Below are 54,839 nucleotides of genomic sequence, written 5' to 3' on the forward strand. Positions count from 1 at the left end.
CGGGAAAGAGCGTCGGGGACAGGCCAAGGTACTGTACTGCCAGTTGGCGCCCAGGTGTCACCGGTCAAGACTCCCGAGCAGCACGAAACGTGCAGGGATGGGGCCAGTTATAGCCGTCCTCCCGGGGCCAGAAATACTTGACACAACCACGTTAGCTGGTGCACGGCGATGCTAGCGGCCAGGCACAGCAGGAGGGCTATGGCCAGCCGGCGGTGTCTGCCAGCCCAGCCGCGGAAGCGCCGCCGTGCCGGGTACTTGCGGCCGGCTCCGGGACGGAAGGGGCCGCGCCGGAGCCCTAGAGGTGCCGATTCTGAATGCGGCGTCGATTCGGAGAAAAGTGCGCGGCGGCTGCGGTGGGCCATGCCGCCACGCTACGTTGAGCCCGTCGGCAGGCATCAGCCCCGGGCGTCGCTATGTGGACAACCGCGGGCGTGCAGCCCGTCTGGTCCTAGCTGGCGGCGGCGGAAGCCGGGGCGGAACTCGCGGTGGCTGCCGGAGCGGGGGCGACGGCGCTGCCCTTGGAGTCCCGTGAGTCGGTCCGGTAGAAGCCGGAGCCCTTGAATACGACGCCGACGCTGTTGAACTTCTTCCGCAACGTACCCTGGCATTCCGGGCAGGTCGTCAGGGAGCTGTCCGTGAAGGACTGCACGGTCTCGAAGGCGTGGCTGCAGTCCTTGCAGGCATATGCATACGTGGGCACTGGGATTCCTCCTCTTGGACAAACGAGCAGGTCCCGGGCTGTCGAAGCGGCATCTCCGTCACCGGAACCGGTGAGCGAGGAAACCGCATTAGCAGTCGCAGGGCCTGAGTGCCAATTCTATCACCCGCCGGCTGCCGCTAGGAAAGCGCGGACAGCGGGACCAGCCCGCCGGGCGTCAAGGCGGCAGCCACCTTCCGGTCGAAGGACTCCGCCGGGATGCTGCCGGCGGCGAGCACCTCCGCGTCGTAGACGACCGCCGCCGTCGGCGGTGGCCCATCGGTGCCCTGGGAAGCCTCGGCGGGAAGGGCGGCCAGCGCCGCCAGAAACTTGTCGTAATAGCCGCCGCCTTGGCCGATCCTGTTGCCCGAGCGGTCCAGGGCCGTGGCGGGCAGGAAGATTCCGGCAGCCCCTCGAACCGCGGAGGTGCCGAGCCGTTCACCGGTTGGTTCCTGGATCGGCGCATAGCGGCTGCGGACAAACTCCGAGGCAGGGGTCCAGTACACCCAGCTCAGCGCCAGTTCGGGCTCGCAGACCGGCAGCAGCACCCTGTGTCCCGCATTATGGAGGGCGGCCAAGAGTGGAAGGGTGGGCGGTTCGGAGCCGACTCCCAGGTAGGCGGCGAAGGTGCTCGAACCGCCGTTCGCCAGAGCGGAGGCCCAGGCCAGTCCATGGCGGCCGATGGCCGCTCCGGCGGCGTCCCGTTCTGCCGGCGACATTGACGCCCGACGCAGCCGGTGGAGGGCGCGGATCTCTTCCTTGGTGCTCATGCTGTGGCGTCCTTTCGCGCGGGCGGCACCCGGTTCAGGGGCCGCGGCTGCCGTGCCGACGGAGACAATTACCTGATGTTTTGCCCCCTCGGTTAGATTAGTCGAGTGATTACACCCAACGCCTCGGTCCGCAAGGCCGTCATTCCCGCTGCAGGCCTCGGCACCCGCTTCCTTCCCGCCACCAAGGCGATGCCCAAGGAGATGCTGCCCGTCGTCGACAAGCCGGCCATCCAGTACGTGGTTGAGGAAGCCGTGAACGTGGGCCTCAACGACGTCCTGATGATCACCGGACGCAACAAGCGCGCCCTTGAGGACCACTTCGACCGCGTGCCCACGCTGGAGGCGACGCTGGAGGCCAAGGGCGACACCGACAAGCTGGAGTCCATCCAGGCCGCGAGCAACCTGGGCGACATCCACTACGTCCGGCAGGGCGACCCGATGGGCCTGGGCCACGCAGTGCTGCGCGCCAAGCAGCACGTTGGCTACGAACCTTTTGCCGTGTTGCTTGGTGACGACCTCATCGATGCCCGCGACGAACTGCTCAGCACCATGATCGAGGTCCAGGCGAAGACCGGCGGCTCGGTCGTGGCCCTGATCGAGGTAGACCCGTCGCAGATCAGCGCCTACGGTTGCGCCGACGTCGAGGCCGTTGAGGGCGAGGAGTACGTCCGGATCAAGCAGCTGGTCGAGAAGCCCGACGTCGACGAGGCCCCGTCGAACCTGGCCATCATCGGCCGCTACGTCCTGCACCCGGCGGTGTTCGAAGTCCTTGAGCGGACCGAGCCCGGCCGCGGCGGCGAGATTCAGCTCACCGACGCCCTGCAGGAACTCTCCGCCGGCGAAGGCGAAGGCTACGGCGTGTACGGCGTCGTCTTCCGCGGCCGCCGCTACGACACGGGTGACAAGCTCAGCTACCTGAAGGCCTGCGTCCAGCTCGCCTGCGACAGCGACGACCTCGGCCCCGGCCTGCGGGCCTGGCTGCCCGGCTTCGCTTCCAGCCTGACGGAATAGTCCCGTGGGGGGCAGCTTCAACTGGCCGGTGACCCTGGAGTGCGGCGACCTCGTGCTGCGTCCGATCCGGTACCGGGACCGCAAGGAGTGGAGCGAGCTTAGGTCCCGCAACGAAGCGTGGCTGGCCCCCTGGGAAGCTTCCAATCCCGTACCCGGGGGCGGGCTGCCCGATTACCGGCAGATGGTCCGGTCGCTGAAGACCCAGGCGGCGCAAGCCACCGCCCTGCCTTTCGTCATCACGGCCTGGACCCCCGGGTTCAAGGAACCGGTAATCGTTGGACAGTTGACTGTCTCCTCCATCGTCTGGGGCTCGGCCATGATGGCCACCCTCGGTTACTGGGTGGACCAGGACAGGGCTGGCCAAGGCATAGCCCCAACCGCCGTCGCGATGGCGACCGACTACTGCTTCCGCACGCTGGGGCTGCACCGGATGGAGATCAACATCCGTCCGGAGAACCGCCCAAGCCTGCGGGTGGTGGAAAAACTCGGGTTTCGCGACGAGGGATACCGGCCGCGTTACCTGCACATCAACGGCGCATGGGCGGACCACCGCACCTTCGCGCTGACTTCGGAGGAAGTCCCGGGAGGCCTGCTGGCCCGGTGGCTGGAAACGCGTCCCGCACAGGCTCCCGAAACCCCCGCCTGACCAGCCGTTTCGTCATATATCCAGTGATTTGGCAGTTGCCTCGCGACACACCGGTGCCAATGCCGCCCGCCCCGCCGTCTTGCTCATACGGTTTTGACTGTGGACTTCCCTCTTAGCAGCTCAGTGATCCTTGTCATTGCTGTCGCGCTCTGGATCGTATGGGTGGCTCCCTACATGCTGCGGAACGGCCGCCCCCAGCTGCAGCCTGCAGTGGAACTCCGGATGAACACCGTGGATGTAGAAAACGCAGACCCCCAAGCCGGAAACGTCATGAAGATGGCGGCCCCGGAGGAGACACCGATGACGAGTACGCAGCGCCCCGAGCCAGCCCCGGGTTTCCTTGAACCCGGCGATCGGGAGCCGGCGGCTCCGGCTTTCCGTATCCGCTACGGCCGCCTGGTACTTGCCGTGGCGGGGCTGATCTCGCTCCTCACCGGCATCGTCTCGGCGGCGTTGCGCCTTTTTGGCATCGGCTCGGGCTGGCTGCCCGCCGCCACACTGTTTGCCGCCGTTGCCGCGGTCTTTTTGCTGCGCAGGCTCGCGGTGCGGGACCGGCGGCGCAAGGTTAACGCCGCGTTCCGCTCGGCCATGGGCGCCCCGGCCCGGTCCGCTTCCGAGGAGGCGGCCCCGGTGCGTTCCGAGGTTGTCCGTGAAGCTGCTGGCCCCGCGAAGGAGAGTCCGCTCTTTGACGCCGAGGCCGGCGCCGCCGAGCCCCAGGATGCCCCCAAGCCTTTGACTGCCGACGAACTGCGGCAGGCGGCACTGGCGGAGGCCGCCGCCTCCGGCGACACGTCCGTCCGCCGGGTGGGCGATCCGTCCTCGGCTGAAGGTTCCAGCTGGGAGCCGGTGGAGGTCCCCAAGCCGACCTACGTGGAGGCGCCCAAGGCGGAACGCCCCGCCCCGCAGCCGCTGGACCTTCCGGAAGCACCGAAAGCCGTTGGCAAGCCCTCGCTGAAGCAGGCCACCGTCCGGCAGCCGGATGCCGTTGCTGCCGAGTCGAAGACGATGGGCAAGGGGCAAAGCGCCCTGAGCAACCTCGACGACGTCCTGCAGCGCCGCCGCGCCTGACCCAAACGCTCCGCCCCGGGCAGCCGACCCATCGGCCGCCCGGGGCTTTTTTGTTGCCCCCGGCAGTTATCCTGACGAGCATGACGAGAATCTGCGTAGCAGGGGGAACCGGGCAGGTAGGCCGGGAAGTGGTGCGTCAAGCTGTAGCGGAGGGACACCGCGTGACGGTACTCAGCCGCCGCCCGCCCGTGCCAGGAGAGGCCGGCAGGCACGACGGCGCGGAGTACTTCCGCGGGGACGTCAGCACGGGGGAGGGGCTGGCCTCGGCGCTGGCGGGAGCCGACGTCGTCATCGATTGCCTCGAGGGGCAGTCCGGCCGGGCGCTGAAAAACTTCGCCGCCGGCGGGGCGCGGCTGCTGGCCGCCGCCCAGGACGCCGGCGTCACGAAGGCGGTCATGCTCTCGATCGTCAATTGCGACCGGAGCAGCTTCGGCTACTACCAGTCCAAAGCGGCCAAGGAACAGATCTACGAGCATTCCGGTCTGGAAACCCGGGCGCTTCGGGCCACGCAGTTCCATTCCTTGCTTGCCCGACTCTTTGCCGCCGGCGCGAAGGTTCGGTTGATTCCGGTGGTCAAGGGTGCCCGGTTCCAGCCGATTGCGCCCGTAGAAGTGGCCACCGCCCTGCTGGAGGCCGCCCTGGCGGCCCCCTCCGGCGTCCGGCATCGCGTCCGGACTATCGGCGGCCCCGAGATCGTCGGGATGCGAGGGTTGGCTGAATGCTGGCAGCAGGCGACGGGGGCGCGCGGGCGCCTGCTGGAGTTCCCGTTGCCCGGCGGCATGGGCCGATACCTGCGTGCCGGACTCAACCTTGTGCCGGAGGAGCGACACGGCACGCTGACATTCGAGGGCTGGCTGGCAATGCAGGCCGATAGTTTGTAGCCTAGGAACGTTGAGAACGCCGTTCCTCCGGGAGCGGCGTTGTTGCGGGGCTATAGCTCAGTTGGTAGAGCGCTTCGTTCGCATCGAAGAGGTCAGGAGTTCGAATCTCCTTAGCTCCACAATTTGCAGGGGTTTTTGAGCGCCTGTGTGCGTGGAATAAGGCGGCAGGTACGAGTCAGGGATTGCCGTCACTGCCCACGGGATACCCCAGGCGCGCCAGGTAGTCCAGAACCTCGTACGGCCGCTGGGTCAGGAAGCACCACGGCATGTTCTCCTGGGCAAGGATGCGCACCCGCGTCCACGGAGCCAGGGCATCCGGTGGAGTGACGTACACCTCCCGAACGGCCGAACGTTCGACTCTCCATGGGCCAAAGAATCTCTCGAGCCAGCGAAACCTCATGCTGAACTCAATAGAGGAGCCGGTTGCCGTCATTAGGATCCACGGCCCGGACACCCTTTGCAGCTTGCCGGGCCACTCTAGTCCGCCGTGAAATTGACCAGTCATTTGAACACCCTAAATGGATTGAAGGAAAGCCGGGGCTGGGGCGCGCTCCCCGCAGGCTCAGGGGCGGAACGTCCGCTCCTCGATGATCTTGTCGATCTCCTCTTCGGGAGGACATGGCTGGTCATCGACCGGGCATTGGCCGTGCGCCAGCGGGCCATCCAAGCCGCCGACGGCCTCGATACACATCGTGCAGAGGTTGGACGCGTCCACCATGATGACCGGATCCGGATCCTGGAAGCCGCAGAAAGACCTCCGCCAGTCCAGGTCCCGGCAACAGACAATGTGGGCGAACATTCCGGGGTCGTCGCCGCGCTTGAACTTGACCTCCCACGCCGGGGTGCGGACGAGCTCGAGTGTGCCGGCATCGTCAACGGCCGTATCGGTCCGGGTTTCCTTCATGGTGCCTGCTCTCACACTGCTGCCAGGAACATTGCTAACCGGATCATATGCGGACGGCCGTTGCCGGTCGATGGTCTCGGAGAGGCCGGCCTCGCCAAGACCGCCCGCCGTCGAAATCCTTCCGTTCAACGCGGCCGCCGGGGAGGAGGCGCAGCGCAGGGCCAGGCGCCGCGGTGCTCACTGCCTGCGCCACGTGGCTACAAGGGCCGACCGTAGGGGTAATCCACCCATGGTCCGGCCCCTTCTTTCGGGCAGGCTCTGTCGGCGCCCTTGACCGTGCTCCAGTAATCAGCCGGGTACCGGGCTCCCTGAAGGACGGCGTCCAAATGGACTCCGTACTCCTCGCGCCCATCGGCGAATCTGACGTCATAGCGGATGCTGCGGTACCGGGTCTTCAGCCAGCGGCGCTGCTTCCATGATGCGGTGGCCCGGACTGCGACTGGCAAGGGAGTCTCCATGGCTTCATTTTGGCAGAGAGGAATCGCTGTCTCCGGCCTCAGGAGCCGAGGTGCAGATCCTCGGCGATCTGATCGGTGCTCCACTCCGGGCCCGGCGCGGAGCCGTCCGGGTCCTGGAGGAATTTGCCCAGTTCGGCTTCCGCAGTGGCGATGTCGGTGACGTACTGGGCGGGGATGGTGCCGGTGAGTCCGCCCACAGGGACGGCGACCGTTTCGGTGCCTGTCTCACCGGGCCGTTCCAGGATCGCCCAGGTTCCGACCTTGTCGGCGTCGGGTGTCCGATGGCAGACGACGCCGTCCGCGCTGCCTGAGGCGTCGAAGCGTGCCGCGCCGTGTTCGACGATGAGCCGCCAGTTCTTCTTCCCGTCCAGAGAGTGCAGGGCAGCCAGGGCCGCCTTCCGCACTTGGGGGACGGCGGCATAGCCCTTGCCGTCCACGGTCCACGGGTAGGTCGCTTTCTCTCTGGTGGCCAGCGCGCGCCAGGCGACCCCGAGGTTCGCTCCGGCGCCGAAGCCGAAGAACCAGCCAATGAAGTATTTGCCCAACATGAAGGTGATGACCATGAACGCCAGAAGAACCAGGTGCACCATCCAGACCCGGGGCACGCCGAAGCGCAGGAACACTGCGCCGGCGATGAGCCCGGCCGCAAGCAGCCCAAGCTCCAGCGCGGGCTGTTGGGCAGGCCGGAACACTATCAACGCCAAGGTGGCGGCGAACACGACGCCTCCGACGATCGAATAATTCCTCGTGTCGTTCCTGGAACGCTTCGGCACTGTCTCTCCTTGTCATGGCGGCATGGGGTGACCTCTGCCGTTTACCCTTCACGCTAGCCGTGCGGGCCGCCAAGGGTGGGACGAAACCCGCCGAGGAGGGCCAACCAGATCGGGTCTCCTGCCTTGCTGGGACGGCGCGGCGTTCATAAGCTGACGGGGGTCTGGAACCCGGAGGCGCGAAGTCCAAAAAGAGTTGGAAGCCGATGGATGCTGACGGCCTACAATCCACGAGCAGGGTCTTCTTGTGCACGGACTAGATGGCATGCACTGTGGGAGGGGCCGACTCGCGCCCCGGGTACTTGGTTCGTCCCCACGCTCCCGGGGGAAACTGGTCAGTAGAGCACCGCTGAACGCGCTAGGAAAGAGGAACGCCATGACGCTCAAGGATCGCCTGAAACAAGACGTGGTCACCCACATGAAGGCCGGCAATAAGACGGCGCTGACTACCGTCCGGAATGTCCTGGGCGAGATCAGCACCCGGGAGAAGTCCGGTAAGACCCCGGTTGAGCTCGACGACGCCCAGGTGACCTCGCTCCTGCAAAAGGAGGCCGCCAAGCGGCGCGATACCGCCCGCATCTTCACCGAAGCAGGCGAAACCGACCGCGCCGCCGCCGAGCTCGCCGAAGCGGAGATCATCGAGGCCTACCTGCCCAAGGCCCTCTCCCGCGAAGAGGTCGAAGCGATCGTGGACAACGCCATCGCCGCCCTGAAGGCCGACGGCCAGGAACTCACCACGCGCTCCATCGGCGCGGTGATGAAGCCGGTCACCGCCGAGGTTGCCGGCCGCTTCGACGGCAAAAGCGTCAGTGAGATTGTCCGTAGCCGCCTGGCATGACACCCAGCGGAGCCTGCCTTCCTCGGCGGCTGCCCATGGTTTTCCCAAGGAAATCCGCAGGAATCCCCGTCCCGTCCCGCGGCGCGGTTTCTGTTCGGTAACGTTGCGCCCGGCTGGATGTGCGTAAGCGCCGGCCCCCTCAACGTACGCACTTTGGAAGGACCATCCCTTGGCAGGAATCTTCACCTGGCTCAGCGCCCTCGGTACCGCTGGCAAGGCCACTGTTGTTGCCGCCGTCGTCGTCACTGGCGGCGCCGGAGCCGCCATGGCTGCCACGGTCACGGAGCTGGGCTCGGAACCCACCGCCACCGTCTCGCCGGAGCTCACGGCCACTGAGACCCCGACGGCGGATCCCACGGTCGAGCCGACCGCCGAGCCCACCGAGACCGAGACGGCTCCGGCCCCGGAGCCCACCGAGACCGAGACTGCGCCCGCCCCGCAACCCTCCGAGACCGAGACTGCGCCCGCACCGGAGCCCTCCGAGACCGAGACCGCTCCGGCCCAGGAGCCCACCGACGGTGATGACGCCGACGAGGCCGGGGAAGACCGGACCAAGGAACACGAGAAGTCCTCGGAACATGGCAACAGCGCCTGGGCGCACCAGAACGCCGCAGCGCACCGAGCGGCCGGGCTCGCCACAGCCGCCCAGCACCACAACGAGCACGCCGCCACCCCGGCCGTTCCCTCCTACGGCGCCGGAGCGGCGACCGCGGCCGTTCATGCGCCCGCGCCCGCCGTTGCGCCGAAGGCCGTTCCCGCCCAGCACGGCGAGTCCGGGCATGGCAAGGCCGAGCACGGCAAGTCCCGCAAGTAGCCGCTAGCCCGAAGTAGCCCGAAGACCCCGTACCGCTTAGCGGTGCGGGGTCTTCGTTGTTCCCAGATGCGGCACCGCAGCCCGCGCCGGGCGCTCCCGTGTCCGGCGGCCACGCCGGTCCGGGATAGTCTGAAACCTCACCCCGCGCACCCCGTCCGCCGGAAGCTCCTGACCGGACGGCGGCTGGCCGGGCCCCGCCGTCCCCGACGGCGCCGGGGGATCCCGGAGCCAACCCCTTGAGAGGACCGCAGCAATGAGCCTGATCCGGCTGCACGACGTCAGCGTCCGCTTCGACAACACCCAGATTCTCCGCGAGGCGTTCTTCCGGCTGGAACCGGGCGACCGGGTGGGCCTGATCGGCAAGAACGGCTCCGGCAAGACCACCATCCTGAAGCTGATCCTGGACCAGGTAGCACCGGACACCGGCACGGTCAGTGTGGAGCTCGGAACGAAGGTGGGGTATTTCTCCCAGTTCTCCGAGCTCAACGGAGAATCGACCATCACCGAGGTCCTCGACGGGCTGTTCGGCGAGATCAAGGCCGTGGAAGCAGAGCTGGCCGGTATTGACGCTGCGATCGCCGCGGAACCCCCGGCCGGGGAGCTGGACCGGCTGATCGGGCGGCAGGCCGCTCTCTTTGAAGACATGGACCGGCTGGACGGCTGGGACTATCCGCGCCGTATCGATACGGTGTTGACCACCCTGGGCTTCGACGACGCACACCGGCACTGCGCGATCGACGCCCTGTCCGGCGGCTGGCGCAACCGGGCCGCGCTGGCAAAGATCCTGCTTGAGGGGCCTGACGTCCTGCTCCTCGACGAGCCCACCAACTTCCTGGACGTCGCCGGCGTCGAATGGCTGGAGAGTTGGTTCCGCGATTTCAAGGGCGCCGCCGTGATCGTCTCGCACGACCGGACGTTCCTGGACGCCGTCGTGACCCGGATCATCGAGGTGGAGAACTTCCACCTGCACGAATACCCGGGAAACTTCGGGGAATATATCGTCCAGAAACAATTCCGGCTCAAGAGCCTCGAGCAGCAGTTCGTGCACGAGTCCGAGCTCCTCGCCTTTGAGGCCGAAGGGATCGCCGACCGCCGCGAAGCCGCCAAGGCTGCCAGCCGCGGACTGGGCAACCAGCTGGCCAAGATCAAGAAATCCCGCACGCCCCGGCCGGTGGACCAAATTGTCACCGAGATCTACGGCGGCCTGCACGTGAAGGACGTGTTGTGCCGGGTGGAGGGGCTGGGCAAGACCTACGGCGAAAAGCTGCTCTTCGCGGACCTCAGCTTTGAAATCCGCAAGGGCAACCGGATTGCCGTCCTCGGCGCGAACGGCAGCGGGAAGTCCACCCTGCTCAAGGTCCTGACCGGCGAGGAAGCTGCCGACGCCGGCCAGGTGGCCTGGGCCAAAGGCCCAGGCTTCGTGTCGTACAACCGCATGCTGGAGGACCTCGACGACGGCGACACCGTCTCGCATGCCGTCAACGCGCTGCCGGACAGCCTGGCTTTCAGCGCCACGAAGAAGTCCGTCAACCGCTTCCTGGCGATGTTCCAGTTCTCCGAGGCGGACCTCAAGCAGAAGATCGGCAACCTCTCCGGCGGCCAGAAGGCGCGCGTGGCCATGGCGCAGTGCCTGCTCTCCGGCGCCTCGGTGCTGCTGCTCGACGAACCCACCAACCACCTGGACCTCTCCAGCACCCAGGTGATGGAACGCGCGCTGCTGCACTTCCCCGGCGCCGTCGTGGTGGTCAGCCACGACCGGTTCTTCACGGACAAGATCGCTACCCGCCAGCTCATCTTCGGCGCCGCCGGCGCCGGTCCCGGCGAAGTCGGTCAGCGCGCCGCCTGAACCGGTGCAACGTGCCCGTTAGGGCCTGCCGGCCTGCGCGGCGGGATAATGGGTCCATGGCCGATCAGCGACGGGAACAGGACCGCGACCCGTGGGAGGAATTCGACCGGCTGGGGCCGGCCGGGGAGGACCGTGTGGGCGGCTACCCGGGCGGTGAGCCCCTGGGATTCGGCTTCCGCACCGGCGTGCGCAGCGCACGGGTGGCGGTCGGCTTCGCCGTCTGCGCCCTTGTCCTCGGCAGCGTGCTGGTGCTGCTCGGAACGATCTACTTCATCGGCCATGGACAATGGCTGTGGCTGGGGCTGATGGCAGTGATCGAGAGCTGCTTCGTCCTTGCCTTCACCCGCCTGGTGGCCCAGGCCCGCCGCCGCCGCCCGACCCGCTAGCCCGCGCGGCGGCCCGGAGCGCAGCCCGCCCCGCAACCCTGGGCCGGCGCGGGCCGTACGGTTAGAGCCAGCCCTTGCGTTTGAAAATGCCGTACATGATCGCCGCGGTGCCCGCCATCATGCAGATCGCCATCGGGTAGCCGAAGGCCCAACGCAGCTCCGGCATCCGTTCGAAGTTCATGCCGTACACGCCGGCCACAAAGGACGGCGCGAAGAAGATGGCGGCCCAGGATGAGATCTTCTTGACCTGCTCGTTTTGTTCCGCACTGGCCTCGTTCTGGCGGTTCGCCGTCAGTGTGCCGTCCAGGGTGAGCGCATTCTGCAGCAGGTCGCGGAAGGAATCGGCGCGGGAGATCAGCCGCTCCACGTGGTCCTCGACGTCGCGGAGGCTGTGCTGGAGCTCGGTGTCCACCCGGTACTTCTCGAAGCCCCGCCGGAGCTGCTGCATCATAGCCGGCAGCGGGTGGATGGCCCGCTGGAAATGGATGACCTCCCGGGCCAGCTCGTAGATGCGCCGGGAAACCAGCGGGTCGCCGCTGAAGAGCTGGTCCTCGATCTCGTCGATGTCGTTCTCCAGCCCGGCCACCACCGGGCCGTAATCATCTACCACCTGGTCCATCAGGGCGTAGAGCACCGCTTCAGGGCCGTGGCAGAGCAGGTCCGGGCGCCGCTCCAGCCGGCGCCGGACCTGGCCGACGACGGCCGTCTCGGCGTGCCGGACCGTCACCACGAAGTTCCGCCCGGTGAAGACGTGCAGCTCGCCGAACTCCACCGTCTCCGTGTCGTCCAGGTACCTCGCCGGCCGCAGCACCGTGAAGAGGTTGTCGTCGTAGCGTTCCAACTTGGGGCGCTGGTGAGCGGAGATCGCGTCTTCCACGGCCAGGCCGTGCAGGCCGAATTCCGCCGCGACGGCGGCCATTTCTTCTTCCGTGGGCCGGTACAGGCCGATCCAGGCCATCCCGCCATGCTCGGTCAGGGTCTCGAAAGTCTGTTCCAGGTTGCGCGGCTCGGCGCGGCGGACGCCGTCGACGTAAACGGCGTTGTCAATGATAGTCACCGGGACATTATCCAGTCTGTAGCTGAGGATCCGCGGCACCGGCCCGGCGTGCGGCAGAGCGGCCGGGGGTAAGAGCGCTGCCTTGGGCCAGCCGGCTGATGAGCGGCTCGGTGCGGTATTGGATGTGGGTGTGCAGGGCGAGCACGGTTTCCGTCCGGATGACGCCCTTGATCCGGAGGATGGACCGCAGCGCGGCCTGGAGGTTATGCGTGTCGGTCGCCACCACCCGGCACCAGACATCTCCGCGGCCGGAAATCTCGTGGACCTCAAGGACCTGGGGGATCAGGCGCAAAGCACCCACCACTCCGTCCAGTTCGCGGTGGTTCACCTCGATCGTGACGAAGGCGACGACGTCGTACCCCACCGCCTCCAGGTCGATTTCCCTGCCGCCGTCATGCAGCAGACCGGAGCGGAGCATCCGGCGGACCCGGGACTGCGCGGTGTTCCGGGCTATCCCGAGGGTGTCGCTGAGTTCGCCGATCTGGATCCGCGGATCCTTGATCAGTTCGAGCAGAATCTTGAGGTCGGTGGGGTCCAGACTGTTCAAATCATCACTCCGGTTCATCCTTGCGGCTAGTGATTGACGGTTTTGCTCAATTTTGGCACAGAACTTGGCTGGAAAGGTCACCCGTGTCGCATTCTGGTGGTATCAATCTTCACCGGGCGGGCGCCTCCCCACAGGGAACGCGTGCCGTCCGCATCAATGCAGCAGGGGCACCGCCATGACCGTCTTCAGCGAACTTCGCATGCGCCCGGCCACGGCAGAACGCTGGGGCTGGGACGCTTCCGTCACCGCCCGGCTGGTGATGGCCGGCGTCGTGATCTTCACGCTGCTGGTGGGCGCCAATCTGGCGACCCCGCTCTACCCGCTGCTCCAGGCCAAACTCGGCATCACGGCCCTGGACGTCACGGTGGCCTTCTCCGCGTACGTCCTGGCGCTCGTGGCCACGCTCATCCTGGCCGGGCACTGGTCGGACCACATCGGCAGGCGCGCCGCACTGCTGCTGGCCGTGCTGGTAGGCCTCGCCGGAGGCTTCGTCTTCGCTACTGCGGACAGCCTGCTGGCGCTCTCCGCAGGACGTGCGCTGCAGGGGGCCGCGGTGGCGCTCGCCACCGGCGCAAGTTCCGCCGCGCTGCGCGAGCTGCTGCCCAGCCGGCCCGAGTGGGCCTCGCGGTTTACGCTCCTTGCCTCCGCCGGCGGCGTGGCGGCCGGGCCGGCCATCGGCGGCGTGCTGTCCGTGCTCCCCGGCCCGACGTCCACGCCGTACTACCTGCACTCAATAATCCTGATCGCCCTCCTGGTGCCGCTCTACCTGCTCAAGGCCCGGCCCGCCATCACCTCGGTCGCGGGTCCGCAGCCGCTGAAGGTCCTCGCGCCGCGGCGCCCCTCCGTGTCGAGCGAGGCGCGGGGCGCGTTCTGGTTGGCTTCGGCCGTGGGGTTCCTCAGCTTCGCCGTCTTTGGCTTCTGCCTCTCGCTGGCTCCGGGCTATTTCGCCCAGATTGTGCACGCCGACTCCCGTCCGCTGATCGGACTGCTCGCCGGGCTGACGCTGGCGGCCTCGGCGCTGAGCCAGCTGCTGGCCGCGCGGGGCCGTTTCGTGGTGCCCGTGGGACTGTCGCTGCTTGCCGTTTCCGTGCTGCTGATCGCGGCAGCCGCGGCGTGGAGCAGCCCGGGGCTGCTGATTGCCGCCAGCATCACCGCCGGACTGGGCCAGGGCGTCTCTTTTCGGACCGTCTTCAACGACGTTGCGGGCAAGGTGGAGGCGTCGCGCCACGCCCAGATCATCAGCACCGTCTACGTCATCACCTACCTCGGCAGCGCCTTCCCGGTGATCGGCCTGGGGCTCGCCGCCGGCGCGTTCGGCCTGCAGGCAGCCGTGGCGGGCTTCGTCACGCTGTGCGCCGTCTTTGCCCTTGCACTGGCGGCCGTCACGCTGCGGGCAGCCCTCCGGCAGCGGGCCTGAGGGCAGCAGGCTAGTCCGGCACCGGGCTAGTCGGGCAGCGGCCCGTGGTTTCCCTGGATGTGATCGAACACCAGGGTGGTCTCGGTGTGGCCCACCACGGGATCGGTCGCGAGGTTGTCCAGCACCCAGTCGCGCAGGTCCTCCGTGGTGGCGACGGCAATATGCAGCAGGTAATCCACCGAACCCGAGGTGTGGAAGGTGGAGAGCACCGCGGGAAGCTTGGGAACCCGGGAGGTGAACCGGTCGATTTGTTCGCGGTCGTGGGCGCGCAGCCGGACGGCGATCAGTGCCTGCACCGAGCGGCCCACCGCGGCAAGGCTGAGCTTGGCCTCAAAGCCCTGGATGATCCCGCGCTCGGACAGGGCGCGGGTGCGCATCAGGGCCGTCGACGGGGCGATTCCCACCAGTTCGGCCAGCTGCTTGTTGGAGATCCGCGCGTCCGCGACCAGGGCGGCGAGCAGTCGCTCGTCAATGGCGTCCAGGGGTTCGCCGGCGCCGGCGCCCGGCCGAACATTCTTCGTGGTGCTGCTCACGGATCCTCCTTGAAGTGTTGTGAGTTCATCATAAACGCCTCAATCTGACAGTTCCATTCACCGCCTCTGTGAAACTCCGAATTATTGCCAGATACTTGCCGCATTCAATGGTGAATATTCAAAAGGAGTACGGGTGCTTTCTCAAGACTCGCTGGCGGTCCACGCCGGCCGCAACGGCCTCACGGAACTGGGCGTCCACGCCGTCCCGATCGATCTCTCCACCACGGCGCCGCTGCCCTCGGTCCACGACGGAGGCCTCGCCTACGAACAGATGGCCACCGGCGGCGCGCACCTGGATGGGCAGAGCACGGTCTACCAGCGGCTCTGGAACCCGACGGTTGCCCGCTTCGAGGACGGCGTCGCCCTCCTCGAAGGCACCGAAGAGGCCGTGGCCTTCGCCACCGGCATGGCTGCCCTGAGCGCGGTGCTGCTCGCCGTCGTCGCCACCGGGAAGAAACACGTGGTGGCCGTCCGGCCGCTCTACGGAGGCAGCGACCACCTGCTCGCCACCGGGGTGCTCGGAACCGAGGTCACGTTCACCACGCCCGACGGCATCCGGGCGGCACTGCGCCCCGACACCGGACTCGTCATCCTGGAGACGCCGGCGAACCCGAGCCTGGACCTCGTGGACATTGCCGCCGCGGCGGCAGCGGCGGATGGCGTGCCGCTCCTCGTCGACAACACCTTCGCCACTCCGGTGCTCCAGCAGCCCTACCGGCTGGGCGCCGCCATGGTGCTGCACAGCGCCACGAAGTTCTTCGGCGGCCACGGCGACGCCATGGGCGGCGTCGTGGCAGCCGCCCCGGAATGGGCAGTCCGGCTCCGGCAGATCCGCGCCATCACCGGCGGGATCCTCACGCCGTGGCCGGCCTACCTGCTGCACCGTGGCCTGGCGACGCTGCCGGTCCGGGTGCGCGCCCAGCAGGCCGGTGCCGAGAAGGTTGCGGCGGCCCTCACGGAACACGAACTAATCCGGCGGGTTTACTACCCGGGCATGCCGGAATGCGACCCGCGCGGCCTGGTGGGCACCCAGATGGCGGGCCCGGGTTCGCTGCTGGCGTTCGAGTTGGCCAGCGCCGAGCACGCCGAGCGTGTTCCAGCAGCAGTCAGCATGATTACGCACGCCGTCTCCCTCGGCGGCATCGACACCCTCATCCAGCACCCCGCCGGGTTGACCCACCGCCCGGTGGCCGCCGAGGCCAAACCGCATGCCAGCCTGCTCCGGGTCTCCGTGGGGCTGGAGGACCCGGCGGATATCGTCGCGGACCTGGTGCAGGCCCTCGAGGCGACCCGCTAGCGCGCCGCGGTCCGCCCCGCTGCGGCCGCTCCCGAGGGGTGCGCGACGGCGGTGATTACCGCCGTCGTGCACGCCAGGCTCATCACGGCGAGGGCCAGGGCAGTCCAGCCCAGGGTCTGGAACAGCAAGCCGCCCGCCCATCCGATGACGCTGGAACCCAGGTAGTAGGCGAGGTTGTAGAGCGAGGCCGCCTGCGCGCGTCCGCTGCTGGCAATCACCCCGGTCCAGCCGGAGCCAATGCTGTGGGCCGCGAAGAAGCCGCCGGTAAACAGCAGCAGCCCGGCCAGGATCAGGGCCAGGAACTGGGTCAGCGTCAGTGCCAGCCCGGCGACCATGAGGACCGTGCCCGCCACCAGCACGTTTCGCCGGCCGAAGCGCAGGGTCAGCCCGGCGGCCCAGCGCGCGGAGACGGTGCCGGAGAGATAGGCCAAAAAGATCAGGCTGATCAGCGTCGCAGGCAGGCTGAAGGGCTCGCCGGACAGCCGGAAACCAAGGTAGTTGTAAACGGCCACGAAGCCGCCCATCAGCAGGAACGCCTGGACGTAGATGGCCAGCAGCCGCGGGTTCCGTCCGTGGCCGGCCAGGGTTGCGAGGGCGCCGCGGAAGCCGCTGGCGGCCGCGGCAGTGAAATTCCGCGCCGGCGGCACGAGCATCAGGAACACGGCGGCGGCTGCCGTCGCCATTACGGACACGGCCAGTGCCGCGGCCCGCCAGCCCCACAGATCGCCGACCGGGCCGGCCACGAGCCTGCCCGCCAGGCCTCCCAAGGTGGTGCCGGCGACGTAGGTGCCCGCGGCCAGGGCGGCGTGGGCCTTGTTGACTTCCTCATTCAGGTAGGCGATGGCGATGGCCGGGATACCGCCCAGTGCCATGCCCTCCAGCGTCCGCAGGGCCAGGAGGACCGGGAAACTGGGGGCCATCGGAGCCAGCAGCCCCAGGACGGTGGCCGCGGAGATGCCCCAGGCCATGGCCCTCACCCGGCCGATCCGGTCAGCCAAAAAGGACCAGGGAAGCACGGTCGCAGCCAGGCCGACGGTGGCCAGCGAGATCGTCAGGGCGGCTTCGGCAGCTGTCACCTGCAAATCGGCGGCGATGATCGGCAGCACGGCCTGGGTGGAATAGAGCTGGGCGAAGGTCGCGACGCCGGCGAATGCCAGGCCGGCGAGGATCCTCCGGTAGGCCGCGGACCCTTTGCTGTGGCCCGTCCACACGGGAACCTCGACGTCCGCCGCCCGGCCGTTCCGGCGACCGCCGTCGGCCGCCGTACCGGGCTCGGCCGCGGGAGTTGGGAGGGGGAGTCGGGCCATGTCCCCAGAATAGGCTCCGGAAAGACATGCTTCCAATGCATGTTTCTCATAGAATCAATCGCAAATATGGATCGTTTTGGGAGGGGTGCGAGTATGGACGTGGAGCACAAGCAGCTCGTCCAACTGCTGCCGCTGCTGCCCCTGCTGGCCGAGCTCGGGCGCACCCAGCACATCACCGCCACGGCGGAGGTGCTGGGACTGCCCCAGTCGACCGTGAGCCGGGCGATCGCGCGGGCCAGCGGCATCATCGGCACGGAACTGCTGATCCGCGACGGCCGGGGCGTGCGGCTGACCCCGGCGGCGAAGGCGCTCCTGCCGCACGTTGAGGCCGCGCTGGGCGAGTTCCAAACCGGGCTGGACCTGGTCCGGCACGAGTCGGAGGTGGTGCGCGGCCGGATCGCGGTGTCCTTCCAGCACACCTTCGGCGAGGCGATGCTGCCGCTGCTGATCAGTGCTTTCCGCAGCCGGCATCCCCAGCCGGCCTTCGATCTCAGCCAGGGTGCACGGGACGGCTGCCTGGCCGAACTGGCCGCCGGGGACGCCGATCTGGCGCTCACCGCCCCGATCGCGGCGCCGAGCCGGCTGATCTCCTCGGCTGCCCTGTACCGGGAACCCCTGCGGCTGGTGGTCCACCACCGGCACCCGCTCGCCGGGCGTCGTCGTGCCGGCCTCGCGGAGATCCGGCAGGATCCGTTCGTGGCGATGGGCCCCGGCTACGGCATGCGCTCGCTGACGGACGCCCTGTTCCGGGAAGCCGGTTTCCGGCCGCGCATTGCCTTCGAAAGCCAGGACTCCCACACCGCCAGGGGGCTCGTCTCGGCTGGCCTGGGCGTGAGCATCCTGCCGCCCGGCGGACTGGCCCCCGGACGCCACAGCCCCGGGCAGCCCGGGGACCTGGGCTGGGTGGAACTGGCGCTGGATTCCGGCCTTGCCTTCCGTGAAATCGGCCTGGCCTGGCGGGAACGGCGCGGGGGAGCGGACGCCGAGCCGGACCCGGTGCGGCTGTTCCGCGAGCTGGTGCTGAGCGAGGGTCCGGCGCTCCTGGCCGGCTTTGTCCGCGGCCGCTCCGGCAGTTGATCCAGCCGCGGCGCCCGGTCAGTCCGTCGCTGCCTTCGCTCCTCTCGCGGGTTCCGTCCGGGCTCGACGTGTCCACACGGCGAGTGGGGAGCGAAGCCGCGAGCGGGCCGCCCGGCCCGGGCCCTCAGTCCAGCAGATCCGCCAGGACTTCCGCCACGGATCCGGCACGCGCCTGCTGCCAGCCGGTCCCGGCCCAGAGGTTCAGCCGCTCGGCGTCCCCGGCAGCGGCAGCGGCGGCACGCAGCGGAGCGGTGAGGTGGTGCACCGCCGGGTAGGCCTGCGGGGCGTCGGGGTGATCCAGGACGAACTCATTGACCAGCGCCCTGGCCTCGCGCCCGGTGAATGCCCTGGTCAGCGCTGTCCGGGTGAAATGCGGGCTGGCGAGGGCGTCCTTGTGCAGTTGCCGGGCGCCGCTCTCCTCGGTCCGCAGCAGCGCCGTGCCCAGCTGTGCCGCCTCCGCGCCCGCCGCGAGCACCCGCTGCACCCCGGCGGCGTCCATGATGCCGCCCGCGGCGACCAGCGGAAGCGCGACGGCGGAGCGGACCGCCGCGACCAGCTCCGCCGTCGTGGCCGCCGTCGTGGCCGGCGCGGACGTTCCCGACTCGCCCGCCGTCTGGCCGCCCGCTGCGTGGCTTCCCGACGCCGGGATGAACGCGGCGCTGTGGCCCCCGGCGCACCCGTGTTGCACCACCAAGGCATCGACGCCCTGTTCGGCAGCTTGGTGGGACTCGGCCGCGCTGGTGACAGTGGACAGCACCGCCGTTCCGGCCCGCTGCAGGGCACGGACCACGTCGGCGCCGGGGAGTCCGAAGGTGAAACTGACCAGTTCCACGGGGTCCGTCAGCAGGGCCTCGATCTTGGCCTGCCACTGGTCGTCGTCATCGAGCCGCGGGGACGGGAGCTCCACGCCGTAGCGCGCGGCGTCTGCACGCAGTTGTTGCCGGTACTCCTCGATTTCGGCCAGGGCGGACGCGGAGGGGGCCAGCTGGGCCGGATCCGGGACGAACACATTCATGCCGAACCGTGCGCCGGACTCCCGGGTGGCGTGGATGTCCGCCTGCATGGCGGCGACGCCCTTGTAGCCCGCGGCCAGGAAGCCCAGGCCGCCGGCCTGGTGCACGGCCGTGACGAAGGCCGGAGTGGACGTCCCGCCGGCCATCGGCGCGGCGATGATCCGGGTACCGAAGATTGCGTGGGACATTGCTCACTCCTGTCGGTGATTCAGTAGGCTGTTCCGGTGACTCATTCTGACATTCCGGCCCCGCCGGCCGCCGTTTCCGCCCCCGAGCACGCCACTTCATCCGGCGCCGTGATCGGACTCGACATCGGCGGCACCAAGACCCGCGGTGTCCGGTTTGAGGCCGGCACCCCCGTGGCCGACGAATCGGTGGGCAGCGCTAACGTCCAGAATGTCACGCCCGAGGAAGCCGCCAGGAACCTGGCCGAACTCTTCGCCCGGATCGGCGGCGGGGACATTGCCCAGGTGTACGCCGGAGCCGGCGGCATCGACACCGACGACGACGCCGCGGCGCTCGCCGCGCTGATCGCCCCGCACGTCCCCGGCGCCAAAATCACCGTGGTGCACGACTCCCGGCTCCTGCTGGCCGCCGGCGGCGCCAGCACCGGCGTCGCCGTGATCGCCGGGACAGGCTCCGCCGCGTGGGGCAAGAACAGCCGGGGCGGGGAAGCCCGGGCCGGAGGCTGGGGCTACCTCCTCGGTGACGAGGGCAGTGGCTACTGGCTGGGCCGCGAAGCCGTCCGCCACAGCCTGCGACGGATGAACCAGGGCCTGGAAGCGGATGAACTGACCCGGGCCCTGCTGGACTCCTGCGGGCTCGACCACCCGAACAAACTCATCGCCCTTTTCCACTCACCCGAAACCGGACGCCGCTACTGGGCCCAGCGCGCCCGGCTCGTCGTTGACGCGGCCGACGCCGGCCACGCGCCGAGCCTGCAACTCATCGACCAGGCCGGCCGCGATCTGGCCGCCATGGCAGAGCAGACCTTGCGGCAGCTCGGCATCGAGGGGCCGGTCATCCTGGGCAGCGGTCTCGGCATGAACGTGCCTCGGCTGCAGGAAGCGTTCCGCGCGGCGCTGGCCGCGGCCGGGATCACCGATGTCCGGGTGCTGCAGCAGGAACCTGTTTTCGGGGTGCTCCAGCTCGTGGCCGAGCAGGGCTAGCGGGTCGCCGGAGGGGTTTGCCCGGCCGGCCGGACCCTGCGCGGCCGGAGCTCACGCAGCGGGAACTGCGCGCCGTCACTGCCGGCGCCGCGGGCGCAACGGCACCCCCGGCAGCGGAGGCGCCGGGATCCGGCCGGCTTCGGGACCCGCATCGGGACCGTGTCCGCGCACCAGCCCGAACCTGGCCCGTGACGCGTCGTCGTCGGACAGCCCGGCCTGCGCTTCCCAGTCCAGCCGGGACTGGGCCACCTCGTCATGGCTGCGGCCCACGAAGTTCCACCACATGAGCAGTTCTTCCTCGAACGGCTCACCGCCCAGCAGCACGAATCGGGTGCCCGGCGACGCGTCAAGGTCCAGGCTGCTGCGCCCGGAGCCAAGGTAGCCCAACGGGCCGGGCAGAACTTCCTGGCCGTCCAGCGCTAAGCCGCCCTCGAGGACCAGCACGGCATGCTCGAACTCCGGCCGGAGCGGCAGGCTGATCGGCCCGGTGCAGCTGATGTCGGCGCCAACGATCGGCGAGTACATGGTGGCCGGCGAGGTGGCGCCCGCGAGGGTTCCCACCATGACAGTTGCGGTGAAACCGTCCCCGCGGACCACGGGCAGCTCGCGGTGCTGCTCGAACGCCGGCGCCCGGTGCCGTTCGGAGTCCGGCAGCGCGACCCACAACTGCAGCCCGCGCTGCACGGGCAGTTCGGGTGAAGTACCGTCCGAATCCCCGTCTGGAACACCGCCTCCGGCCGGTGCCGGCGGCAGCACCGCGAATTCGGAGTGCGAAACGCCACGGCCCGCGGTCATGATGTTCAGCTCGCCCGGGCGGACGATAACGTCGCTGCCCACGCTGTCCCGGTGCCGGATGTTTCCCGCCAGCGGCCAGGTGACGGTCTGCAACCCCGTGTGCGGATGCGGCAACACGGACATCGCAACCCGGTCCGGGCCGAAGCTGTCCAGGAAGCACCAGGCACCCACCGTCGGCAGTCCCCGTTGCGGGAGGGTCCGCGAGACGTTCATGGCGCGGACTCCGCCCAGCGGAACCTCCCTCGCCGGCCATAGTTGCAGGCACGGACCGCCCGCGGCTCCCTCCCCGGCGCTGGCGGCAGGGCAGACTTCTTCGGGCGGAAGGACTTCGAGGTTGGTCACCCTCAAACTCTAGGGCGGAAACGGCAGAACCGGCAGGGCCGGCGCTACGCCGCTACGCTGGATCAATGACCCTGCCATTCGACACCCGCCCGGCCGCGTATGGACTGATCGTCCGCGATGACTGCCTCCTGCTCGCATACTGGAAGCAGGGTGGCCGGGAGGGCTGGACCTTGCCGGGCGGCGGCCTGGATCTCGCCGAACACCCCGTGGACGGGTGCCGCCGGGAGATTTATGAGGAGACGGGCTACCACGCGGAGATCGGCGCCATGCTGGGGATCGACGTCGGACATTGGCCCGCGGAGAGCCGGCTCGACGGTGGCCACCGCGACTTCCAGTCCCTGCGGCTGGTCTACGAAGCACGCATCACCGGCGGGGAGCTGCGCCATGAGGTGGGCGGCAGCACCACGCATGCGGCCTGGATTCCGCTGACCGAGGTGGCGTCCCTGAACCGTGTCTCACTCGTGGACGCCGCACTCCGGCTGTACCGCGAGCGGCCACTGGACGGCAAACTCGCCTGAAAAATCCCTAGCCAGCTGCGCCGGGTGCGGTTACGCTAGGGAAACCGCGGCCGGAAAGGCTGACGGATGAGCCGGCTGACCGGGGAGGTGGAAGCAATGAATGCAACGGAACTGCGCGCGCAGCGCACACCCAACCACGTCATTACTCCTGCCCCGGCCGCCCGCATCTCCTAGCCTTTAGCTGAACCGGTCCTTCTCGACCGCAGCGGGCAACACTCCTCCGGGGCCCATCAAAGGGTTTCCATTGAAAATTCAGTTCACTCAACACTCCGGTCTTTTGGGGCCGGCCCGTTTCGGCTTCACCGAGGCCGTCGCGGAGCTTTATTCCACCAATCCCGTACCCGGCGGCACCAGCGCCGGACGCGTGGTCCGTGTGGACCGCAACCTCGTCCTGGTCGCGGACCACGCCGGCCAGTCCCAGCTGCCCTACCCGCGGTCGGGCCTCGTCCCGGCAACCGGCGACTGGGTCTGGCTTGGCAGCAACGCCGTCGGCGAACCCGCCATCGTGGGCGTGCTGCCGCGCCGCTCGGAGCTGAGCCGCAAGCGCGCCTTCGAGGCATCCTCCGAGGCGCAAGTGCTCGGCGCCAACATGGACATCGTCGGGGTGGTCGTGCCGGTGGACCGTCCGCTGACCCACAACAGGCTCGAACGGACGCTCGTCGCGGCCTGGGATTCGGGTGCCACCCCGTTGGTGGTCATCACCAAGGCGGACCTCGACGACGTGGCGGACGACGTCGTCGGGCAGGTCATGCTGCAGGCCGCCGGCGTCGACGTGGTCACCACCTCTGCCGAACAGGGCGACGGACTTGATGAGTTGTTGGCCCACCTGCCGCCCGGCGGGACCATCGTGCTGCTGGGCCCCTCGGGCGCGGGAAAGTCCACCCTGATCAACGCCCTCGTCGGATTCGAGGCGCAGGAAACCGGTGCGGTCCGGGCCGGTGACGGCAAGGGCCGGCACACCACAACCTCCCGGGAACTCGTCCCGTTGCCCGGCGGTTCGGTCCTGATGGACACGCCCGGGGTGCGCGGCTTCGGCCTGTTCGACGCCGAGGACGGCCTGGACGAGGTCTTTGGGGACCTCGAGGAGCTCTTTTCCCAGTGCCGGTTCGCCGACTGCGCGCACGGCAGGGAACCCGGCTGCGCCGTGCAGGCGGCGCTCGCAGAGGGTGCCCTGGATGAGCGCCGCTGGGCGAGCTACCTCAAGATGCAGCGTGAGGTGGCGGCTTTGGCACGGCGCCATGATGCCGCGGCCCGGCGCGCATATCAGCGTGAGTGGCACCAGAAAGTGGTGGTGGCCAGCCGGAGCCAGCGGGCCGCCGAACGGTTCAGCCACGAGCAGCCCCGCAAGGGAAAAGGCACCGGCCAAGGGAACGGAAAGGGTAAGGGCCGGGCGACGTGACTCAGTGCCGTTCCCGGTGCCGGACACGGCGTCGGGACCGGGGGCCGGGACCGGCACTGCACCCGCGCCCATCCGAATCCCGGACGGCGCCGAATGGCATGGGTAGCCCCGGCGCCGCTGGCGATCTCGGGCCCGTTTCTTTGATCCGGTGCCCCGACATCGTCCGCGGTGGCAGCTACGCTGGGTCATACCCGCTTTACAGCCAAAAATCAGCATGCATATGATCAGTTGGCTGGACCGTCCCATGTTGCCGCCAACAGTTAGGTAAGCCCGGAATGGCAGAGGCCATGATCGAGTTCCAGAGCGTCACCAAGCAGTACCAGGGCGGCCAGGCCGCCGTCGACGATCTGAGCATGTCCATCGACAAGGGCGCCATCACGGTCTTCGTCGGGCCGTCCGGCTGCGGCAAGACCACTTCGCTGCGGATGATCAACCGCATGGTGGAGCCGACGTCGGGAACCATCACCGTCGACGGGCGGGACGTCACCACCGTGCCGGCGGCCCAGCTGCGCCGCTCCATGGGCTACGTCATGCAGTCCTCCGGGCTGATGCCGCACCGCTCCGTCCTGGATAACATCGCCACCGTTCCGCGGCTCAACGGGGTCTCCAAGGCCGCATCCCGCAAGCGCGCGCAAGAGCTGCTCGACGTCGTCGGCCTCGCCTCCGGTCTCGGCCGGCGCTACCCGTCCCAGCTTTCCGGCGGCCAGCAGCAACGCGTGGGCGTGGCCCGCGCCCTCGCCGCAGACCCGCCCGTGCTGCTCATGGACGAACCCTTCAGCGCCGTGGATCCCGTGGTGCGCGACGAACTGCAGAAGGAACTGCTCCGCCTGCAGCGCGACCTGGCCAAAACCATCGTGTTCGTCACCCACGACATTGACGAAGCCACGGTCCTGGGGGACAAGGTGGCCGTCTTCGCCGGCGGCGGCAAGCTGGCGCAGTACGCGACGCCGGAGGAGATCCTGCGGGCACCGGCCAACGACTTCGTCGCGTCCTTCGTGGGCCGCGACCGGGGCTTCCGCCACCTCGCGTTCAGTCCCTCCGACGGCGTCACGATCCACCCGGTGGACACCGTCCGTGCCGGCGAACTCGACGCCGGGGGCCCCGGCTCGGGCGAGTGGCAGCTCGTGGTCGACGCCGACGGCCGGCCGCTTGGCTGGAGCGCGCCGGGCGCCGGTGCCGCAACGGTGCCGGGCGGCTCGCTGTTCCATAAGGGCGAGACCCTCCGCCGTGCCCTCGACGCCGCATTGTCATCGCCGTCCGGCCTCGGCGTCGCTGTCGACTCGGACGGCCGGGTGGCCGGTGTGATCGAGGCAGCAGAAGTGCTCGCCGTGATCGACGCGGACCGGCGACTTCGGCAAGGCGTGCGCTGATGCAGTGGTTCCTGGCCAACAGCGGGCAGGTCTTCAGCCTCGCCGGCCAGCACCTCGTCCTGGCAATCCTGCCGATGATCCTTGGCCTGCTGATCTCGATTCCGCTGGCACAGCTGGCCAGGCAGAACCGCACCTTGCGCACCGTGGTGCTGACCGCCTCCTCGCTGCTCTACACCATCCCGTCGCTGGCGCTCTTCATCATCCTGCCGACCGTGCTGGGAACCAGGATCCTGGACCCCGCCAACGTCGTGGTCGCCCTGACCATCTACGCCGTGGCGCTGTTGGTCCGGGCGGCGCTGGATGCCTTCGACTCGGTGGACGAGGACCTGCAGCAGGCCGCCGTCGCCATGGGGTTCAAGCCACTGGCCCGTTTCCTCCAGATCGACCTGCCGCTGTCCCTGCCGGTGCTCTTCGCCGGCCTGCGGGTGGTGTCGGTCAGCAACATCTCACTGGTCAGCGTGGCCGCACTGCTGGGCATCGGCAACCTGGGAATGCTCTTTACCTCAGGCCTCCAGCGCGACTTCGTCACCGAGGTGGTGGTGGGCATCGTCGCCATCCTGGTGCTGGCGCTGCTGATGGACGCCGTCCTGGTCCTGTTCGAACGGCTCCTGACGCCCTGGACCCGAGCCAGCGCCGGTAAGACCGGAAAATCCGGGGAGCCTGCCGCGGCCCGGCGCCTCTCCGATTCCGCGGCGGGAGCGTCGGCATGAGCAACGTCTTCACGGACACCTTCGCCTGGCTCGCCGACCCCGCGAACTGGTCCGGCAGCACCGGCATTCCCGTGCGCCTCGCCGAACACCTGCAATACACCGGCCTGGTCATGCTGATCGCGACCGCCATCGCGGTGCCGGTCGGGCTCTACGTCGGGCACACCGGCCGCGGCCGGGTGGCGGTGGTGGCCCTCGCCGGGGCCCTCCGCGCCCTGCCCACCCTGGGCCTGCTGACGCTCTTCGTGCTGCTCGCCGGGATCGGGCTGATGCCGCCGGTCTGGGCGCTGGTGATCCTGACCGTGCCGCCTCTGCTGGCCGGAACCTATGCGGGAATCTCCAGCGTGGACCGGAACGTCGTGGACGCCGCCCGGGCCATGGGCATGACCGAACTCCAGGTGCTCTTCCGCGCCGAGTTCCCCAATGCCCTCCCGGTGATGTTCGGCGGCTTCCGCACCGGCGTCCTCCAGGTGATCGCCACCGTCTCGGTGGTCGCGTACATCAACCTGGGCGGCCTCGGCCGTTACCTGTTCGACGGCCTGGTGCTCTCCGACTTCCCCCAGATGTTGGGCGGTTCGCTGCTCATCGCGGCCCTCGCCATCGCCGTGGACCTTGTCCTCGTCCTATTCCAGCGGCTCTTCCTCTCACGCGGGGCCGCCAGCAAGCCAAACCGAAGCCAGCAGGCCGCGGTTGATCTCACAGACCCCGCACCGGCGGAGACTGTTGTCCAAGGAGGTACGTCATGAAAGAAAACCGCCAACGAGCCCTCGGCAGGCGCGCATTCGGCGGCCTCGCCGCCGGCGTCGGCCTGGCCCTGGCCCTGTCCGCCTGCGGGGGCTCGTCCAACCCGCTGTCCTCGGCACCCGCTAGCGGCGGTTCCTCCGGGGGAGCCGGCGGCGCCCTCGTGATCGGTTCGGCCGACTTCACCGAAAGCCAGATCATTGCCGAGCTCTACGCCGGGGCACTGAACGCCGCCGGCGTCACCGCCAGCACCAAGCCGAACATTGGTTCCCGCGAGGTCTACTTCAAGGCCGTCCAGGACGGCTCGGTCGACGTCGTTCCCGACTACAGCGGCAACCTGCTGCTGCACGTGAACAAGGACGCCACCGAAATCTCCGCCGACGACATCGCCAAGGCACTGCCGGGCAAGCTTCCCGACGGCCTGGCCGTGCTGGACGCGTCCAAGGCCGAGGACAAGGACGCCATGGTGGTCACCAAAGCCACCGCGGAGAAGTACAAGCTGAAGTCCATCGAGGACCTGGCCAAGGTCTGTGGCGAGATCGTGGTGGGCGCCCCCGCCACCTTCGCCGAACGCGCCTACGGGCTGCCGGGCCTGAAGAAGAACTACGGCTGCGAGCCCAAGAAGCTGGAACCGTTCAGCGACGGAGGCGGCCCTGTGACGGTCAAGGCACTGCTCTCGGACCAGGTCCAGGTGGCCGACATCTACACCACCACCCCGGCCATTGCCGACAACGACCTGGTGGTGCTGGAGGACCCGAAGAACAACTTCATCGCCCAGCAGGTCCTGCCGCTGTACAACAAGGCCAAGATGACCGACAAGGCCAAAGAAGCCATCAACGCCGTCTCCAAGCTGCTCACCACGGAGGACCTGATCAACCTCAACCGCGCGGTTGGCGGCTCCGAGAAGCAGAACCCCAAGGACGCCGCGGCAGCGTGGCTCAAGGACAAGGGCCTGGTCAAGTAGACCGGAACTTGTGAGTGTTCGACGGCGGCCGCCGGATCCGGAACCCCCGGGCCCGGCGGCCGCCGCCGTTGTTGCGGCGCCCCGTGTGACGCGGACTTTCGCTGTGAGACACGTCTCAGGGGAAGTACATCCGCCATATGGCATATTTGATGAATGGCAGAATTCAAGCAGTCCACCAAGCTTCATAATGTCCTCTACGACATCCGTGGACCGATTCTTCAGGCCGCCCAGCAGATGGAGGCAGAGGGCCACCGGATCCTCAAACTGAACATCGGAAACCCGGCCCCCTTCGGGTTTGAAGCGCCGGACGCGATCCTGGTGGACATGATCCGCCACCTGCCGCACGCTCAGGGCTACAGCGACTCCCGCGGTATCTTCTCCGCCCGCACCGCCGTCTCGCAGTACTACCAGACCCGCGGGATCCAGAACATCCACGTCGATGACATCTACCTCGGCAACGGCGTCAGCGAGCTCATCACGATGTCGCTGATGGCGCTGCTGGACGACGGCGACGAGGTCCTCATTCCCACCCCGGACTATCCGCTCTGGACCGCGTCCGTGGCCCTGGCCGGCGGGAAGCCGGTGCACTACCTCTGCGACGAGGACTCCGGCTGGCAGCCCGACCTGGACGACCTGGAATCGAAGATCACGCCGCGCACCAAGGGCATCGTGGTCATCAACCCCAACAACCCCACCGGCGCCGTGTACCCGGAGGAAACGCTCAAGAAGATCGTGGCCCTGGCCGAGAAGCACGGGCTGGTGCTGTTCGCGGACGAGATCTACGAAAAAATCCTCTACGAGGACGCCGTCCACGTGAACATGGCCAGCCTCACCGGCGACGACGTGCTCTGCCTGACCTTCAGCGGGCTGTCCAAGGCCTACCGGGTCTGCGGCTACCGGGCCGGCTGGATGGCCATCTCGGGCCCGAAGAAAGATGCCGGGGACTACCTTGAAGGCATCAACCTGCTTGCAAACATGCGGCTGTGCGCCAACGTGCCGGCGCAGCACGCCATCCAAACGGCGCTGGGCGGCTACCAGAGCATCAACGACCTGATCCTTCCCGGCGGTCGCCTGCTGGAGCAGCGGAACAAGGCCTACGACATGCTGAACGCCATTCCGGGTGTCAGCACCCAGCAGGCCCGCGGGGCGATGTATCTGTTCCCGCGGCTCGACCCCGAGGTCTACCACATCCGCGACGACGAGAAATTCGTCCTGGACCTGCTGCGCCAGCAGAAGATCCTCGTTTCCCACGGCCGCGCCTTCAACTGGGTCCGGCCGGACCACTTCCGGATGGTGACCCTCCCGAACGTCAAGGACCTCGAAGAAGCGATCAACCGCATGGCGGACTTCCTGAGCCGGTACCAGGGCAACTAGGATTCGGGTCAGCAGCGCCGCTGGTCGAACGTCCGGCCGGCGGGCTGCCCGAACCGGAATGAGGCTTTGATGGCAGATGTCGTGGACTTCGACAAGCACCCCTCCGAAACCCTGAAGGCAGGCAAGAAGTTCAGCCTCCGTGACCTCGACCCGGGCTCCACGCCGGGATACGCCGGGGACAAGGCTGCCGGGGAGACGCTGCTCAGCGAGCTCGACGGCAAGCTCACGCAGCTGCAGGAACAGCTCTTCGCGGAGTCCAGGACCGGCGGCAAGAAGCGCGTCCTGCTGGTCCTGCAGGCCATGGACACCGCGGGCAAGGGCGGCATCGTCAACCACGTCATGGGCCAGATGAATCCGCAGGGCGTGCAGCTGAAGTCCTTCAAGGCGCCCACCCCGGAAGAACAGTCCTACGACTTCCTTTGGCGGATCGAAAAGGAAGTCCCCGCGGCGGGCATGGTGGGCGTATTCGACCGCTCCCACTACGAGGACGTCCTGATCCACCGCGTGCACCGCTGGGCCGACGCCGAGGAACTGGAGCGCCGCTACCGGGCCATCAACGAGTTCGAGGCCCGGCAGGCGGCCGCCGGAACGAAGATCGTCAAGGTCATGCTGCACATCAGCCGCGATGAACAGCAGGAACGCTTGCTCGCCCGGCTCGATGACCCATCGAAAATGTGGAAATACAGCGGCAACGACCTAAAGGAACGGGCCTTCTGGGACGACTACATGGACGCTTACCAGGCGGCGTTTGAGCAGACCAGCTCCGAACTCGCGCCCTGGCACGTCGTCCCGGCCAACAAGAAGTGGTACGCCCGGATCGCCGTGCAGCAGCTGCTGCTCGACGCACTCGAAGGACTCGCGCTTGAGTGGCCCGTCCCGGAGCTCGACGTCGACATGGAACGCGAGCTGGTGCGGCGCTCCTAGCCGGACAGCCCGGGGTCAGTTTTCCTGGCCGGCCTGGTCCCGGGCGGCGGCGAGACGCTTGCGGGCGCCCTCGAGCCACTGTTCGCAGCGCTTGGCGAGGGCCTCCCCGCGCTCCCAGAGCGCGAGCGATTCCTCGAGGCTGGCGCCTCCTGCCTCCAGCCGGCCCACCACGCCGACGAGTTGTTCGCGGGCCTCCTCGTAGCTGAGGGCGTCGATGTCGGTGTTCGGTGTCGGGGTTGCTGCGTTTTCTGCTGCCATGCTGGTGCTCCTTGCGTGGATGCGGTGCCACCCGAAGCCGGGGCTTGTTCGGGCGCTTTGCGGGGTCTGGGAAATCTTGGGGTGTTTGGGTTGCCTGGTGGGCCGGTCAGTCCTCGGCAGGCACCTGGCCGCCGGTGGACTGCGCCGTGAACTTACCGCCCGCCACCCGCACGGCCAGCGCGGTGCCTGGCGGTGCCTGGTCCGGGTGCCGCACCACTTCATGGCGCGTCCCGGGAGCGGTACTGCCGACGTCAAGCTGGACGACGGCGTAACCGCGGTCGAGCGTTTTCTGCGGTGAGAGTGCACGCACCTGGGCCTTGAGATGGACCAGCTGATCGGCCGCCCGTACCACTGCGGTATTGATCGCCGCGTGTGAGCGGCTTTTGAGCCGCTCGACGTCGTCGTGCCGGGCGGTGACCATGCCCTCGGGGGCTGCCAGCACCGGGCGGGAGCGGAGCGCGGCCAGCCGGTCCTTTTCCCGCTCCACCAAGCGGGTGACACCGCGGCGCAGCTGCTCCCGGGCCTGCCGGACCCGTGCCAGTTCCTCCACGACGTCGGGCACGATCCGTTTCGCCGCATCGGTGGGCGTCGAGGCGCGCAGGTCAGCAACGTCGTCGAGGATGGGGCGGTCGGCTTCGTGGCCGATCGCACTGACGACCGGCGTGGCCGCGTCGGCGACGGCCCGGATGAGCTCCTCGCTGCTGAAGGGGAGCAGGTCCTCGAGGGCGCCGCCGCCGCGGGCGATGACGATCACGTCAACCACCGGGTGGGCATCGAGCTCCTTGAGCGCGCCGATGACCTGGGCCACGGCAGTGTTGCCCTGCACGGCCACCTCGCGGATCTCAAATTCGACGGCGGGCCAGCGCAGCGCCGCGTTGCGGAGGACATCCTTTTTCGCATCCGAGTCGCGCCCGGTGATCAGGCCGATCCGGTGGGGGAGCAGCGGCAGCCGCTTCTTGCGGGAATCGGCGAACAGCCCCTCCGCCGCGAGGGCCTGGCGCAGCCGTTCGATCCGGGCCAGCAGGTCGCCCAGCCCCACCGGCCGGATGTCCTTCACCGACATGTTCAGCCGGCCCGTCTTGAGCCAGAATTCGGCCTTGAGCAGCGCCACTACCCGGGAGCCGCGCTCCAACGGGGTGGCCTGGCGGTCCAGGACGTTGGTCCACACCGAGGCCGGAAGGGAGATCTCCGCATCGATGTCCCGCAGCGTGAGGTAGGCGTTGGTGCCGCGCCGGTTGAGCTCGATGACCTGGCCTTCGACCCATGCCGAGGGCGCACGGTCGATGTGCATCTTCAGCTTCTGCGAGAGCAGCTGCAGGGGCCAGGGATTGTCCGGGCTGGTGTCCGCGGCAGTTGCCGGCAGGGTGCTGGCCGCGGCGGTGTCTTCAGACATGCCGGTGGCCGCCGGCGGATGGTGCCTGGTGCTGGTGCATGGGGGACAGATCCTTTGATGGAGGCGGGGAGTGCTTCAACTCTATCCATAGCTCTACCAGCAGGGCCGGACGTTTTGGCCGGCTGCTTTACGGTGCCCTGCTTTCGGGTTCGCTGCGCCGGCACCGTAGGATGGTCTACTCCCAACCTCCTAGGAGACTTTCGTGCGCACTTTTGTCTCGGCCGTTGCCGTGCTGATCGGCCTGGCTATGGCCGCTGTTGCCGTCCCGGCCATGTGGGTGGACCGGAACATTGTCCAGGAGGAGGGGTTCGTCGCGCTCACCGCCCCGCTGGGCAAGGATCCGGTCTTCCAAAAGAGGCTGGCGACGGCCGCAGTGAACGGCATGTCTTTTGGCGGCCAGCAGCTTCCAGACCCCGTGGCCGCGGTGGTCAAGCCGATCCTGGCGGACGCCGCAAAGTCCCTGGTCTCCATGCCCGGTTATTCGGATGCCTGGGCCGAGACCCTGCGCAGGAGCCACCGCCTCAGCTTTGCCGACCCGCGCACGCTTCCGCCGGAGGTCGACGGCACCACTTCCCTGACCTTGGATGTCGCCCCGCTGGTCGGGTTGGTGGTCAAGCGCGTCTCGGAAGCTTCCCCGGTTCCGCTCAAGGCGCCGGAACAGGTGCGCATCAACATCGGCCAGTCGGACCAGCGCCAGCTCATTGAACGGATTTCCGCCTACGCGCCGATGGGCTCTGCCGTGGCCGTGGGCTCAGCCATCGCGTTCATCCTTGCCTTCGTCGCTGCCCGGCGGAAGTGGACGGTGTTGGCCGGCACCGGCCTTGGCGGCCTGGTCCTGGCCGGAGTTTGGAAATTCGGCTCGGATACGGCCGGCAGCATGCTCCAGGGGACCGGGACCGGCAACGACGTGGCGGAGATCTTCAAGCGGGAGTTCGTAGCGGCCGCCACGGCCAGCTTCGGCCAGTGGATTACGGCGGCCCTGCTGGCGGGCGGCGCGCTACTGGCGGCCGGGATTGTGCTCCGGGTTGTCCGCGGGCGCCGTCCTGCGCCAAATGTCCGGCCCTAGCGAACACCGGTAGCATTGGGGAATGACCTCCACCGCAGTATCCATTCCGATGCCCTCCGTTCCGCGCCGGCGGCGAACGCCGGAAGAAGTGCTGGCGGCGGCCCCCGTGACCGGACCGAAGAAGGTGCTGCTCGCGGCCCCGCGTGGCTATTGCGCCGGCGTCGACCGTGCGGTCATCGCCGTGGAAAAAGCGCTTGAGCACTACGGTCCGCCCGTCTACGTCCGCAAGCAGATCGTGCACAACGTCCACGTGGTCAGTTCCCTCGAGGAAAAGGGCGCGATCTTCGTTGACGAAACCGATGAGGTCCCCGAGGGCGCCCTGGTGATCTTTTCCGCCCATGGCGTTTCCCCGGCTGTGGTCCAGTCCGCGGAGGACCGCGGCCTGCGCACGATCGACGCCACCTGCCCGCTGGTGACCAAGGTGCACCGCGAGGCAGTCCGCTTCGCGAAGGACGACTTCGACATCCTGCTGATCGGCCACGACGGCCACGAAGAGGTCGAAGGGACCGCCGGTGAGGCGCCCGAGCACATCCAGATCATCAACGGCCCGCACGAGGTCGACAAGGTGACGGTCCGTGACCCGGAGAAGGTCATCTGGCTCTCGCAGACCACGCTGAGCGTGGACGAGACCATGGAAACCGTGCGCCTCCTGAAGGAGCGTTTCCCCACTCTTCAGGATCCGCCCAGCGACGACATCTGCTACGCGACCACCAACCGGCAGGTCGCCATCAAGAAGATCTCGCCCCAGGCGGACCTCGTGATTGTGGTGGGTTCGGCCAACTCCTCGAACTCCGTCCGCCTCGTCGAGGTCGCCCTGGAATACGGGGCCAAGGCCTCCTACCGGGTCGACTTCGCCAATGAGGTGGACGAGTCCTGGTTCGAAGGCGTTGCCACGGTCGGTGTGACGTCGGGGGCTTCGGTGCCGGAGGTGCTGGTGAAGGACGTGCTGCGCCTGCTGGCCGACTACGGCTACGGCGCCGTCGAGGAAGTCGTCACGGCTGAGGAAGACCTGCTCTTCTCGCTGCCGAAGGAACTCCGTGCCACCCTCAAGCAGGCCGGGGACGTTTCCCGCGCCCTTGGCGGCCGCGGCGCCCGCCCGGCGAACCAGTCCTAACGCCGCCGAGCAGTCCTAGCCTTAGCCGGGCGACAGCCTAGGCAGCCGACTCTTCCGGGTCGCCGCTGCCCTCGGCCGTGCCCGCGCTGTCGTCGTCGTCTTCTGCGAGGGATGTATCCGCCTGCCGGGTGACCTGCTGCAGCTCCGGCGCCGCCAACGAGCGCGGTGTCGCCTCGACAGTGATTGGGGTTGCGAGTCCGGCGGTTTCCAAGGCGTTGAGTTTCCGTGCCGTCGGCAGCACCCTGGCCTCCAACGTGCCGACCAGGGAGTTGTAGCGGTCCACCGACGTTTTCAGCGAGGAGCCCAGCTTCGAGACGTTCTCGCCCAGGGTTCCCATCCGCTCATAGAGCTGCTGTGCCAGTTCGAAGAGTTCCCGGGCGCTGTCCGTGAGCACGTCCTGGCGCCAGGTGAACGCCACTGATTTGAGCACCGCCAGCAGGGTCCCGGGCGAGGCAAGAACGACGTTTTTGGACAGCGCGTAGTCCAGCAGGGCCGGATCTGCCGTGAGCGCGGCGGCCAGGATGGACTCTGCTGGTAGGAAGCAGACCACCAACTCCGGAGCATTTCCGGGGATATCCCAGTACTTTTTGTTGCTCAGGGCGTCCACATGCGCCTTCAGGGCCTTCGCATGGGTAGCCAGCAGCGCCTGCTGGCCGTTCAAGGTTCCGCCGCCGGCGGCCCGTCCGCCCGTGGAAGCGCCGAGTTCCTGCGCTTCAAGGTAGGCCGTCAGCGGCACCTTGGCGTCCACCACGAGCTGCTTGTCGCCGGGCAACTGCACCACAAGGTCGGGCCGGACGGAGTTCTCGGCCGCGGAACCGGAGCTGTGCAGCTGCTCATGGAAGTCCACATGGCGCAGCATGCCGGCTGCCTCGACCACGCGGCGCAGCTGCACTTCGCCCCACTGGCCGCGCGCGCTGTTGGAACGCAGGGCGGATTCGAGGGCATGCGTCGAGCGCAGCAGCTGTTCGTCCGAGAGCCTCGCTTCCTGCAGTTGCTGGGCCAGCTGGCCGTATTGTTCCAGCCGGTCCCGTTCCAGGAGCGAGACCTGCTGCTGGACCGCTGTGAGCTTCTCGGCCACGGGGGCCAGCGCGCGCAGCACGCTGCCGTCCTGGGTCCGGGCGTCACCCAGCTCGCGGTTCTGGGCCGCCAGCAGGCGGCGTTCGGCGTCGGCGGCGGCGAACTGGGCGCTGACCTCGGACAGGCGCGCGGAGACGCCGTCGAAGTCCTGTTCGAGGCCGGCGCTGCGGCGCCGCAACACCACGAAGGTGAAGGCGGCGCCCGCGACGGCCCCGATCAACAGCATCAACAAGGCGAGAATGAGTGCAAAAGCGTCCATGTCTTCACTCTGGCACGCAGCACTGACACTTTTAGCCAGTGACGCACGGGGCCCTCCCTGTGTGGGAAGGGTGAGGGACGCCGACGGCGAACAACGCCCAGCTGCCGCAGGGGACCGGCCCGTTTACCGGTAGAATCAATACTCGTGGCTCTTACTATTGGCATCGTCGGACTGCCCAACGTCGGCAAATCAACTCTTTTCAACGCACTGACCCGCAACCAGGTGCTCGCGGCGAACTACCCGTTCGCCACGATCGAGCCCAACGTCGGCGTCGTGAACCTGCCGGACCCGCGGCTTGAGAAGCTCGCCGCCATCTTCGGATCGGCGCGCCTGCTGCCGGCCGCCGTGTCCTTCGTGGACATCGCCGGCATCGTCAAGGGGGCCTCCGAGGGTGAGGGCCTGGGCAACCAGTTCCTCGCGAACATCCGTGAGGCCGAGGCCATCGCGCAGGTCGTGCGCGTGTTCGACGACCCCGACGTCATCCACGTCGACGGCAAGGTCGATCCCCGCTCGGACATGGAGACGATCAACACCGAGCTGATCCTGGCGGACCTGCAGACCATCGAGAAGGCCGTCCCCAGGATCGAAAAAGAAGTCAAGATCAAGAAGCGCGAAGCCGCCGAGCTGGCCGCCGTCAAGGCTGCGCAGGCCGTGCTGGAGCGCGGCGACACCATCTTCTCCTCGATCAAGAGTGACAAGCTGGAGATGGAACACCTCAAGGAGCTCGGTCTCCTCACGGCCAAGCCGTTCATCTACGTCTTCAACGCGGACGAGGGAATCCTCGGCAGCCCCGAGAAGCAGGAAGAGCTGCGCGCCCTTGTGGCCCCGGCCGACTGCATCTTCCTCGACGCCAAGCTCGAGTCCGACCTCGTGGAACTGGACGAGGAAGAAGCCCGTGAAATGCTGGAAATGAATGGCCAGGACGAGTCCGGCCTCGATCAGCTGGCCCGCGTCGGTTTCCACACGCTGGGCCTGCAGACCTACCTGACCGCCGGACCCAAGGAGACACGGGCCTGGACCATCCACCAGGGCGACACGGCACCGCAGGCCGCCGGCGTGATCCACTCGGATTTCCAGCGCGGCTTCATCAAGGCCGAGGTGGTCTCCTTCGATGACCTCATCGAGGCCGGTTCGATGGCCGAGGCCAAGGCCCGCGGCAAGGTCCGCATCGAAGGCAAGGAATACGTCATGGCCGACGGCGACGTAGTTGAATTTAGATTTAATGTATAGTTCTTGACTTCCCTGAAACGTTTGCGATAGCCGCTAAGAACACATGTTCTTGGCGGCTATCGCTTTTGCGACCGGGTTGCCAGGTGCCTCCCCGAAAGATTGACGCAGTCATTTTCTTGTAGATCCTTATCTTTTCAGGCACGCGTTGCGATGTTGGTGAGAAACCGCGCAGGCCCTTCGCGGGCGCCGTCGGGGAGGGCCAACTAGATTTAGGACGTCCGTCCACTAAGCCTTTGGCGCTAGTTCCTAGGGGTTTCGCCGGAGTCGCTCAGAAAATGCCGGTCGAAGTTGGACAGGTTTGAGAAGCGCACTTCGTAGCAAATTTCGGAGATGGCTTTGTCGCTGTGTTCGAGCAGGCGCCGGCGTGTGCCAGCCAGAGTTTGCGGACCAAGTGGCTGAAGTTCCGCCCCGTGGCGCATTTGAAGTATTTCGAGAAGTTGGACCGACATTCCCACGAGTGCCGCCGCCTCGGACATCTTGACGCTTCCGGTGTGATTCCCGAACACATACTCGAGAACGAAATCCACCACGGCCGCAGCGTGGCTGTTCAGTTGCGGCATGAACCATTCGTCGGCGAGACAGCGCCGTTCCTCCTCAGGCGAGTGAGTAAGCGTCGCGAAGCGGCCGCCGTCTCGGCAGTGTGCCCGAGGAACTCGATCCCACGCGCGGACAGTTCCAGCAGGGGTTTGATTTCGCTCATTTCCGGAACGCTGGAAGCTGCTTGCTGAACCCATCTTCCATCAAACTGGATAACTGCACGCCGCTCCAGCACTTCTCCGGGTTCAAGCTCGCTGACCCAGTGGTGCGGCAGGCCGGCACCGATCAAGGACACGTGCCCAGCTTCGAACGTGCCGATATGGTCCCCGACGATGAATTTGCCCGTGCCCTTCCTGATGAGGTGGATCTCTTCGGAAGATATCGAGCTGAGGGTCTAGGTGACGAGGTTGTCTGCGGCGCCGTCCATATGCTCGCGGATCGTTTTGCGGGCCAGGGTGGCGTCGCCGGTTTCGATGGCCGCGACGATCTCGCGGTGCCGGTCTACGCCCATGTTCCTGACCCCTTTCTCCCGTCCGGCGAACATGATGGACATTCGGATGGATCCTTCCAGTGATTCCCAGGAGTGGAGCAGTGTTTCATTTCCGGTCAGCCGGCACAGGGTGCGGTGGAATTCCATGTCGGATTCGATCCGCTCTTCCAAGGACGCATCCTGAGCTGCCTCCATGGCGTCAATGGTCTGATGCAGGGAATCGATGGCAGCTTCGCGGTCCGGGAGCTCGCACAGGGTGCGTGCGGCCAATGATTCGAGGGCCGCCCGTACGGCGAAAATATCGCGGATTTCCTTTTCGTCAAGGTGCCGGACCGAGAGTCGACCGCGCGGCCCCGGGGACAGCAGACCTTCCTGTTCCAACTGGCGGAGAGCCTCACGCAGCGTTCCCCGGCTGATCTGCAGCATTTCCGAAAGCTCGGTTTCCACCAGATGCCGGCCGGGCTCCAGCTCTCCACTGGTGATGGCGGCGCGCAGTGCTGAAACCGCCTGCTCGCGCAGGTTCTGCTTCTGCAATCCCAGCAGCGGGGCTGTCGTTCCGGCCATGGCCCATCCTCAGTGTTATACGTCGACTGTTTACAGTTGGTTGTCTGATGATACGGCAGAAAGCACGGCCCCGGCGGGGCCGGTGCCGTGCTTTCTGAGTTATACGCAGCCAGCCGCGGGCGGTCAGCTGAGTTCGGCGAGGACCTTGGCCACGATGCGGTCCACGGCCAGGCCGTAGCGGTCGTGCAGGGTGGGCAGGGCGCCGGCGTCCAGGAACTGGTCCGGTAGCGCCACGGGAACCACGCGCTTGCCCACTCCGGCGGTGACGACGGCGGACGCCACCGTTTCAAACAGGCCGCCGACCAGAGAGTGGTTTTCCAGCGTGACGGCGAGACGGTCGGTGTTGATCTCAGCCAAGACGGTTTCGGCGTCGAACGGCTTGACGGTGGGGGTGTGGACGACGGCGACGTCCACGTTGTGGGCTGCAAGTGCCTCGGCGGCCTGAAGGGCACGCATGGTCATCAGACCGGAGGAGATGAACACGACGTCGTTGCCGCCACGCAGAACCTTGGCCTTGCCCAGTTCGAAGGTGTAGCCGTACTCGTCGAGGACGGTAGGGACGCTGCCGCGCAGCAGGCGCAGGTAGGTCGGACCGTCGCTGGCCGCCAACTGGGGGACGGCCTGTTCAATGTCAATCGAGTCGCAGGGGTCCACGATGGTCAGGTTGGGCATGCCGCGGAAGATGGCCATGTCCTCGGTGGCCTGGTGGCTGGGCCCGTACCCTGTGGTCAGTCCGGGGAGACCGCCTACGATGTTGACATTCAGGTTTGGTTCGGCGCTGTCCAGGCAGAGGAAGTCGTAGGCACGCCGGGCCGCGAACACCGAGTAGGTGGAGGCGAACGGGACCAGCCCCGTTTCGGCGAAGCCGGCGGCGGCGCCGAACAGCAGCTGTTCGGCCATGCCCATCTGGAAGAACCGCTCCGGGAAGGCCTGGGCGAAGATGTGCATGTCGGTGTACTTGCCCAGGTCGGCGGTCAGGCCGACGATCTTGTCGTTTTCCTGCGCGGCTTTGACCAGGGCGTGCCCGAACGGTGCGGATGCGGTCTTTTGGCCGGCGTCAGCGAAGGAGGCGATCATCGCCGAGGTCTTCAGCTTCGGCTTGGCGGCTGTCGTGGTGTCGGGGGCCTCGGTTGTGGTGCTCATGCTGAAGCCTTTCCTTCGTAACCGGCGGTGAGTTGTTCGCGGCAGGTCAACCATTCGTGTTCTTCGATGCGCATGAAGTGCGCCTTTTCGCGGTTTTCCAGCAGCGGAACGCCGCAGCCGACCTTCGTGTCGCACAGGATCACGGAGGGTCGTCCGACGGCGGCGGCCTGGGCGGCTGCGTTGTCGAATGCCGCCAGCAGCGCGCCGACGTCGTTCCCGTCCACCCGCTGGGTGTACCAGCCGAACGCTTCCCATTTTTCCGTCACCGGTTCGGTGCGCAGGACGGTGTCTGTTTTGCCGTCGGCTTGCAGGGCGTTGATGTCCACCATCGCGGTGAGATTGCCCAGCTGGTGGTGGTGGGCCCCCATGGCGGCCTCCCACGTGGAGCCCTCGTCCAGTTCCCCGTCGGAAAGGAAATTGAACACCCGGGCGCTCGAGCCCTGGTGGCGCAGTCCCAGGGCCATGCCGACGGAGATGGTCAGTCCGTGGCCTAGGGAGCCGCCGGAGATTTCCATGCCGGGGGTGTATGTGGACATCCCGGACATGGGCAGGCGTGAATCGTCCGAGCCGTAGGTCTCCAGTTCCTCCACTGGCACGATTCCGGCCTCAGCCAACGCGGCGTAGTGGCCGATAGCGTAGTGGCCGGTGGAGAGCAGGAACCGGTCCCGGGCTTCCCAGTGCGGGTCCTCGGCGCGGAAGGTGAGTTGGTCCCCATAGACGGTGGCGAACATGTCCGCTGCGCCGAGCGCCTGGCCTACGTACCCCTGTCCCTGCACCTCGCCCATGTTCAGGGCGTGGTGCCGTATCCGGTACGCCGCGGCGCTGACGTTCGTCACGCGGTCCTGGTCTACCCGCTCGGCGGTAAATGTTGGCATTGCTGGCTCCGTTTTCGTCTTAGTCGTTGCGGTGATCAAGCGTTCACCATGTGGGGGGTGCTTTTGGTGGCTTCCTCGGCAAGCTCGCGCTCACGCTTGCCCCAGGTTTCCTTGGTGGTGATGGCGGCCCAGAGGCCGATGGCTGCGTAAAGAGCGAACAGCAGTGCCGGGCCCATCCAGCCGAAGCTCACGAATAGCAGTGTCGTGATGAAGGGCGTGAAACCGGAGACAGTGGCCGAGATCTGGTAGGCCAGCGAAGCCCCGGAGGAGCGGGTGTTGGCCCGGAAGAGCTCCGGGAACCAGGCGCCCTGGGCGCCGGCGAGGGAGTTCTGGCAGACGGCGTAGGAGATCACGAGGGTGGCGATAATGAAGAAGAACATTCCCGTGTTGACCAGAAGGAACATCGGAATCGCAAAAAGCAGGGCGAACGCGCAGGACCACACATACAGCGGCCGGCGGCCGATCCGGTCCGTGAGCGCCGCCCAGGCCTGGGTGGCGAAGATGCCGATGGCCGAGGCGATGCACAGGGCCACAAGGGTTTGGGTCTTGTCCGCCAAGTGCTGCGTGTTCAGGTAGGAAATCATGTAGGTGATGGACACGGCGTAGCCGGCGGTCTCCGCGATGCGCAGGCCGATGCCCTTAACGATGTTCCGCCAGTCGCTCTTCAGGACCTCCACGATGGGGGACTTCACGATGGTGCCGGAGTCCTTGACCTCATCAAAGACCGGCGACTCGGGGACCTTGGATCGGATGATCAGGCCGACCATGACGAGCACGATACTGGCCAGGAAGGGGATGCGCCAGGCGAGCTCGCCGCCGAGCTGTGCGCTGGAGAGGAAGACCAGGTTGGCCAGCAGCAGACCCACCGGGAAGCCGGCCTGGACCATCCCGGTGTACTTGCCTTTCGATTTCCAGGGTGCGTGTTCGTAGCTCATCAGGATGGCGCCGCCCCATTCCGCACCGAAAGCCAGGCCCTGGACGATGCGGACGAGCACCAGCAGAGCCGGGGCCAGCAGACCAACTTGGCTGTAGGTGGGGAGCAGGCCAATGACGAACGTGGCAATGCCCATGAGGATGAGCGAGGAGACCAGCACGGGCTTGCGCCCGAGCTTGTCGCCGAGGTGGCCGCCGATGATGCCGCCGATCGGACGGGCGGCGAAGCCAACGCCGAGGGTGGCAAATGCGGCCAGCGTCCCCGTCACGGGGTCGCTGCCGGGGAAGAAGGCGGTCCCGAAATACAGTGCCGCAGCGGTGCCGAAACCGATGAAGTCATACGTCTCAATCACAGCGCCGACGCTGGAGCCGATGGCTACCCTTCTGGCGTCCTTGGTGCCGTGTACGTGGCCCCGCATGTTCAGAGCTTCATTGCTCATGAGTTTTCGTCCCTTTCGATGAGCGAGGGCACCTGGCCCCAACGCTGTCGACTGTTAACAAACCTGACTCGAACAATAGTGACCTAGGTCATGGTGGCTGTCAACAGTCGATGTTCAGGGTTGACTGTCGACAGTCACCCGGCTTACAGTGATTCGCATCACCCTGCAGATCAACAACGCCGCGCTCAACGACCACCGCTGGATTGCCCTGCAGGCCCAACAACGCACACCCCATTTCCCAAGGAGCATCATGAGCCACACCGTCCAGCGCACCGCAGTCCTCACCGGGGCGACCTCCGAGCGCGGCATCGGCATTACCACCGCCCGCCGCTACGCCAGCCAGGGATGGGCTGTCGTGATCCTGGATCTCGATGGCGAGAAGTCCGCCAAGGTCGCCGCAGAAATCGGCAACGAATTCGACGTCCCCGCCTTCGGCCACGAAATCGACGTGGCCAACGAAGCCTCCGTCATCGCCGCCCAGGCCGCAGTAGCGGCCGAAGTCAATCGGGGCAGCCTTCCCCCCGTGGGTGCCCTGGCCAACATCGCAGGCATCACCTCCCCGGTCCCGTTCCTCGAAACCACCCTTGAGCTCTGGCACAAGATCATGGACGTCAACGCCACCGGCACCTACCTCGTGACCAAGGCGTTCCTGCCGGACATGATTGCCAACGGCTGGGGCCGGATCGTAAACATGTCCTCTGTCTCCGCGCAGCGGGGCGGGGGCGTGTTCGGCAAGGTTCCCTACTCCGCCGCGAAGGCCGCCATCCTTGGCTTCACCAAAGCACTCGCCCGCGAACTCGGCGCCACCGGCGTTACCATCAACGCAATCACCCCCGGGGCTGTTGACACCAACATCCGCGTCGGCAGCACCGACGAACAGGAAGCCGCCATCAACGCCGGCATCCCCCTTGGCCGGAACGCCACCACCGAAGAAGTGGCCGCAGTCATCACCTTCCTGTCCTCGCAGGACTCGGCTTACCTCACCGGCACCACCATCGACGTCAACGGCGGAAGTCACCTCCACTAACACGTCCCGCCGCCCACAGGAGTCGGCCATGACAAGGGGCGTTTCAAACGCCCCTTAGATTCACCAAAGAAGCCGTGGCCGGTTCCCGCGACGTCCACTCCGGCCGTACGAGGAAATCCCGGCACCAGGCGCGAGAAACGAGGTTCGGAGATGACTGCTGACCCATACCCCTACCATGACTGGAGTCGGCTGGTCGGGACACCGGTGGAAATCCGTAAGGACTTCTCGGTCGTCCGGGCAGGAATTGTTGACGACGTCATGCCCGATTCTTCCGCGCTTTGGGTGGCTTCCGACAGCAGCAATGGACGAGAACTTTTCGCCGCAGCGGAAGGCTACCAAGTGTGGATCCGGCCCCGGAAACTCGACGGAAAGCTTTGCTACAAATTGGCGGCGAAACACCTTTCACCGCCAACCGCCTAAGTCCTATGCCAAACCAGACCGCCATAAATCGTCTCAGCGAGGGCGGTCCGGGGACTTTTCGAGTCAGGACGGCCTAGTGAGAACTAGGCTATACGCGCGTCAGTACGTGCAGCCAGGATGCCCAGCTTCAACTCGACGCCTTGGTCGCCGCCAGCGCGCAGAAGCGTGACGTCTTCGCCGATATGACTTCGGGAAGCAAGGCGGCAATCGAACGTCCCGGAATGAAACGGCTCCTCGAGTACGCACAGGAGGGCGACGCCGTCGTTGTGTGGCGGGTCGACGGCGGGGCGAAGAAGTGCGCGATGCCGGACCTGCCGTCCAATACTGGCTGCGCCTCACGGGACTCCTCCATAGCCGACCAAGCGCCACCAGCTGGGCTCCCATAATCCAATCAAGCACCAAACGACCTGTAGTCATGGGCAAGAGGTTATTCCGTGACGGAACGTGGTGGAGTTTCGCTTCTCGCTCTAACCTCTGGAGGCAAGAAGCAGGCCGGCGAGATCACCGGGTCGGACGAGGAGGCGTCGATGTCGCTCTTCCGGACCTCTCGTCCCACATTGAAGCTTCGCGCAACGGCCGGTTCATGGAGGCCATCGTGACGGGTCATTGCTTCCCGATTGCCGGACCACGCACGATTCCACCGCTTCGGGTGCCGAGTGCCCCGATCAGCAGCTTCAGCATCACTTCATGATGCGCCCGGACGTCTTCATCGTTCCAACTCCCGGTCTCCGCCCGCCGTGCCATCAGCTCGAGCTTCAGGCTCTGCCGGCGTGCGGCATGGTTGTTTGCCTTCTGCGCCGGCAGGTAGTTGCTGAACTTGGAGTTCGTGCTCACCGTGACCAGTGCCAGGTTGCCCAGCCAGTTCAGCAGGCTGCGGTCCTTGACTCGATACGCATCGGAGATGTGCTCGGCGTCCTCGGTACGGGGGGAGAAGTGCTCCACCGAAGTGCGGTAACTGAATGTGAAGTCCCACTGGTTCATCTCCTCGACCAGCAGGTAGTCGAGGTAGGTGTAAATGATGCGCGGGATCGCGAAACCGAGCGGCAGGCCGTCAGGCCCTACCTCCTCCTTCTCCGGATCCGGGGAGAGCGCCGCGTGCACACGCTCGAGAGTGTGCGCCTCGAGCCGGTCCAGGAAATCGCGCGCGGTGACCGGCTGGCCGCGGTCGGTGCATTCGGTGACATAGCGCAGCGTATCGGTGATCCAGTGCATGGTGCGCGGAGACGTGTAGGTGATGCGCAGGGCCGACTGCAGCAGCAGGATGCGACGCTGCAGGCTTCCCGGCCCGGTCCCGGTCTCATCGGCCACGAAAGTCGGGGGGTACCGCGGGGTGTCCTGCACCCGTCGGCCCTGGCTCGACGTGCCGCGCGCCAAGCGGTACAGCGACCAGTTCCCGGGCTCATCGTCGGTCGTCGACTCGTGCCCTCTGGTCAGGGTCGCGTCGCGTTTGAGTACGAACTGATCGAAAAGATACCGGATCCGCAGCAGGTCCGTGGTGAACGTCCGAACCCAGGCCGGGCGTTCAGCTGGCTTCTGCTCCTCGAGGCGTTTCGCGAAGCGGCTGACCAATTGCTTGTCATCGAGCTGCCGGTCGTCGCGCTTCGGGTCGTTGGTCGGTCCGTGCACGGCGAGGACGTGGAGCAGCAGGGTCGGGAACGTGATTTGGGAGGTGAACCGGTCCCCGCCGTCTGCGTCCACTGATTCCGTGTCGACGTCGTCGCGGGCGTAGGTCGTGACCGCCTCGTCGAGCGTCATCGCGGTGGAAGTCGGCGGTAGCTCTTCCTCATCGCGCGCCGGGTTGTCCTTGGACGGGCGGTCGATGAGCTGAGCGCGAAGTTTGGTGAAGTCCGCGGTGGGCACGGAGTCCCACTCCGACCCGAAGACCTCTGCGCGCAACTGGGCGTCACCGGCCGTGACGGTCATGCCCACGTAGTGCTCCATGTCTGCGCAGGCGGTCCAGACGCGGTTCAGCAGCTTTCGGTCCAACGGATCGGTCAGATGGCGTAGCAGTCGGGCTTTGACGATTTCCACGGGGCTGAGCTGGGCACCGCGGGTGTTCATGATCTCGAAGTACCGGTTCAAATCCGTCGTCCGGTCGATCGGCATGCGGATGAGGAGCACCCGGGTGAGCAGATAGTCGGTCACGCGCGGTGCCAGGAAGCGGGCGCCGGTCTTGTCTCCGTCGAGCAGCTGGTCGATGATCCGGGCTGCGCGGAGGATGCCGGAATCCTCGCGGTCGCTCTCTTTCTCCGGTTGGTTGAGAGAAGTGTCCGCGACGTCGCGTATTGCGCGGGTGGCTTTGTCTCGTGCCTCGTAGGTGAGAGGCTGCAGCTCGCTGATGCGTCCTCTCAAGTGCTGGCGCGAACTGAGCTTCGTCAGCAATAGGTAGAGGGTGGTTAGTCGCTGCTGGCCGTCGATCACGTCGAAGGGGTCGTCGGCGTGATGCGGAGGTGCGACCACGAGGTTGCCTAGGAAGTAGTCCTTCTGAACCTCCTGCTCTGCTTCGTCGAGGACGTCGTGGACGAGGCGGTGGATCTGCTCCTCGCCCCAGGTGTAATTGCGCTGGTACAGCGGGATTGAGTACTTCGGTGCGTCGTGGTCGAAGAGATTTCCGACGGGGATGGCCTGGACGTCGTCGGGTGCGAGGATCTGTGTCATCTCAGCCGGCCTCCTTCAAGAGGGCGAGGAGTTGCGCGTCCTCGGGATTCTTGGTGCGTGCTTCCTTCGGTGCGCTAACATCCGCGAGCGGCACATCTCTGGGATCGAGGCTGTCGCGGATGGTGGAGAAGACGTTGAGTGAGCTTAGCCCGTCGACTTGGGCGCTGAGTCCGCGTGCGTAGTTGTCAGTGGATCTCCAGCCGAGCCGCTCGTAGGCGAGGCGCAACGCATAGGCCCAGCGGAACAGGCGCGGACGGGCCAGAGGTAGGTCCGCTTCCGAATACTTGTTCGTGTAATACAGCGCTGCGGCGACGTACAGCTCTCGGCAATATCGGAAGCGGGCGCTGTTCCGGAAGGCTGTCAGCTCCGGATGAGAGATGCCGGCGCCGGTTGCGGGGAAGTAGAGCTCCTCGTCCAGGCGCTGGGACTCTTCGAGCATAAAGGAGGCGAAGTCGAAGAAGGACTTTCCCGCAGCGACCGGGGCATCGAGCTGATGCTGCGCACGTTTGAGATTTCGCAGCGCGACAAGATCGGGGGAGGGGTGCGCCCACGCCTGCAAGCCGGGCAGTACCGCCTTGGCAGTGCGGTGGTACTCCGCGCCGGGGAGGCGCCGCGTCGCCCGGCCGACCCCCTTGAAGAGGTCGAGATCGTCATTGGTGAAGTCGTGCGCAGGCAGGTTCCGGCTCCACCAATGGATCCGAGCGAGGTAGGTGCCGAAAAGCCGGTCCAGATCGTTTTCGTCGGCCTGCTCCCACTGCTCCACCACTGCTCGCTGCTCCGAGGCCGAGGCATCGGCCATCTCGCGAAGGTGGAAGGCCTTCAGGAGATCGTGTGGGCGCAGCGCCTTGCCGCGGAAGTTTTGCGAGTCGAAGAACCGGAACGCCTCGTCCTCGTCGTCGGTGACGATCCGCAACACTTGAGCCTTGGAGTCCAGGAAGTCCCGGTAGCCCGCGAGGCCGTGCTCGCCGCGTTCGAGAGCGGAGACGAGGCGGGCCAGCTCGCGGTGGACCTTATGGAGGGGCGTACTTCCTTCCGCGTGGTGATCACGCTTTTCGCCTCTCAGCAGTGCTCGTAGCAGGTGGAGGGTGAGCAGGCGCTGCTGCCCGTCCACTACCTCGAAGTGCGAGTCGTCGGGTCGCTTGAGAAGGATGACCGTGCCCATTATGTAAGGGTGCTCGGGCCTGGCGTTCAGAGCGTCCTCGACATCGGTGAACAGCTGCGCGGCGATGCGGGGCGTCCACGAGTACGGGCGCTGGAAGTCGGGGATCCGGAGCGAGGGGGCACCGGGGCCGAGGAGCTCGTCTACGGAGACGAACTCCAGTAGCTCGGTATTGATTGCCATGGGCCCGATCGTAGCTTAGGGACAGGACGGGGCCGGGCGGGTTCTTGCAACAAGCTCGAGCAATTCCTCCGAGTATCTGGGAAAAGCCCTCCATCTGGCACACCTCTCGTCTATCTTGGGTGGTATTGCGGCGTGGGGTCGCGATACGAAGCCCTGGCCTCCACGTGTTCATCGCCCCCCCTCGGGTGTTGAGGCCACCTGCATTCGAACCGGATCGTCGGGTACTCGATGGACGGGCGGATGAAAGCGTCCTGGCCGTCGCCGCCCTGGACCACGCCGTGGCGCTCAGGAAACCGGCCGGCACAGTGGTCCATAGCGATCGCGGGTCCCAGTTCAGATCCAGAAAGTTCGTCCTGGCTTTGAAGGCCCACGGCCTGAGCGGATCGATGGGCCGGGTAGGGCCATGCGGTGAAAATGCAACGATGGAATCGTTCTTCTCCCTGCTGCAAAAGAACGTCCTGAACCGGAAACGATGGGAAACCTGGGCCGAGCTCCGGCTCGCCATCACGACCTGGATCGAGCGCAGCTACCACCGAAAACGCCGTCAGCGCGCCCTCGGACGCCTGACCCCATCGAGTTTGAGAAAATAAAAAACGCGGCCTCAGCCGCATAGGAAATTATCAACCCCAGCTGTCAACTAAACCGTCAGCAGTCCCATTCTTCAGGAGGTACTTATGTCTCACGCGCCGCTCGCCGACGGACTATCCCGACGCAAGGCCTACCGCGCGATGTCCGTCATTGTTGGCGGATTAGGGATCGCGATCACCGTTTATGGCTTTGTCGCGAGCGCAGTCGCAGCGATTGTCATCGGACTCGTTCTTTTCGTGGTCGTCGGATTCGCCTTCTATGTTGCGGCGAACGTCACCATGAACAACGCCATATCTCGCGCTGCCGAAGCAGCTGGCGGTAGGGCCCACGGGGCAGAGTACATTCCCGCGATCCGCGGCTTGCATATTGACGCTTTTCAGCAGGCCAGGCTGAAAAGCGCGATGTCGGGGCAGCCGATCGATGACGCTTTCCGCTTCGAGATGGCGCGCCTTACATCGGGCGGATGATCCGGGGGCAACCTAAATTGCCCGTCACACGCGACGCGTGGCGGGCGATGTAGGTTGCCGGGGTCGGCTACAGCCTGAGCAGCGCGAGCTTGGCCCGAGCGCGAGCTTGGCCCGAGCACGCGCCAGGCGTGCTGTACCTCCTGCGGGTGCCGTCACGGCGACGACGCCTCCTCTCTGGCCGTCGAACGGGTTACGGCGGCAACTTCCTTGACGACAGTGAAGAGCATGCCCCTTACGGGGAATCACTAAATTTGTCTTGCGGAGATTCCGGCTAGGAACACTGTGAAAGGTTAGGGCAGAAGATTTCAGCGTGGTGTGTCCCTGCTGCAATCGCTGCCATGTTACTAATGGCTCAAACTAATGAAAGCGAGTTGAATTCATGAAGGCCTTTTTGGGGTTCATTCAGGCCGGTCTCGGTATTGGTGGGCTGATCGCTCTTTTCAATGGCCACTGGCTGGCCCTCTTCTTGTGCTGGGGTGGAGGCTTTCTGGTTGGTCTCCTCGGTCTTCGAGCGACGCGAGCTATTGAGGGCGTGAGTGAGGGTGGACGGGAAGCATCGAGGAACATCGGGGCCGCTATCGAGCAGTTACGACAAGGTAGCTATGATTCCGCAAACGGTCTGGTTATGGCCGCGGTCTCACAGTTTCGGATTGGTGGCGACAAAGACTTGTTGGTAGTTGCGCTGACCCTTCAATCAGTAACTATGGCTGCGGTGGGAAAGTCAAGTGCGGCTCATAAGGCGGCCATCGAAGCAAAGCAGCGTCTGACAAATCTGCCTCCTGCGATGGCACGTCAAACTGAAGAATTGAGAATGATCCTTTCGGTTGTTGATTCTGAGATTTCAAGCGGGAGTGAACCCGATCGAATTGTACGGAAGTTTCTTGAGTTGACCGACGCCACCTAGCTGCGCGTGACCGTCAGATAGCAGCGTCGTCGTCGGCATACGTCCAGTTCGGCAAGAGGTTGACTTGCTGCGGAGTGCGGACAACCTGGCTGTGAGGCGTCCCGCAGGGCGCACGCGCCGGAGGCCCAGCGCTCGGTGAGGTTATTCCGCGTCGGAACGTGGTGGAGTTCCGCTTCAACGTGTAAGGTCCGGATTCGCTGAGACCGTTTCGATGGCCGCCAAGAACACGTGTTCTTGGCGGCCATTCACTTTCCCGGGTTTGCGCTTGGAATAGGTACCGCCCGTGGGCGTTCCGCAACGCCGCCCAGCTGAACACGTAGCCGCAAGTTCCTGAGTGCCGTGCGGCAGGAACAATCGCTACGGCGAGAGCCTGATGGTCCAGGCCGCTGGGGGTATGGGTCAAAGGATACGACGAAACGAGTTCAAGCCTCGTCAAGGCGCTGAATGGACTCAAAGGGACAGCCCCGACTGAACTCATTCAACGATTGGAAAATACCCTCAAGCTTCGCCATTTCGTGGTGCATGGCTTCTTTGCTGATGGCAGCTTCATCAATCACCGTGAAACAGGTAAGGAGTACGACTTCATTTTCTATGAAGCGGAGCTGCAGGTCGGACGCTCCCGAACGCGAAATTGTGGCCTTCACAAAGAATGCACTGGAGTGGTTGGCGCAGGAGTTCTGGGGGCGAAGAAGAGTTGGAGGAATTCCATTCGAAGGTGCTGTTTATTGAGAACTAGGGACGGGACAGCATCCGTTTCGCCTCATTAGGAGTTGCGTTACCGCGACGGTTGGTCGCGTAACGGTATACGTTGTGAAATCGCAACTGGGAAGAACTATCGAACCGCGCTGAAATGGAGTCGCAGCTCGATGGGCTGATGTGTCAATATGACGTCGGCGCGATCGATCACGAAACGTCTGCCCTGAGAAGGATAGAGTCGACCAGCTCCCCCCAAGGCTGTACCCCCGAACACTCGAATAGAAGGAGCTCCACTTGGCTGCAATGGCCGGCATTGCTGCATTCATTATTGCTCTATGGATCAGCTATCAGATCTTCCCGAATCCGGGTACGGGAAGCATGAGCTACGCGGGAGGACGGTTTGTCTTCACGCTCGCAGTGACGATCGTCGTGTCCGTGATTGCGAGCAACGCGAGTAAGAGCCGACGTGAAGAACAGGAACGCCGTGACGCTGAGATTGAGCGTGAGCGAGAACTAGCGGAGCGTGAAGCGAAGCGGGCGCGCATCCAAGCCGCACTCGATCGCGAAGAGGCCCGCAGGTCTACTGCGGTAGCGGAGGCGAAAGCACGCGTGGGCTATCTTTGCACCCTTCTACACCGACGCGAACAAGAACGCCGGGACTATGGGCACCGACACGGGCGTTTTGCGTTCGGAGTGGTGTCCGACGAATTCCTGGCAGACATCGTGTGGGAGAAGCTCGGCACCCCGTGGGACCAGCGGCTCACCATTACAGCTGAGCAGATGGCATCACTGACCGGTGATCTGTACATCAACACGTATCGAAATCAGCGCCGGAAACTCAACCTGGAGGGTTTGCAGTACGCGACCAATATCGATGCGTTGAGCCTGCATCTGATTGACGAAGAAGTAGATCTGACTCCCATTGCGGGGCTAACCAGCCTTCGCCGACTAGAGGTTAGAGGCAGCGGAGTCTCAAGTATCGATGCCTTCGCCACTCTCGATGGGCTGCAGGATCTTAGGCTTGAAGGTCTGGCGAAGGTCAATGATTTTCGCCCCTTGGCGGGGCTCGAACGCCTCGCCCGGCTTGAACTCGCTTCGTTGTCGGATGAACTGGACCTTGATTCCATATTTGATTCCATATCGGGGTTGCCAGGGCTGACAAAGCTCGAGGTGCGTGACTGCCGGGTCTCTGACGTCATTGGTATATCGAATGTCCGGCAACTGCGGAAACTGGTGCTGTGCTCCACCGGTGACATCGTGGACCTTTCGCCCCTGGCCAAGCTCAAGCTCGAAAAACTCCGTCTTGAGAACACGCACATTTCTTCGCTCGGTAAGCTTGGGAAGCTGAGGGAACTCAAGTCACTCGTGCTTCGCGACGTCTCCGGTGTCGGCAACCTCGAACCGCTCGCCAATCTGGGTGGACTCGCTGAGCTCGAACTCACTGCCGTTCGCCTAGACCCCTACAAATACGAGCCGGGTAGCCTCGATCTTGGCCCCCTGCATCAACTCAACACTCTCAAAAAACTGAAACTGTCTGAGGGCGGCGCATTCACGGGCTTCACCAACTGGGCCGCCATTACCTCATTGACGAGGCTGGTAGAGATCGAGGTGGCAGGCTCTTTGCATTGGGATGGTGTGTTGGAGGCCATCTCAAACCTTGCTGGGCTCGAGATTCTCCGCATTTCGGCAGCGGTCCTGCCGCATCTGGCACCTCTCTCGGCGCTGGGGCAATTGAGGAGACTCGAGCTTCAAGGAGAGCTATTGGATGGGGGCCCCGCGACCCTCCGGGATCTGGAAGAGCTTTCTGCACTGCCCCGACTACAGACATTGGTCCTCGACACGTGCGGAGGGTGGGGCCTCTTACGCGACATCGGAAGGTTTGAGGCTCTTTCGCACCTCGAGCTGAAGAACTGCAGATTCTCGGATGACTATGAGGATCTCAGCCCGCTGGCCAATCTCAGCTCGCTCGAAACGCTGGTCCTGAGCAAGAACTCAAAACTTGTGCACGATCTTAGCCCGCTCGAGCAACATCCACGACTGAAAAGTCTCACATTGACTAGGGGGCCTTACGATCGTCGGTGGGATACCTCGCGCTTGGAGGGATTGCCGGGGCTGACAATCAGCACGAATACGCCGCCCACGAATTATTCTTGGAGGCCACATGCCTGACTACTGGTTGACCGTCGGGGCAGCCGCGTTGATTGCGGCCGTCACGAGCGCGATCGTCAGCATGTGGGGAGTTTCGCGAAACATCAAACATAAAGCGGTGATTGAAGAGAGACAAAACTGGCGTCAGGCTTTGCGTGAACTAGTCCCAGCATTCGTTGGCCAGGAAGACATGCGAGAGCGCGAGCGCATGCGCAACGCGATCGTCCTAAGACTCAACCCCTACAAGGATCGAGAAGCGGTCTGCCTGCTCAACAAATACGTCCTGACACCGACCCCCGAGGCTGGACATGAGTTAGTTGAGCACTTCCAAGAGATGCTCAAGCTCGAGTGGCAACGTGCGAAAAGAGAGTCCGGACTAATTCCATGGGGGGCGGGCTGGAGGGCCGGCCGTAATGTGGAACGACAGAAGCGGCGAGTCGCGAGCTCCGGTTCCAGTGACGCGAGCGACACGGCCTCTTCGCAGGTGACAGGTGCATCGGAGAGGCCCGAGCGAAGCACCCCCAACGCGGTTGGCAGTCGGACGATCTAGGCAGCAAAGCATACGTCCGTGCTCAGCCCTGTCGCCTCGGAACCATCTGCCCCAAAGGTTATTCCGCGTCGGAACGTGGTGGAGTTCCGCTTTAACGTGTAGTTCCTGACGCCTTTTGCCAGGGCCGCTAAGAACACATTTTCTTGGCGGCCAAGCACCTTTGCGGGCGGTTCCCGAGCCAGAATGATGCCACTAACATTTCTTAGCCCGGGAAGGCCGCGAAGCGGGTGGCTGCGCGTCGTTGCCGTCGGGACGCCTTGACCGTGCAATTTTGAGGCGCGCCAGTGCGAGCACCAGGGCATATCAAACAAGCGTTGGCCGGCCCACTCTATAGTGCTGACGATCCGCGGCGGCCCGCCCGGCAATCGCGTCATGCGATAGTTGGAAAGTCCGCCTCCGGCATCTCCGGCCAGCTAGCGATACACAAAGGAACACCCATGGTGAACGTCCAGACCGAAATATTGATCGGGCGGCCCCGCGAGATCGTGGCCAGTTATGCTTCCGACCCGGACAACGCGCCAGCCTGGTACGTGAACATACGGTCTGCACGATGGCAGACTCCGCGGCCCCTAGCGGTCGGATCCCGGGTTGCCTTCACCGCGCGATTCCTCGGCCGAAATCTGGATTATGTCTACGAAATAAGCGAGCTGGTCCCTGGCCATCAACTCACTATGCGTACAAGTCAAGGTCCTTTCCCAATGCGGACCGTCTACAGCTGGTCCGATGAGAATGGCGCGACCCTCATGACCCTCCGCAACACGGGTGAACCCTCCGGATTCTCAGCACTTACCGGCATCTTCATGGTCCCGATGATGCGCCGGGCCATGCGCAAGGACCTGGAGAACCTCAAGAAGATTCTCGAAGCCGCCTAGCCGAGGACGAAGCCAGTTCCTCGGGTGCGCTGCGCAGACGTCGACTCTCGGGTTTGTCGTAGTGGCGCAGAGGTTAGCCGGTGACTGAACGTGGTTGAATTTTCATTTAATGTTTAGTTCTGACCCTCCTGAAATCCTTTGCGATGGCCGCTAAGAACACGTGTTCTTTAGCGGTCAAAGTTTTTTTCCACCGGAGGGTTGACTACGAACAGGTGGAGTGCCGCATCAACGCTTGGCACTAAATAAAAAATTCGTGCCGTATCAGTCTCTTGCGGATTCCGATGCAGGTACGCGAGCGAGGTCGGGTGGGCGACTCCACATAGACCGGTGACCCGTCTCGGGACGCCGATAGGGTTATTCAAATCGGCCGCGGGCGCAGGTGGCTGTGCCCGCGGCCGAAGGGCCGGCCGCGGCCCGACCCGGTGTGGTCTACCTAGTGCCGTTGTACTCGTCGTCGGTGATGTGCTCGCCCCAGACTGTGGTGGTGGCGGGGTCTTCGCCGTTCTGGAGCATAGCGATGTGTTCCATGAAGCAGCCGGGCGCGGCGGCGTGCCAGTGCTCCTCGCCGGGCGGGGTGTACAAGGTCTGGCCGGGGTGGACCTCGATTATGCTGCCGTCGCGACCGCCGAAGCGGGCGACTCCCTGGGTGACGCGGAGGTACTGGCCGTGTTCGTGGGAGTGCCAGGCAGTGCGGGCGCCGGGGGCGAAGCGAACGGTGGCGACAACCATGGTCTGGCCGGCCTCGTGCGGCAGCGCGATCGGGTCGAGCCACACGTCGCCGGCGAACTGGGCGGCCGGGTTCTTGGTGGTGGGGTTCGTGGGTTCAATGTTCAAGGCGGGTTCCTTAGGCGTTGTCGGTGAAGTGCTTCTTGGCCACGCCCATCGCGGACATGCCCTTGGGCCAGCCGGCGTAGAGCGTGATGTGGGTGATTGCCTCGATGAGCTCGTCACGGGTCACGCCGTTCTCGACGGCGCGGCCCAGGTGGAAGTCCAGCTGCTCGGCGCTGCCGCCGGCGGTGAGGGCGGCTACGGTGATGAGGCTGCGGTCGCGGGCTGAGAGCTCGGGCCGGTTCCAGAGGTCCTCGAAGAGCACGTCGTCGGTGAGCGCGGCGAGCTTCGGGGCGAAGTCCCCGAACATCTTCCGGCCGCCGCCGACCTGCCTGGGTTGCTCAGTCATGGTGGTCCTTCTTTTGGTAAGAGTGCTGCGGTACTTGACAGTTGAGGCCGGGGTTTTCCTGTCTGAACGGCACGGCCCCCGGCCGCATACAGGCAGGCTCGCTAGATCGCGATCATCACCTTGAGAGCTTCGCGGTCGTCCATGGCACGGTAGGCGTCAGGGATTTCATCCAGACCGACGGTGCGGTCGAAGACTTTGCCGGGGTTGGCGGTGCCGTCGAGGATGGCCGGCATCAGCTGTTCGATGTAGGCGCGAACGGGTGCGGGGCCCCCGGTGAGGGTGACGTTGCCGCCGAAAAGGCTGCCGAAACCTACGGGGGCTTCGTCGTATTGAGGGACCCCGACGCGGCTGATGATTCCGCCGGGGCGGACGATGCCGTATGCCTGCTCGTAGGCGGGCATATGTCCAACCGCCTCGAGCACCTTCCGGACACCCTGGCCGCCCGCGAGCTCACGGACCTTGGCGATACCTTCCTCGCCGCGTTCGGCGACGATGTCGGTGGCCCCGAACTCGATGCCGAGGTCGGTCCGGGCCCGGTGGCGTCCCATCAAGATGATGCGTTCGGCCCCGAGCTGCTTTGCGGAGAGCACGGCCATGAGCCCGACCGCACCGTCGCCGATGACGGCGACGGTGTCTCCTTCGGTGATGCCGGCGCGGGCGGCTGCGTGCCATCCGGTGCCGTACACGTCGGAGAGGGTGAGCAGCGAGGCCAGTAGCGGGGACTTCTCGTCGACGCCGGGTACTTTCACGAGGGTCCCGTCGGCGAACGGGACCCGGATGGCTTCGGCCTGGCCGCCGCCCATTCCGGGTGCATCCCAGAAGCCTCCATGCAGGCATGACGTCTGGAGGCCTTCCCGGCAGAATTCGCAGGTTCCGTCCGAGTACGCGAAGGGGGCGATGACTAGGTCGCCGGGGGTGAGGGTGCGGACGTCGGATCCGATGTCCTCGACGACGCCGATGAACTCGTGTCC

56 protein-coding genes, 1 tRNA gene and 2 pseudogenes (1 of these 59 running past the window's edge) are annotated in these 54,839 nt (G+C 66.0%); 33 read left to right on the forward strand and 26 right to left on the reverse strand.

Going from position 1 to position 54,839, the window contains the following annotated elements:
• Positions 1 to 448 precede the first annotated feature (448 nt).
• Both AC1DNC_RS12960 and AC1DNC_RS12965 read right to left on the reverse strand, forming a co-directional pair.
• On the reverse strand, positions 449 to 700 hold the full coding sequence (locus AC1DNC_RS12960) for an FmdB family zinc ribbon protein (RefSeq protein ID WP_476862945.1): 252 nt from the start codon (positions 698 to 700) through the stop codon (positions 449 to 451).
• A gap of 137 nt (positions 701 to 837) precedes the next feature.
• Positions 838 to 1,467 (reverse strand): 5-formyltetrahydrofolate cyclo-ligase, encoded by a 630-nt coding sequence (locus AC1DNC_RS12965; RefSeq protein ID WP_476862946.1) that lies wholly within the window; start codon positions 1,465 to 1,467, stop codon positions 838 to 840.
• Between the two features lie 105 nt (positions 1,468 to 1,572).
• Here AC1DNC_RS12965 and galU point away from each other — a divergent pair, with 105 nt between their 5' ends.
• The 5 genes from galU (at position 1,573) to AC1DNC_RS12990 (ending at position 5,192) form a co-directional block, all read left to right on the forward strand.
• Positions 1,573 to 2,478 carry a UTP--glucose-1-phosphate uridylyltransferase GalU gene (gene galU / locus AC1DNC_RS12970; protein ID WP_476862947.1) on the forward strand — a complete coding sequence of 302 codons (906 nt, stop codon included), beginning with the start codon at positions 1,573 to 1,575 and terminating at the stop codon, positions 2,476 to 2,478.
• 4 nt (positions 2,479 to 2,482) lie between these two features.
• Positions 2,483 to 3,124 carry a GNAT family N-acetyltransferase gene (locus AC1DNC_RS12975; RefSeq protein WP_476862948.1) on the forward strand — a complete coding sequence of 214 codons (642 nt, stop codon included), beginning with the start codon at positions 2,483 to 2,485 and terminating at the stop codon, positions 3,122 to 3,124.
• 123 nt (positions 3,125 to 3,247) lie between these two features.
• Positions 3,248 to 4,192, forward strand: coding sequence for a hypothetical protein (locus AC1DNC_RS12980; RefSeq protein ID WP_476862949.1), 945 nt, complete (start codon positions 3,248 to 3,250; stop codon positions 4,190 to 4,192).
• A gap of 80 nt (positions 4,193 to 4,272) precedes the next feature.
• Positions 4,273 to 5,073: an SDR family oxidoreductase gene (locus AC1DNC_RS12985; RefSeq protein WP_476862950.1), complete on the forward strand. Its 801-nt coding sequence runs from the start codon at positions 4,273 to 4,275 to the stop codon at positions 5,071 to 5,073.
• A 46-nt stretch (positions 5,074 to 5,119) separates the two neighbouring features.
• A tRNA-Ala gene (locus AC1DNC_RS12990) sits at positions 5,120 to 5,192 on the forward strand.
• Between the two features lie 56 nt (positions 5,193 to 5,248).
• Here the strand turns inward: AC1DNC_RS12990 and AC1DNC_RS12995 are convergent.
• The 3 genes from AC1DNC_RS12995 to AC1DNC_RS13005 all read right to left on the reverse strand — a co-directional run bounded on the left by AC1DNC_RS12995 (position 5,249) and on the right by AC1DNC_RS13005 (position 7,208).
• Complete coding sequence (locus AC1DNC_RS12995; protein ID WP_476862951.1) at positions 5,249 to 5,407, reverse strand: hypothetical protein; 159 nt, start codon at positions 5,405 to 5,407, stop codon at positions 5,249 to 5,251.
• 228 nt (positions 5,408 to 5,635) lie between these two features.
• Positions 5,636 to 5,977, reverse strand: coding sequence for a hypothetical protein (locus AC1DNC_RS13000; protein WP_476862952.1), 342 nt, complete (start codon positions 5,975 to 5,977; stop codon positions 5,636 to 5,638).
• Between the two features lie 496 nt (positions 5,978 to 6,473).
• Positions 6,474 to 7,208 (reverse strand): hypothetical protein, encoded by a 735-nt coding sequence (locus AC1DNC_RS13005; protein ID WP_476862953.1) that lies wholly within the window; start codon positions 7,206 to 7,208, stop codon positions 6,474 to 6,476.
• 373 nt (positions 7,209 to 7,581) lie between these two features.
• Between AC1DNC_RS13005 and AC1DNC_RS13010 the strand changes: the two genes are divergently transcribed.
• The 4 genes from AC1DNC_RS13010 to AC1DNC_RS13025 all read left to right on the forward strand — a co-directional run bounded on the left by AC1DNC_RS13010 (position 7,582) and on the right by AC1DNC_RS13025 (position 11,089).
• On the forward strand, positions 7,582 to 8,043 hold the full coding sequence (locus AC1DNC_RS13010; RefSeq protein WP_476862954.1) for a GatB/YqeY domain-containing protein: 462 nt from the start codon (positions 7,582 to 7,584) through the stop codon (positions 8,041 to 8,043).
• Positions 8,044 to 8,212: 169 nt separating this feature from the next.
• Complete coding sequence (locus AC1DNC_RS13015) at positions 8,213 to 8,857, forward strand: hypothetical protein (protein WP_476862955.1); 645 nt, start codon at positions 8,213 to 8,215, stop codon at positions 8,855 to 8,857.
• Positions 8,858 to 9,110: 253 nt separating this feature from the next.
• Positions 9,111 to 10,703, forward strand: a complete 1,593-nt coding sequence (locus tag AC1DNC_RS13020) for an ABC-F family ATP-binding cassette domain-containing protein (protein WP_476862956.1) — start codon at positions 9,111 to 9,113, stop codon at positions 10,701 to 10,703.
• A 56-nt stretch (positions 10,704 to 10,759) separates the two neighbouring features.
• On the forward strand, positions 10,760 to 11,089 hold the full coding sequence (locus AC1DNC_RS13025) for a hypothetical protein (RefSeq protein ID WP_476862957.1): 330 nt from the start codon (positions 10,760 to 10,762) through the stop codon (positions 11,087 to 11,089).
• Between the two features lie 61 nt (positions 11,090 to 11,150).
• Here AC1DNC_RS13025 and corA read toward each other — a convergent pair whose 3' ends face one another.
• Positions 11,151 to 12,146 (reverse strand): magnesium/cobalt transporter CorA, encoded by a 996-nt coding sequence (gene corA / locus AC1DNC_RS13030; RefSeq protein ID WP_476862958.1) that lies wholly within the window; start codon positions 12,144 to 12,146, stop codon positions 11,151 to 11,153.
• Positions 12,147 to 12,153: 7 nt separating this feature from the next.
• On the reverse strand, positions 12,154 to 12,693 hold the full coding sequence (locus AC1DNC_RS13035; RefSeq protein ID WP_476862959.1) for an Lrp/AsnC family transcriptional regulator: 540 nt from the start codon (positions 12,691 to 12,693) through the stop codon (positions 12,154 to 12,156).
• 175 nt (positions 12,694 to 12,868) lie between these two features.
• Between AC1DNC_RS13035 and AC1DNC_RS13040 the strand changes: the two genes are divergently transcribed.
• On the forward strand, positions 12,869 to 14,110 hold the full coding sequence (locus tag AC1DNC_RS13040) for an MFS transporter (protein ID WP_476862960.1): 1,242 nt from the start codon (positions 12,869 to 12,871) through the stop codon (positions 14,108 to 14,110).
• A gap of 26 nt (positions 14,111 to 14,136) precedes the next feature.
• Here the strand turns inward: AC1DNC_RS13040 and AC1DNC_RS13045 are convergent, their stop codons facing one another.
• Positions 14,137 to 14,643: an Lrp/AsnC family transcriptional regulator gene (locus AC1DNC_RS13045; protein WP_476862961.1), complete on the reverse strand. Its 507-nt coding sequence runs from the start codon at positions 14,641 to 14,643 to the stop codon at positions 14,137 to 14,139.
• Between the two features lie 133 nt (positions 14,644 to 14,776).
• Between AC1DNC_RS13045 and AC1DNC_RS13050 the strand changes: the two genes are divergently transcribed.
• Complete coding sequence (locus tag AC1DNC_RS13050; RefSeq protein WP_476862962.1) at positions 14,777 to 15,940, forward strand: trans-sulfuration enzyme family protein; 1,164 nt, start codon at positions 14,777 to 14,779, stop codon at positions 15,938 to 15,940.
• Here the strand turns inward: AC1DNC_RS13050 and AC1DNC_RS13055 are convergent.
• The gene (locus AC1DNC_RS13055) at positions 15,937 to 17,247 is read right to left on the reverse strand and encodes an MFS transporter (RefSeq protein WP_476862963.1); all 1,311 of its coding nucleotides are present in this window, start codon (positions 17,245 to 17,247) and stop codon (positions 15,937 to 15,939) included. The genes AC1DNC_RS13050 and AC1DNC_RS13055 overlap by 4 nt on opposite strands.
• A gap of 93 nt (positions 17,248 to 17,340) precedes the next feature.
• Between AC1DNC_RS13055 and AC1DNC_RS13060 the strand changes: the two genes are divergently transcribed.
• The gene (locus AC1DNC_RS13060) at positions 17,341 to 18,324 is read left to right on the forward strand and encodes a LysR family transcriptional regulator (protein WP_476862964.1); all 984 of its coding nucleotides are present in this window, start codon (positions 17,341 to 17,343) and stop codon (positions 18,322 to 18,324) included.
• A 124-nt stretch (positions 18,325 to 18,448) separates the two neighbouring features.
• Here the strand turns inward: AC1DNC_RS13060 and AC1DNC_RS13065 are convergent, their stop codons facing one another.
• Complete coding sequence (locus AC1DNC_RS13065; RefSeq protein ID WP_476862965.1) at positions 18,449 to 19,525, reverse strand: nitronate monooxygenase; 1,077 nt, start codon at positions 19,523 to 19,525, stop codon at positions 18,449 to 18,451.
• Between the two features lie 51 nt (positions 19,526 to 19,576).
• Between AC1DNC_RS13065 and AC1DNC_RS13070 the strand changes: the two genes are divergently transcribed.
• Positions 19,577 to 20,506 carry an N-acetylglucosamine kinase gene (locus AC1DNC_RS13070; RefSeq protein WP_476863205.1) on the forward strand — a complete coding sequence of 310 codons (930 nt, stop codon included), beginning with the start codon at positions 19,577 to 19,579 and terminating at the stop codon, positions 20,504 to 20,506.
• Positions 20,507 to 20,581: 75 nt separating this feature from the next.
• Here the strand turns inward: AC1DNC_RS13070 and AC1DNC_RS13075 are convergent, their stop codons facing one another.
• A complete protein-coding gene (locus AC1DNC_RS13075) occupies positions 20,582 to 21,643 on the reverse strand; it encodes a pirin family protein (RefSeq protein WP_476862966.1) in 1,062 nt (353 codons plus the stop codon).
• Positions 21,644 to 21,708: 65 nt separating this feature from the next.
• Here AC1DNC_RS13075 and AC1DNC_RS13080 point away from each other — a divergent pair, with 65 nt between their 5' ends.
• The 8 genes from AC1DNC_RS13080 (at position 21,709) to AC1DNC_RS13115 (ending at position 29,640) form a co-directional block, all read left to right on the forward strand.
• A complete protein-coding gene (locus tag AC1DNC_RS13080; RefSeq protein WP_476862967.1) occupies positions 21,709 to 22,161 on the forward strand; it encodes an NUDIX hydrolase in 453 nt (150 codons plus the stop codon).
• A 244-nt stretch (positions 22,162 to 22,405) separates the two neighbouring features.
• Complete coding sequence (rsgA, locus tag AC1DNC_RS13085) at positions 22,406 to 23,560, forward strand: ribosome small subunit-dependent GTPase A (RefSeq protein ID WP_476862968.1); 1,155 nt, start codon at positions 22,406 to 22,408, stop codon at positions 23,558 to 23,560.
• A 275-nt stretch (positions 23,561 to 23,835) separates the two neighbouring features.
• Positions 23,836 to 24,930 (forward strand): ABC transporter ATP-binding protein, encoded by a 1,095-nt coding sequence (locus tag AC1DNC_RS13090; RefSeq protein WP_476862969.1) that lies wholly within the window; start codon positions 23,836 to 23,838, stop codon positions 24,928 to 24,930.
• Positions 24,930 to 25,640, forward strand: coding sequence for an ABC transporter permease (locus AC1DNC_RS13095; RefSeq protein WP_476862970.1), 711 nt, complete (start codon positions 24,930 to 24,932; stop codon positions 25,638 to 25,640). Before AC1DNC_RS13090 ends, AC1DNC_RS13095 begins: the two co-directional genes overlap by 1 nt.
• Positions 25,637 to 26,383 carry an ABC transporter permease gene (locus tag AC1DNC_RS13100; protein ID WP_476862971.1) on the forward strand — a complete coding sequence of 249 codons (747 nt, stop codon included), beginning with the start codon at positions 25,637 to 25,639 and terminating at the stop codon, positions 26,381 to 26,383. Before AC1DNC_RS13095 ends, AC1DNC_RS13100 begins: the two co-directional genes overlap by 4 nt.
• The gene (locus AC1DNC_RS13105; RefSeq protein ID WP_476862972.1) at positions 26,380 to 27,342 is read left to right on the forward strand and encodes an ABC transporter substrate-binding protein; all 963 of its coding nucleotides are present in this window, start codon (positions 26,380 to 26,382) and stop codon (positions 27,340 to 27,342) included. Before AC1DNC_RS13100 ends, AC1DNC_RS13105 begins: the two co-directional genes overlap by 4 nt.
• Positions 27,343 to 27,495: 153 nt before the next feature.
• Entirely contained in the window at positions 27,496 to 28,716 is a 1,221-nt protein-coding gene (locus AC1DNC_RS13110) for a pyridoxal phosphate-dependent aminotransferase (protein WP_476862973.1), read from the forward strand.
• 69 nt (positions 28,717 to 28,785) lie between these two features.
• Entirely contained in the window at positions 28,786 to 29,640 is an 855-nt protein-coding gene (locus tag AC1DNC_RS13115) for a polyphosphate kinase 2 family protein (protein ID WP_476862974.1), read from the forward strand.
• Positions 29,641 to 29,655: 15 nt separating this feature from the next.
• Here AC1DNC_RS13115 and AC1DNC_RS13120 read toward each other — a convergent pair whose 3' ends face one another.
• Together AC1DNC_RS13120 and xseA are read right to left on the reverse strand one after the other, a co-directional pair.
• A complete protein-coding gene (locus tag AC1DNC_RS13120; RefSeq protein ID WP_476862975.1) occupies positions 29,656 to 29,898 on the reverse strand; it encodes an exodeoxyribonuclease VII small subunit in 243 nt (80 codons plus the stop codon).
• 106 nt (positions 29,899 to 30,004) lie between these two features.
• Positions 30,005 to 31,291 (reverse strand): exodeoxyribonuclease VII large subunit, encoded by a 1,287-nt coding sequence (xseA, locus tag AC1DNC_RS13125; protein ID WP_476862976.1) that lies wholly within the window; start codon positions 31,289 to 31,291, stop codon positions 30,005 to 30,007.
• Positions 31,292 to 31,493: 202 nt separating this feature from the next.
• Between xseA and AC1DNC_RS13130 the strand changes: the two genes are divergently transcribed.
• Positions 31,494 to 32,357: a hypothetical protein gene (locus tag AC1DNC_RS13130; protein ID WP_476862977.1), complete on the forward strand. Its 864-nt coding sequence runs from the start codon at positions 31,494 to 31,496 to the stop codon at positions 32,355 to 32,357.
• 22 nt (positions 32,358 to 32,379) lie between these two features.
• Positions 32,380 to 33,471, forward strand: a complete 1,092-nt coding sequence (locus AC1DNC_RS13135; RefSeq protein WP_476862978.1) for a 4-hydroxy-3-methylbut-2-enyl diphosphate reductase — start codon at positions 32,380 to 32,382, stop codon at positions 33,469 to 33,471.
• A 37-nt stretch (positions 33,472 to 33,508) separates the two neighbouring features.
• Here AC1DNC_RS13135 and AC1DNC_RS13140 read toward each other — a convergent pair whose 3' ends face one another.
• Entirely contained in the window at positions 33,509 to 34,807 is a 1,299-nt protein-coding gene (locus AC1DNC_RS13140) for a DNA recombination protein RmuC (RefSeq protein ID WP_476862979.1), read from the reverse strand.
• 144 nt (positions 34,808 to 34,951) lie between these two features.
• Between AC1DNC_RS13140 and ychF the strand changes: the two genes are divergently transcribed.
• Positions 34,952 to 36,037, forward strand: coding sequence for a redox-regulated ATPase YchF (gene ychF / locus AC1DNC_RS13145; RefSeq protein WP_346960224.1), 1,086 nt, complete (start codon positions 34,952 to 34,954; stop codon positions 36,035 to 36,037).
• A gap of 239 nt (positions 36,038 to 36,276) precedes the next feature.
• Here ychF and AC1DNC_RS13150 read toward each other — a convergent pair whose 3' ends face one another.
• From AC1DNC_RS13150 to AC1DNC_RS13175, 6 genes are all read right to left on the reverse strand, one after another.
• A complete protein-coding gene (locus tag AC1DNC_RS13150; protein WP_476862980.1) occupies positions 36,277 to 36,597 on the reverse strand; it encodes a helix-turn-helix transcriptional regulator in 321 nt (106 codons plus the stop codon).
• Positions 36,585 to 36,956 carry an AraC family ligand binding domain-containing protein gene (locus AC1DNC_RS13155; RefSeq protein WP_476863206.1) on the reverse strand — a complete coding sequence of 124 codons (372 nt, stop codon included), beginning with the start codon at positions 36,954 to 36,956 and terminating at the stop codon, positions 36,585 to 36,587. Before AC1DNC_RS13155 ends, AC1DNC_RS13150 begins: the two co-directional genes overlap by 13 nt.
• A gap of 12 nt (positions 36,957 to 36,968) precedes the next feature.
• Positions 36,969 to 37,628: a GntR family transcriptional regulator gene (locus tag AC1DNC_RS13160; protein ID WP_476862981.1), complete on the reverse strand. Its 660-nt coding sequence runs from the start codon at positions 37,626 to 37,628 to the stop codon at positions 36,969 to 36,971.
• Positions 37,629 to 37,751: 123 nt separating this feature from the next.
• Complete coding sequence (locus AC1DNC_RS13165; protein WP_476862982.1) at positions 37,752 to 38,771, reverse strand: transketolase family protein; 1,020 nt, start codon at positions 38,769 to 38,771, stop codon at positions 37,752 to 37,754.
• A complete protein-coding gene (locus AC1DNC_RS13170; protein ID WP_476862983.1) occupies positions 38,768 to 39,646 on the reverse strand; it encodes a transketolase in 879 nt (292 codons plus the stop codon). Before AC1DNC_RS13170 ends, AC1DNC_RS13165 begins: the two co-directional genes overlap by 4 nt.
• Before the next feature lie 35 nt (positions 39,647 to 39,681).
• Positions 39,682 to 41,019: an MFS transporter gene (locus tag AC1DNC_RS13175; protein WP_476862984.1), complete on the reverse strand. Its 1,338-nt coding sequence runs from the start codon at positions 41,017 to 41,019 to the stop codon at positions 39,682 to 39,684.
• Between the two features lie 250 nt (positions 41,020 to 41,269).
• Between AC1DNC_RS13175 and AC1DNC_RS13180 the strand changes: the two genes are divergently transcribed.
• The 3 genes and pseudogenes from AC1DNC_RS13180 to AC1DNC_RS13190 form a co-directional block, all read left to right on the forward strand.
• Positions 41,270 to 42,046 carry an SDR family NAD(P)-dependent oxidoreductase gene (locus tag AC1DNC_RS13180; RefSeq protein WP_476863207.1) on the forward strand — a complete coding sequence of 259 codons (777 nt, stop codon included), beginning with the start codon at positions 41,270 to 41,272 and terminating at the stop codon, positions 42,044 to 42,046.
• A 150-nt stretch (positions 42,047 to 42,196) separates the two neighbouring features.
• A complete protein-coding gene (locus tag AC1DNC_RS13185; protein ID WP_476862985.1) occupies positions 42,197 to 42,466 on the forward strand; it encodes a hypothetical protein in 270 nt (89 codons plus the stop codon).
• Positions 42,467 to 42,606: 140 nt separating this feature from the next.
• Positions 42,607 to 42,747 (forward strand): annotated as a pseudogene (locus AC1DNC_RS13190) (recombinase family protein); the annotation flags it as partial.
• A gap of 322 nt (positions 42,748 to 43,069) precedes the next feature.
• Here the strand turns inward: AC1DNC_RS13190 and AC1DNC_RS13195 are convergent.
• Together AC1DNC_RS13195 and AC1DNC_RS13200 are read right to left on the reverse strand one after the other, a co-directional pair.
• Positions 43,070 to 45,124, reverse strand: a complete 2,055-nt coding sequence (locus AC1DNC_RS13195) for a DUF262 domain-containing protein (protein ID WP_476862986.1) — start codon at positions 45,122 to 45,124, stop codon at positions 43,070 to 43,072.
• Between the two features lies 1 nt (position 45,125).
• Positions 45,126 to 46,466, reverse strand: a complete 1,341-nt coding sequence (locus AC1DNC_RS13200; RefSeq protein ID WP_476862987.1) for a DUF262 domain-containing protein — start codon at positions 46,464 to 46,466, stop codon at positions 45,126 to 45,128.
• Positions 46,467 to 46,664: 198 nt separating this feature from the next.
• Between AC1DNC_RS13200 and AC1DNC_RS13205 the strand changes: the two are divergent.
• From AC1DNC_RS13205 to AC1DNC_RS13215, 3 genes and pseudogenes are all read left to right on the forward strand, one after another.
• A pseudogene (locus tag AC1DNC_RS13205) lies at positions 46,665 to 47,056 on the forward strand (DDE-type integrase/transposase/recombinase); the annotation flags it as partial.
• Between the two features lie 84 nt (positions 47,057 to 47,140).
• Positions 47,141 to 47,521 carry a hypothetical protein gene (locus tag AC1DNC_RS13210; protein ID WP_476862988.1) on the forward strand — a complete coding sequence of 127 codons (381 nt, stop codon included), beginning with the start codon at positions 47,141 to 47,143 and terminating at the stop codon, positions 47,519 to 47,521.
• Between the two features lie 379 nt (positions 47,522 to 47,900).
• Positions 47,901 to 48,425, forward strand: coding sequence for a hypothetical protein (locus AC1DNC_RS13215; protein ID WP_476862989.1), 525 nt, complete (start codon positions 47,901 to 47,903; stop codon positions 48,423 to 48,425).
• Positions 48,426 to 48,847: 422 nt separating this feature from the next.
• Here the strand turns inward: AC1DNC_RS13215 and AC1DNC_RS13220 are convergent, their stop codons facing one another.
• Positions 48,848 to 49,069: a hypothetical protein gene (locus AC1DNC_RS13220; protein ID WP_476862990.1), complete on the reverse strand. Its 222-nt coding sequence runs from the start codon at positions 49,067 to 49,069 to the stop codon at positions 48,848 to 48,850.
• A 346-nt stretch (positions 49,070 to 49,415) separates the two neighbouring features.
• Here AC1DNC_RS13220 and AC1DNC_RS13225 point away from each other — a divergent pair, with 346 nt between their 5' ends.
• The 3 genes from AC1DNC_RS13225 (at position 49,416) to AC1DNC_RS13235 (ending at position 52,691) form a co-directional block, all read left to right on the forward strand.
• A complete protein-coding gene (locus AC1DNC_RS13225) occupies positions 49,416 to 51,290 on the forward strand; it encodes a leucine-rich repeat domain-containing protein (RefSeq protein WP_476862991.1) in 1,875 nt (624 codons plus the stop codon).
• Positions 51,283 to 51,819 (forward strand): hypothetical protein, encoded by a 537-nt coding sequence (locus tag AC1DNC_RS13230; RefSeq protein WP_476862992.1) that lies wholly within the window; start codon positions 51,283 to 51,285, stop codon positions 51,817 to 51,819. Before AC1DNC_RS13225 ends, AC1DNC_RS13230 begins: the two co-directional genes overlap by 8 nt.
• A gap of 437 nt (positions 51,820 to 52,256) precedes the next feature.
• Positions 52,257 to 52,691 (forward strand): SRPBCC family protein, encoded by a 435-nt coding sequence (locus AC1DNC_RS13235; protein ID WP_476862993.1) that lies wholly within the window; start codon positions 52,257 to 52,259, stop codon positions 52,689 to 52,691.
• A gap of 429 nt (positions 52,692 to 53,120) precedes the next feature.
• Here the strand turns inward: AC1DNC_RS13235 and AC1DNC_RS13240 are convergent, their stop codons facing one another.
• The 3 genes from AC1DNC_RS13240 to AC1DNC_RS13250 all read right to left on the reverse strand — a co-directional run.
• A complete protein-coding gene (locus AC1DNC_RS13240) occupies positions 53,121 to 53,525 on the reverse strand; it encodes a cupin domain-containing protein (protein ID WP_476862994.1) in 405 nt (134 codons plus the stop codon).
• A gap of 10 nt (positions 53,526 to 53,535) precedes the next feature.
• Positions 53,536 to 53,868: a carboxymuconolactone decarboxylase family protein gene (locus tag AC1DNC_RS13245; protein ID WP_476862995.1), complete on the reverse strand. Its 333-nt coding sequence runs from the start codon at positions 53,866 to 53,868 to the stop codon at positions 53,536 to 53,538.
• A gap of 101 nt (positions 53,869 to 53,969) precedes the next feature.
• Positions 53,970 to 54,839, reverse strand: partial view of a zinc-dependent alcohol dehydrogenase family protein gene (locus AC1DNC_RS13250; RefSeq protein ID WP_476862996.1) — the 3' portion only. The gene runs 171 nt beyond the window's last position; 870 of the gene's 1,041 nt are visible here — the last part of the coding sequence; its start codon lies beyond the right edge, outside the window — the gene reads right to left on this strand; its stop codon occupies positions 53,970 to 53,972.

The sequence above is a fragment of the Arthrobacter sp. 01N442 genome (assembly GCF_056399345.1).

Bases quoted from the DNA above. Each gene is read 5' to 3' on its own strand.
- AC1DNC_RS12965 (WP_476862946.1), bottom strand. From the start codon at position 1,467: ATGAGCACCAAGGAAGAGATCCGCGCCCTCCACCGGCTGCGTCGGGCG.
- AC1DNC_RS12985 (WP_476862950.1), top strand. From the start codon at position 4,273: ATGACGAGAATCTGCGTAGCAGGGGGAACCGGGCAGGTAGGCCGGGAA.
- AC1DNC_RS13000 (WP_476862952.1), bottom strand. From the start codon at position 5,977: ATGAAGGAAACCCGGACCGATACGGCCGTTGACGATGCCGGCACACTC.
- AC1DNC_RS13010 (WP_476862954.1), top strand. From the start codon at position 7,582: ATGACGCTCAAGGATCGCCTGAAACAAGACGTGGTCACCCACATGAAG.
- AC1DNC_RS13020 (WP_476862956.1), top strand. From the start codon at position 9,111: ATGAGCCTGATCCGGCTGCACGACGTCAGCGTCCGCTTCGACAACACC.
- AC1DNC_RS13025 (WP_476862957.1), top strand. From the start codon at position 10,760: ATGGCCGATCAGCGACGGGAACAGGACCGCGACCCGTGGGAGGAATTC.
- AC1DNC_RS13040 (WP_476862960.1), top strand. From the start codon at position 12,869: ATGACCGTCTTCAGCGAACTTCGCATGCGCCCGGCCACGGCAGAACGC.
- AC1DNC_RS13055 (WP_476862963.1), bottom strand. From the start codon at position 17,247: ATGGCCCGACTCCCCCTCCCAACTCCCGCGGCCGAGCCCGGTACGGCG.
- AC1DNC_RS13060 (WP_476862964.1), top strand. From the start codon at position 17,341: ATGGACGTGGAGCACAAGCAGCTCGTCCAACTGCTGCCGCTGCTGCCC.
- AC1DNC_RS13065 (WP_476862965.1), bottom strand. From the start codon at position 19,525: ATGTCCCACGCAATCTTCGGTACCCGGATCATCGCCGCGCCGATGGCC.
- AC1DNC_RS13080 (WP_476862967.1), top strand. From the start codon at position 21,709: ATGACCCTGCCATTCGACACCCGCCCGGCCGCGTATGGACTGATCGTC.
- AC1DNC_RS13090 (WP_476862969.1), top strand. From the start codon at position 23,836: ATGGCAGAGGCCATGATCGAGTTCCAGAGCGTCACCAAGCAGTACCAG.
- AC1DNC_RS13095 (WP_476862970.1), top strand. From the start codon at position 24,930: ATGCAGTGGTTCCTGGCCAACAGCGGGCAGGTCTTCAGCCTCGCCGGC.
- AC1DNC_RS13100 (WP_476862971.1), top strand. From the start codon at position 25,637: ATGAGCAACGTCTTCACGGACACCTTCGCCTGGCTCGCCGACCCCGCG.
- AC1DNC_RS13105 (WP_476862972.1), top strand. From the start codon at position 26,380: ATGAAAGAAAACCGCCAACGAGCCCTCGGCAGGCGCGCATTCGGCGGC.
- AC1DNC_RS13110 (WP_476862973.1), top strand. From the start codon at position 27,496: ATGGCAGAATTCAAGCAGTCCACCAAGCTTCATAATGTCCTCTACGAC.
- AC1DNC_RS13115 (WP_476862974.1), top strand. From the start codon at position 28,786: ATGGCAGATGTCGTGGACTTCGACAAGCACCCCTCCGAAACCCTGAAG.
- AC1DNC_RS13120 (WP_476862975.1), bottom strand. From the start codon at position 29,898: ATGGCAGCAGAAAACGCAGCAACCCCGACACCGAACACCGACATCGAC.
- xseA (WP_476862976.1), bottom strand. From the start codon at position 31,291: ATGTCTGAAGACACCGCCGCGGCCAGCACCCTGCCGGCAACTGCCGCG.
- AC1DNC_RS13135 (WP_476862978.1), top strand. From the start codon at position 32,380: ATGACCTCCACCGCAGTATCCATTCCGATGCCCTCCGTTCCGCGCCGG.
- AC1DNC_RS13140 (WP_476862979.1), bottom strand. From the start codon at position 34,807: ATGGACGCTTTTGCACTCATTCTCGCCTTGTTGATGCTGTTGATCGGG.
- AC1DNC_RS13150 (WP_476862980.1), bottom strand. From the start codon at position 36,597: ATGCCGCAACTGAACAGCCACGCTGCGGCCGTGGTGGATTTCGTTCTC.
- AC1DNC_RS13160 (WP_476862981.1), bottom strand. From the start codon at position 37,628: ATGGCCGGAACGACAGCCCCGCTGCTGGGATTGCAGAAGCAGAACCTG.
- AC1DNC_RS13165 (WP_476862982.1), bottom strand. From the start codon at position 38,771: ATGAGCACCACAACCGAGGCCCCCGACACCACGACAGCCGCCAAGCCG.
- AC1DNC_RS13170 (WP_476862983.1), bottom strand. From the start codon at position 39,646: ATGCCAACATTTACCGCCGAGCGGGTAGACCAGGACCGCGTGACGAAC.
- AC1DNC_RS13175 (WP_476862984.1), bottom strand. From the start codon at position 41,019: ATGAGCAATGAAGCTCTGAACATGCGGGGCCACGTACACGGCACCAAG.
- AC1DNC_RS13180 (WP_476863207.1), top strand. From the start codon at position 41,270: ATGAGCCACACCGTCCAGCGCACCGCAGTCCTCACCGGGGCGACCTCC.
- AC1DNC_RS13185 (WP_476862985.1), top strand. From the start codon at position 42,197: ATGACTGCTGACCCATACCCCTACCATGACTGGAGTCGGCTGGTCGGG.
- AC1DNC_RS13195 (WP_476862986.1), bottom strand. From the start codon at position 45,124: ATGACACAGATCCTCGCACCCGACGACGTCCAGGCCATCCCCGTCGGA.
- AC1DNC_RS13200 (WP_476862987.1), bottom strand. From the start codon at position 46,466: ATGGCAATCAATACCGAGCTACTGGAGTTCGTCTCCGTAGACGAGCTC.
- AC1DNC_RS13210 (WP_476862988.1), top strand. From the start codon at position 47,141: ATGTCTCACGCGCCGCTCGCCGACGGACTATCCCGACGCAAGGCCTAC.
- AC1DNC_RS13215 (WP_476862989.1), top strand. From the start codon at position 47,901: ATGAAGGCCTTTTTGGGGTTCATTCAGGCCGGTCTCGGTATTGGTGGG.
- AC1DNC_RS13230 (WP_476862992.1), top strand. From the start codon at position 51,283: ATGCCTGACTACTGGTTGACCGTCGGGGCAGCCGCGTTGATTGCGGCC.
- AC1DNC_RS13235 (WP_476862993.1), top strand. From the start codon at position 52,257: ATGGTGAACGTCCAGACCGAAATATTGATCGGGCGGCCCCGCGAGATC.
- AC1DNC_RS13245 (WP_476862995.1), bottom strand. From the start codon at position 53,868: ATGACTGAGCAACCCAGGCAGGTCGGCGGCGGCCGGAAGATGTTCGGG.